56 protein-coding genes, 1 pseudogene, 1 riboswitch and 1 other annotated feature (1 of these 59 running past the window's edge) are annotated in these 57,671 nt (G+C 37.9%); of the genes and pseudogenes, 14 read left to right on the top strand and 43 right to left on the bottom strand.

The genetic code is table 11. The features are described from left to right. From BMZ99_RS00275 to BMZ99_RS00240, 8 genes are all read right to left on the bottom strand, one after another. Nucleotides 1-706, bottom strand: partial view of a nitrogenase component 1 gene (locus BMZ99_RS00275; RefSeq protein ID WP_090931806.1) — the 5' end (the start) only. The gene continues 803 nt to the left of window position 1, outside the view; 706 of the gene's 1,509 nt are visible here — the first part of the coding sequence; the start codon lies at nt 704-706; its stop codon lies off the left edge, out of view. A 15-nt stretch (nt 707-721) separates the two neighbouring features. After that, entirely contained in the window at nt 722-2,062 is a 1,341-nt protein-coding gene (locus BMZ99_RS00270; RefSeq protein ID WP_090931804.1) for a nitrogenase component 1, read from the bottom strand. Between the two features lie 360 nt (nt 2,063-2,422). Further along, the gene (nifB, locus tag BMZ99_RS00265) at nt 2,423-3,259 is read right to left on the bottom strand and encodes a nitrogenase cofactor biosynthesis protein NifB (RefSeq protein WP_090931802.1); all 837 of its coding nucleotides are present in this window, start codon (nt 3,257-3,259) and stop codon (nt 2,423-2,425) included. After that, nucleotides 3,256-3,402 (bottom strand): hypothetical protein, encoded by a 147-nt coding sequence (locus BMZ99_RS26140; RefSeq protein WP_175490439.1) that lies wholly within the window; start codon nt 3,400-3,402, stop codon nt 3,256-3,258. The genes nifB and BMZ99_RS26140 overlap by 4 nt, the downstream gene beginning before the upstream one ends. 60 nt (nt 3,403-3,462) lie before the next feature. Beyond that, entirely contained in the window at nt 3,463-3,834 is a 372-nt protein-coding gene (locus tag BMZ99_RS00255) for a DUF2292 domain-containing protein (protein ID WP_090931799.1), read from the bottom strand. A gap of 182 nt (nt 3,835-4,016) precedes the next feature. After that, nucleotides 4,017-5,363: a nitrogenase component 1 gene (locus BMZ99_RS00250; RefSeq protein WP_090931797.1), complete on the bottom strand. Its 1,347-nt coding sequence runs from the start codon at nt 5,361-5,363 to the stop codon at nt 4,017-4,019. Next, on the bottom strand, nt 5,363-6,853 hold the full coding sequence (locus BMZ99_RS26850; protein WP_245754743.1) for a nitrogenase component 1: 1,491 nt from the start codon (nt 6,851-6,853) through the stop codon (nt 5,363-5,365). The genes BMZ99_RS00250 and BMZ99_RS26850 overlap by 1 nt, the downstream gene beginning before the upstream one ends. Nucleotides 6,854-7,125: 272 nt before the next feature. Continuing rightward, a complete protein-coding gene (locus tag BMZ99_RS00240) occupies nt 7,126-7,638 on the bottom strand; it encodes a hypothetical protein (protein WP_090931793.1) in 513 nt (170 codons plus the stop codon). A 339-nt stretch (nt 7,639-7,977) separates the two neighbouring features. On the opposite strand from BMZ99_RS00240, the gene BMZ99_RS00235 reads away from it, so the two are divergent. Then, nucleotides 7,978-8,274: a hypothetical protein gene (locus BMZ99_RS00235; RefSeq protein ID WP_090931791.1), complete on the top strand. Its 297-nt coding sequence runs from the start codon at nt 7,978-7,980 to the stop codon at nt 8,272-8,274. 162 nt (nt 8,275-8,436) lie between these two features. Here BMZ99_RS00235 and mglC read toward each other — a convergent pair whose 3' ends face one another. The 9 genes from mglC to BMZ99_RS00190 all read right to left on the bottom strand — a co-directional run bounded on the left by mglC (nt 8,437) and on the right by BMZ99_RS00190 (nt 18,890). Beyond that, nucleotides 8,437-9,450 (bottom strand): galactose/methyl galactoside ABC transporter permease MglC, encoded by a 1,014-nt coding sequence (mglC, locus tag BMZ99_RS00230; RefSeq protein WP_090931789.1) that lies wholly within the window; start codon nt 9,448-9,450, stop codon nt 8,437-8,439. A 16-nt stretch (nt 9,451-9,466) separates the two neighbouring features. Beyond that, nucleotides 9,467-10,984 carry a sugar ABC transporter ATP-binding protein gene (locus tag BMZ99_RS00225; RefSeq protein WP_090931787.1) on the bottom strand — a complete coding sequence of 506 codons (1,518 nt, stop codon included), beginning with the start codon at nt 10,982-10,984 and terminating at the stop codon, nt 9,467-9,469. Between the two features lie 124 nt (nt 10,985-11,108). Further along, nucleotides 11,109-12,134 carry a galactose ABC transporter substrate-binding protein gene (locus BMZ99_RS00220; RefSeq protein ID WP_090931786.1) on the bottom strand — a complete coding sequence of 342 codons (1,026 nt, stop codon included), beginning with the start codon at nt 12,132-12,134 and terminating at the stop codon, nt 11,109-11,111. Nucleotides 12,135-12,225: 91 nt separating this feature from the next. Beyond that, entirely contained in the window at nt 12,226-13,437 is a 1,212-nt protein-coding gene (locus BMZ99_RS00215) for an ROK family transcriptional regulator (RefSeq protein WP_090931784.1), read from the bottom strand. Between the two features lie 205 nt (nt 13,438-13,642). Then, nucleotides 13,643-14,806, bottom strand: a complete 1,164-nt coding sequence (locus BMZ99_RS00210; RefSeq protein WP_090931782.1) for a galactokinase — start codon at nt 14,804-14,806, stop codon at nt 13,643-13,645. Nucleotides 14,807-15,158: 352 nt separating this feature from the next. Beyond that, nucleotides 15,159-16,154, bottom strand: coding sequence for an L-glyceraldehyde 3-phosphate reductase (gene mgrA / locus BMZ99_RS00205; RefSeq protein WP_090931780.1), 996 nt, complete (start codon nt 16,152-16,154; stop codon nt 15,159-15,161). Nucleotides 16,155-16,207: 53 nt separating this feature from the next. Further along, nucleotides 16,208-17,347: a PP2C family protein-serine/threonine phosphatase gene (locus tag BMZ99_RS00200; RefSeq protein ID WP_090931778.1), complete on the bottom strand. Its 1,140-nt coding sequence runs from the start codon at nt 17,345-17,347 to the stop codon at nt 16,208-16,210. Nucleotides 17,348-17,627: 280 nt separating this feature from the next. Continuing rightward, nucleotides 17,628-18,353 carry a cytochrome c biogenesis CcdA family protein gene (locus BMZ99_RS00195; RefSeq protein ID WP_090931776.1) on the bottom strand — a complete coding sequence of 242 codons (726 nt, stop codon included), beginning with the start codon at nt 18,351-18,353 and terminating at the stop codon, nt 17,628-17,630. A gap of 9 nt (nt 18,354-18,362) precedes the next feature. After that, nucleotides 18,363-18,890 (bottom strand): TlpA family protein disulfide reductase, encoded by a 528-nt coding sequence (locus BMZ99_RS00190; protein ID WP_245754742.1) that lies wholly within the window; start codon nt 18,888-18,890, stop codon nt 18,363-18,365. A 108-nt stretch (nt 18,891-18,998) separates the two neighbouring features. Here BMZ99_RS00190 and lgt point away from each other — a divergent pair, with 108 nt between their 5' ends. Then, complete coding sequence (lgt, locus tag BMZ99_RS00185) at nt 18,999-19,802, top strand: prolipoprotein diacylglyceryl transferase (protein ID WP_090931772.1); 804 nt, start codon at nt 18,999-19,001, stop codon at nt 19,800-19,802. Nucleotides 19,803-19,903: 101 nt separating this feature from the next. Here the strand turns inward: lgt and BMZ99_RS00180 are convergent, their stop codons facing one another. From BMZ99_RS00180 to sdaAB, 3 genes are all read right to left on the bottom strand, one after another. Then, the gene (locus tag BMZ99_RS00180; protein ID WP_090931770.1) at nt 19,904-20,287 is read right to left on the bottom strand and encodes a RidA family protein; all 384 of its coding nucleotides are present in this window, start codon (nt 20,285-20,287) and stop codon (nt 19,904-19,906) included. A gap of 129 nt (nt 20,288-20,416) precedes the next feature. Continuing rightward, the gene (gene sdaAA, locus BMZ99_RS00175) at nt 20,417-21,307 is read right to left on the bottom strand and encodes an L-serine ammonia-lyase, iron-sulfur-dependent, subunit alpha (RefSeq protein WP_090931768.1); all 891 of its coding nucleotides are present in this window, start codon (nt 21,305-21,307) and stop codon (nt 20,417-20,419) included. A 28-nt stretch (nt 21,308-21,335) separates the two neighbouring features. Then, on the bottom strand, nt 21,336-21,998 hold the full coding sequence (sdaAB, locus tag BMZ99_RS00170; protein ID WP_090931766.1) for an L-serine ammonia-lyase, iron-sulfur-dependent subunit beta: 663 nt from the start codon (nt 21,996-21,998) through the stop codon (nt 21,336-21,338). 220 nt (nt 21,999-22,218) lie between these two features. Here sdaAB and BMZ99_RS00165 point away from each other — a divergent pair, with 220 nt between their 5' ends. The 3 genes from BMZ99_RS00165 (at nt 22,219) to BMZ99_RS00155 (ending at nt 25,839) form a co-directional block, all read left to right on the top strand. After that, nucleotides 22,219-22,938 carry a response regulator gene (locus tag BMZ99_RS00165; protein ID WP_245754741.1) on the top strand — a complete coding sequence of 240 codons (720 nt, stop codon included), beginning with the start codon at nt 22,219-22,221 and terminating at the stop codon, nt 22,936-22,938. 197 nt (nt 22,939-23,135) lie between these two features. Beyond that, nucleotides 23,136-24,518, top strand: a complete 1,383-nt coding sequence (locus BMZ99_RS00160; RefSeq protein WP_090931764.1) for an FAD-binding oxidoreductase — start codon at nt 23,136-23,138, stop codon at nt 24,516-24,518. Between the two features lies 1 nt (nt 24,519). Beyond that, a complete protein-coding gene (locus BMZ99_RS00155) occupies nt 24,520-25,839 on the top strand; it encodes a (Fe-S)-binding protein (RefSeq protein WP_090931762.1) in 1,320 nt (439 codons plus the stop codon). Between the two features lie 70 nt (nt 25,840-25,909). Here BMZ99_RS00155 and BMZ99_RS00150 read toward each other — a convergent pair whose 3' ends face one another. The 4 genes from BMZ99_RS00150 to BMZ99_RS00135 all read right to left on the bottom strand — a co-directional run bounded on the left by BMZ99_RS00150 (nt 25,910) and on the right by BMZ99_RS00135 (nt 31,811). Continuing rightward, complete coding sequence (locus tag BMZ99_RS00150) at nt 25,910-27,625, bottom strand: methyl-accepting chemotaxis protein (protein ID WP_090931760.1); 1,716 nt, start codon at nt 27,623-27,625, stop codon at nt 25,910-25,912. Between the two features lie 42 nt (nt 27,626-27,667). Then, nucleotides 27,668-28,249, bottom strand: a complete 582-nt coding sequence (locus tag BMZ99_RS00145) for an HD-GYP domain-containing protein (RefSeq protein ID WP_090931758.1) — start codon at nt 28,247-28,249, stop codon at nt 27,668-27,670. 555 nt (nt 28,250-28,804) lie between these two features. After that, nucleotides 28,805-30,478, bottom strand: a complete 1,674-nt coding sequence (locus BMZ99_RS00140; RefSeq protein WP_090931756.1) for a ribonuclease J — start codon at nt 30,476-30,478, stop codon at nt 28,805-28,807. A gap of 241 nt (nt 30,479-30,719) precedes the next feature. Then, the gene (locus BMZ99_RS00135; RefSeq protein WP_090931754.1) at nt 30,720-31,811 is read right to left on the bottom strand and encodes a sugar diacid recognition domain-containing protein; all 1,092 of its coding nucleotides are present in this window, start codon (nt 31,809-31,811) and stop codon (nt 30,720-30,722) included. A 135-nt stretch (nt 31,812-31,946) separates the two neighbouring features. Further along, a riboswitch (Lysine riboswitch) is annotated at nt 31,947-32,124 on the top strand. 86 nt (nt 32,125-32,210) lie between these two features. Here BMZ99_RS00135 and BMZ99_RS00130 point away from each other — a divergent pair. Both BMZ99_RS00130 and BMZ99_RS00125 read left to right on the top strand, forming a co-directional pair. Further along, the gene (locus tag BMZ99_RS00130; RefSeq protein WP_090931752.1) at nt 32,211-33,638 is read left to right on the top strand and encodes an amino acid permease; all 1,428 of its coding nucleotides are present in this window, start codon (nt 32,211-32,213) and stop codon (nt 33,636-33,638) included. A 182-nt stretch (nt 33,639-33,820) separates the two neighbouring features. Next, on the top strand, nt 33,821-34,777 hold the full coding sequence (locus BMZ99_RS00125; RefSeq protein WP_090931750.1) for a metal-dependent hydrolase: 957 nt from the start codon (nt 33,821-33,823) through the stop codon (nt 34,775-34,777). Nucleotides 34,778-34,825: 48 nt separating this feature from the next. Here the strand turns inward: BMZ99_RS00125 and BMZ99_RS00120 are convergent, their stop codons facing one another. Continuing rightward, a complete protein-coding gene (locus tag BMZ99_RS00120; RefSeq protein WP_090931748.1) occupies nt 34,826-35,245 on the bottom strand; it encodes a bacteriohemerythrin in 420 nt (139 codons plus the stop codon). Nucleotides 35,246-35,626: 381 nt separating this feature from the next. Here BMZ99_RS00120 and BMZ99_RS00115 point away from each other — a divergent pair, with 381 nt between their 5' ends. Further along, complete coding sequence (locus BMZ99_RS00115; RefSeq protein WP_090931746.1) at nt 35,627-35,917, top strand: zinc-ribbon domain containing protein; 291 nt, start codon at nt 35,627-35,629, stop codon at nt 35,915-35,917. Between the two features lie 51 nt (nt 35,918-35,968). Here the strand turns inward: BMZ99_RS00115 and BMZ99_RS00110 are convergent, their stop codons facing one another. Beyond that, nucleotides 35,969-36,862, bottom strand: coding sequence for a DMT family transporter (locus BMZ99_RS00110; protein WP_090931744.1), 894 nt, complete (start codon nt 36,860-36,862; stop codon nt 35,969-35,971). Nucleotides 36,863-36,977: 115 nt separating this feature from the next. On the opposite strand from BMZ99_RS00110, the gene BMZ99_RS26135 reads away from it, so the two are divergent. After that, complete coding sequence (locus BMZ99_RS26135; protein ID WP_175490438.1) at nt 36,978-37,118, top strand: hypothetical protein; 141 nt, start codon at nt 36,978-36,980, stop codon at nt 37,116-37,118. A 151-nt stretch (nt 37,119-37,269) separates the two neighbouring features. On the opposite strand, the gene BMZ99_RS00105 is transcribed toward BMZ99_RS26135, so the two are convergent. Together BMZ99_RS00105 and BMZ99_RS00100 are read right to left on the bottom strand one after the other, a co-directional pair. Further along, nucleotides 37,270-37,908 (bottom strand): RNA polymerase sigma factor, encoded by a 639-nt coding sequence (locus BMZ99_RS00105; protein ID WP_090931742.1) that lies wholly within the window; start codon nt 37,906-37,908, stop codon nt 37,270-37,272. 142 nt (nt 37,909-38,050) lie between these two features. Continuing rightward, nucleotides 38,051-39,268 (bottom strand): MFS transporter, encoded by a 1,218-nt coding sequence (locus tag BMZ99_RS00100; RefSeq protein ID WP_175490444.1) that lies wholly within the window; start codon nt 39,266-39,268, stop codon nt 38,051-38,053. Nucleotides 39,269-39,450: 182 nt separating this feature from the next. Here BMZ99_RS00100 and BMZ99_RS00095 point away from each other — a divergent pair, with 182 nt between their 5' ends. After that, nucleotides 39,451-40,326, top strand: a complete 876-nt coding sequence (locus tag BMZ99_RS00095; RefSeq protein ID WP_090931738.1) for a LysR family transcriptional regulator — start codon at nt 39,451-39,453, stop codon at nt 40,324-40,326. Nucleotides 40,327-40,388: 62 nt separating this feature from the next. Here BMZ99_RS00095 and BMZ99_RS00090 read toward each other — a convergent pair whose 3' ends face one another. The 10 genes from BMZ99_RS00090 to trpD form a co-directional block, all read right to left on the bottom strand. After that, nucleotides 40,389-41,153, bottom strand: a complete 765-nt coding sequence (locus BMZ99_RS00090; protein ID WP_090931736.1) for a DUF4931 domain-containing protein — start codon at nt 41,151-41,153, stop codon at nt 40,389-40,391. A 90-nt stretch (nt 41,154-41,243) separates the two neighbouring features. After that, nucleotides 41,244-41,702 carry a GNAT family N-acetyltransferase gene (locus tag BMZ99_RS00085; protein WP_090931735.1) on the bottom strand — a complete coding sequence of 153 codons (459 nt, stop codon included), beginning with the start codon at nt 41,700-41,702 and terminating at the stop codon, nt 41,244-41,246. 22 nt (nt 41,703-41,724) lie between these two features. After that, nucleotides 41,725-42,585: a prephenate dehydratase gene (pheA, locus tag BMZ99_RS00080; protein ID WP_090931734.1), complete on the bottom strand. Its 861-nt coding sequence runs from the start codon at nt 42,583-42,585 to the stop codon at nt 41,725-41,727. Between the two features lie 25 nt (nt 42,586-42,610). Further along, a complete protein-coding gene (locus BMZ99_RS00075) occupies nt 42,611-43,174 on the bottom strand; it encodes an anthranilate synthase component II (RefSeq protein ID WP_090931732.1) in 564 nt (187 codons plus the stop codon). Then, the gene (gene trpE, locus BMZ99_RS00070) at nt 43,158-44,651 is read right to left on the bottom strand and encodes an anthranilate synthase component I (RefSeq protein ID WP_090931730.1); all 1,494 of its coding nucleotides are present in this window, start codon (nt 44,649-44,651) and stop codon (nt 43,158-43,160) included. Before trpE ends, BMZ99_RS00075 begins: the two co-directional genes overlap by 17 nt. Before the next feature lies 1 nt (nt 44,652). Next, nucleotides 44,653-45,444, bottom strand: a complete 792-nt coding sequence (trpA, locus tag BMZ99_RS00065; RefSeq protein ID WP_090931728.1) for a tryptophan synthase subunit alpha — start codon at nt 45,442-45,444, stop codon at nt 44,653-44,655. Then, nucleotides 45,444-46,625 carry a tryptophan synthase subunit beta gene (gene trpB, locus BMZ99_RS00060; protein WP_090931726.1) on the bottom strand — a complete coding sequence of 394 codons (1,182 nt, stop codon included), beginning with the start codon at nt 46,623-46,625 and terminating at the stop codon, nt 45,444-45,446. The genes trpA and trpB overlap by 1 nt, the downstream gene beginning before the upstream one ends. A 33-nt stretch (nt 46,626-46,658) precedes the next feature. After that, nucleotides 46,659-47,426 (bottom strand): indole-3-glycerol phosphate synthase TrpC, encoded by a 768-nt coding sequence (trpC, locus tag BMZ99_RS00055; protein WP_090931724.1) that lies wholly within the window; start codon nt 47,424-47,426, stop codon nt 46,659-46,661. Next, nucleotides 47,416-48,015 carry a phosphoribosylanthranilate isomerase gene (locus BMZ99_RS00050; protein WP_245754740.1) on the bottom strand — a complete coding sequence of 200 codons (600 nt, stop codon included), beginning with the start codon at nt 48,013-48,015 and terminating at the stop codon, nt 47,416-47,418. Before BMZ99_RS00050 ends, trpC begins: the two co-directional genes overlap by 11 nt. 20 nt (nt 48,016-48,035) lie before the next feature. Next, complete coding sequence (trpD, locus tag BMZ99_RS00045) at nt 48,036-49,073, bottom strand: anthranilate phosphoribosyltransferase (protein ID WP_090931719.1); 1,038 nt, start codon at nt 49,071-49,073, stop codon at nt 48,036-48,038. 56 nt (nt 49,074-49,129) lie between these two features. Continuing rightward, nucleotides 49,130-49,395, bottom strand: a binding site (T-box leader). A gap of 552 nt (nt 49,396-49,947) precedes the next feature. Between trpD and aroF the strand changes: the two genes are divergently transcribed. Together aroF and aroC are read left to right on the top strand one after the other, a co-directional pair. Beyond that, nucleotides 49,948-50,961 (top strand): 3-deoxy-7-phosphoheptulonate synthase, encoded by a 1,014-nt coding sequence (gene aroF / locus BMZ99_RS00040; RefSeq protein ID WP_090931717.1) that lies wholly within the window; start codon nt 49,948-49,950, stop codon nt 50,959-50,961. 24 nt (nt 50,962-50,985) lie between these two features. Next, entirely contained in the window at nt 50,986-52,053 is a 1,068-nt protein-coding gene (aroC, locus tag BMZ99_RS00035; RefSeq protein WP_090931715.1) for a chorismate synthase, read from the top strand. 82 nt (nt 52,054-52,135) lie between these two features. Here aroC and BMZ99_RS00030 read toward each other — a convergent pair whose 3' ends face one another. The 4 genes from BMZ99_RS00030 to BMZ99_RS00015 form a co-directional block, all read right to left on the bottom strand. Beyond that, on the bottom strand, nt 52,136-52,681 hold the full coding sequence (locus tag BMZ99_RS00030) for a shikimate kinase (protein ID WP_090931713.1): 546 nt from the start codon (nt 52,679-52,681) through the stop codon (nt 52,136-52,138). Between the two features lie 665 nt (nt 52,682-53,346). Beyond that, complete coding sequence (gene aroD, locus BMZ99_RS00025; RefSeq protein ID WP_090931711.1) at nt 53,347-54,099, bottom strand: type I 3-dehydroquinate dehydratase; 753 nt, start codon at nt 54,097-54,099, stop codon at nt 53,347-53,349. Between the two features lie 321 nt (nt 54,100-54,420). After that, the gene (locus BMZ99_RS00020; protein WP_090931709.1) at nt 54,421-55,674 is read right to left on the bottom strand and encodes a Zn-dependent hydrolase; all 1,254 of its coding nucleotides are present in this window, start codon (nt 55,672-55,674) and stop codon (nt 54,421-54,423) included. Nucleotides 55,675-55,834: 160 nt separating this feature from the next. Then, nucleotides 55,835-56,608, bottom strand: coding sequence for a formate/nitrite transporter family protein (locus BMZ99_RS00015; protein ID WP_090931707.1), 774 nt, complete (start codon nt 56,606-56,608; stop codon nt 55,835-55,837). Nucleotides 56,609-56,741: 133 nt separating this feature from the next. On the opposite strand from BMZ99_RS00015, the gene BMZ99_RS00010 reads away from it, so the two are divergent. Further along, on the top strand, nt 56,742-56,960 hold the full coding sequence (locus tag BMZ99_RS00010) for a hypothetical protein (RefSeq protein WP_090931704.1): 219 nt from the start codon (nt 56,742-56,744) through the stop codon (nt 56,958-56,960). On the opposite strand, the gene BMZ99_RS00005 is transcribed toward BMZ99_RS00010, so the two are convergent. Next, nucleotides 56,957-57,277 (bottom strand): hypothetical protein, encoded by a 321-nt coding sequence (locus BMZ99_RS00005; protein ID WP_245754739.1) that lies wholly within the window; start codon nt 57,275-57,277, stop codon nt 56,957-56,959. The genes BMZ99_RS00010 and BMZ99_RS00005 overlap by 4 nt on opposite strands. A gap of 168 nt (nt 57,278-57,445) precedes the next feature. Here BMZ99_RS00005 and BMZ99_RS26675 point away from each other — a divergent pair. Further along, nucleotides 57,446-57,671 (top strand): annotated as a pseudogene (locus tag BMZ99_RS26675) (hypothetical protein); the annotation flags it as partial.

Genomic DNA, 57,671 nt, shown 5'->3' with positions numbered 1-57,671 from the left:
ACTCATCAATACGGCTCATGGAAGAAACATTCAATACATTGACAGTACGACTCGCGCGGTACTTTTCTTGCAATGTTTCTAATTCAGTTTTTTCATCCTGAATGATCTTCTCATGAGGTATTAAGTTGCGAAGTATGCCATGATAGACAGCATCATAAGCACTGGCCATGATCTTCGTCTTAAATCCTTCGCAATGAACAGGGACGATTTTGGCTTTGACTTCTTTTTGTGCCTGCTCAACAACACCATCGATATCATCACCAATAATCGCTGGTACGCAGCTATTTACAATGATAATCGCACTGGGACGAAACTCCTTTTCTGCATGCAATATAGCGTCTCGTAGTCTAGACTCTCCCCCTTGAACAACCTCGTTTTCCCCCATATTTGTGTTCACCCATATGAGTCCTCGGGCATTGCTATCCCGCAATTTTTGAAACCCCTTATTCACACCGGCTTGGGCTAGACTAGCACCGCCGCAGCCAACCGGACCATGAACAATGACGACAGCATCCCGAATGGTATTGATAATTGCCAAACTTAGATTCAGTTGACACCCTTGAGTTTGAGAAAACTTTCTTTTAATCCCATTCAGGCATCCTTTTTTAGACTTCTCTACCAAATTTCCACAAGATCCACCATATGCATTACAAGCCCGCAATCGTTCTTCCCGCACAGGTGGTGCTTTTTCTTTAATATAATCCATATATAAAACCTCCTCTTATCTGCTACCTACTAATAATCCTATAACATCTTCAATTAAACGTAAGGACCCACTATAGCCTAAATAGGCACGATCCAAAACAACTCGGTTGGATATGGGATAGGATACACTTAAATGAGCAGCTCCTAGGCTATCGGAAAATTCTCTGTCCAAGCTGCTGCCAAAAACGAATGCGGGACTAAACGCATTAAAATAGCGATTATTATTATTACGCGGCCATGCTTTATTAAAATGTTTGCTCACATTGGAAGTATCCGTATCAAACACCACTTTGGGAATGACACCGGATGAAAACGTAGTAAATTTCTTTGCGACCAGCTTTTCCTCATCTTCGGAAAGAAGATCTGTAATTACAACTAATTCCGGCAGCCATCCTAAATCATCAGCAATAAATCTTGTTAGTGCTGGAGCATAATTTGCATCTGCAACCACTACGCTATAACGTTGAAAATCCAAATCATTATATACATCAGCCAATCGTTCTACATAGCTGTAATAACGGGCTTTTTCTTCTGCTATTACAGTTGAAATCAGCAGTTCATCAACCCCTAGCGCTTTGCCTACTGTCTCTAAGAATTCTTTTGTACCAGCAGGACCAATCGGCAAGTTTGCAACAATATAGGGAACGCCATGAACTTCTTCAAATATTTTCGCTGATTTAACACCATAGACATCGGACACCACAATATTTAAATGAGCTTCGCCAGCTTGTTTTAAATTTTCAATGGTTTCTCCTTCACCAAAAAAGGTATTTACTTTATAGCCTAATTTTTGAATTAAATCTTTTAATACATTTAAGTTTCCTTTCCAAAATACATCCTGGATGGGAACCAGACCGAATAAGTTTACGATCTTTTTATTTTTTACTGGTCTTTTTTCCACAAAATCTCTAAATAATGTACTCAGAACAATATCATATCCGGTGTAGGCATTTCCTTTAAATCCTCCTGTTTCAGCAGCAAAAACCGGCTTTCCCTGCTGATTAAATCTTCTAGCAACTGACACTGCATCATCGCCGATAATATCTACCATACACCCTGTAACAACAAAATATAGATCTCCATCAACAATTTCTAAGGTACTAGCGATTTGTTCCTCTAATCGCTCCTCACCACCAAATACAATGTCTCTTTCAAAAACATTGGAACTGGGTAATGCCTGCCCAGCACAATATCCGCTTCCCAAGTAGCCAGCAGCGCCATTTAATGCATTGCCAAAATTGCCGCCGCAGCCAGCAGCTGCATGAATAATTGAGATCGCTCTCGGTAGTGCTTTTAAAGTTGACACCGCCCCTCCCATAGTACATAAATAACGTGGTCTGTCGATAAAATTGCTCATATACTTGCCTCCATAATCATTACTCTCTGCAAATGGATTGCATCAATAAGTTAGAAAATATTATTTTCTAATTAATAAAAAAAGCAAAGAAAATTCCTTTCTATACAGAAAGAATTTTCTTTGCCTTCGGCATGGTCTGCCGATCAGTCAACTTCATTATAGATTAATATTCCTTATTATTCTTCTAGCTAATACCAATTTTAAAAAATAAAAAAGCTAAAGCATTCTGCTAGCAGCAAAATACTTTAGCCTTCAGCTTCTCTGATCAGCTAGAATATAATAACATTTACTTCATTATACAGCAATTTATTTTCTTGTCAAGAGCCTTCTTACTGGAAATCCGACAAAAGAAACATTAAATTACCCTACCTTATCAACTCTGCACTGTCCGCAATCGCGCACCTGCTGTCGTCCTAATTGACAACGCTTTCTCATTTCGTTAATTTCTTGTTCACTCACTTGAGGATTTTCTGCAAAGCTGCTTCCAGGAGCAGGAATAAGAGGAATAATATTAATAATGAAAGCCCCCAGCTCTTTCATTTTTTTTACAACATCTGGGATATGCTGATCGTTAATGCCTTTTAACATAACAACATTGATTTTTATTAATACACCATGATCAGCAAGATACTCAATACCTGCTAACTGCTGTTTATAAAGCAACTGTGCTGCTTCTAAGCCTTCATATTTCATCCCTTCGTAGAGTACAAATTTATAAATTTGCGCTCCGATCACGGGATTGACGGCATTTATGGTAACGGTTACATGATGAATTCCCAACTGAACAATCTCTGGTGCATATTTTGCTAATAATAAGCCATTTGTAGATAAACAAAATACAATGTCCGGATCTATCTTTTTAATTTGTTCTATCGTTTCTTTTGTCTGCTGCCAATCCGCTAAGGCATCTCCCGGACCTGCAATGCCTACCACGTCAAGTTCTGCGATTTTGCCTTTTACGCCACGATAATTTTCGATGGCAAGAGCAGGAGTTAAGTTTTCACTCGTTACACCAGGGCGGTTTTCATTGATGCAATCAAAGCTGCGATTACAATAATTGCACTGTATATTGCACGTCGGTGCCACTGGCAAATGCATAACAGCAAACTGTTGGTGCACTTCTACAGAATAGCAGGGATGTTTTTGTGTCTGTTCTAAAATAGAAAGAGGAATATTGCTAAAGCAAGAATTTCTCATTGTATCACCTCATTTACTTTTACTGTATATTTAACTAATATCAATTGTACCCGCATCATAAGCATAGTGATCCAAAATTGCCATTCCTGATAATACATGCTCATCTGTAATTTAACAATTAGATTCGGTGCTTTTTTTATCATTAGACACGTTACTCCCAACCTCCTAAAGCCGTCTCTCATGTCTATCCCAGAAAGCCTCCTTTATATGCCCGCTCCATCAATTCCTTCAAATTCATGGATGCGTCTTTTTTCTGTTTTCTCCAAATGATCCACTTGCCCACTATCTAAACGAATGATCAGCTGACCATAACGAATATCTTGCAGTTCTGTTAATATCCGTACGCAAAGAGGATGTTCCTCTTTAGGCTTCTCAATTTTCACATAACTTCCTTGGCGACTCTTGGCTGTAATTGTAAATCTTTCTGTTTTCTCCATTTTAACAACATATCCATCTTGTACCGATACGATCAAAAATCCAGTATAAGCCGTATGTAAAAAATAATTAATAATTTCTAATACTTGAATTGGTTGAGATTCGGTTGAATTAGGTTCCTTGCTAAGGCATTTCGACATGCAAATTCCTCCTAATTTAAGGGCAATTTTTATATTCATAAAATAAAAAAGGCAAAGAGCTTTCCCAAAAAGGAAACTTCTTTGCCTTTAGGTTTCACCTAATCAGCACTATGACCTACGATACAGCTGGAGAAAAAGATGTGTTATTTAAACACAAATTTAGCCGTATTAACATTTCTCTTCTATCGATTTACGATAATGGCACTAATTAGATCCTCAATCAGCCGCAAACCGCCCTGGTAGCCAGTATAACCTCTGTCAATTACGGCTCTATTGGATACTGGAAAACTAATACTCAAATGCGCAGCACCTAACTCCTGTGCCAATGGCCGATCTAATGAGCTGCCGACAACAAATGCAGGAGATAATGCATTTACATATTTTCCATATTGCGTTTTGCTACCTTCCCAATGATCTTTAATACATTTTGCAATATCTGTCGAATCACCTTTGAAGATAATTTTAGGTATACGTCCTGACTTCAGACTCGATAATCGATTTATGATGCGCTCCTGTTGTTCCTCGATTAATGTATCCGTAATAACAATCACCTGTGGCAACCATCCAAAATCATTTTCAAGAAAGGCAGTAATGGCCGTTGCATAATTAGAGTCTCCCACAACAGCTGCATATCGCTGCAGATCCATATCATTGTAGCAATCAGTAAGAGGTTCAAGCAGTTTATAATAGCGTTGATTTTCAGTAGTAATAACCTCTTCAATCAAAGCCTCCCTTAGACTTAACGCTTCACCAACCCTTCGCAGAAACAAATCACTCGCACTAGGTCCAATCGGCAAGGGACTCACTAGATAAGGTATTCCATGTAGTTCCTGGCTAATTTCGGCAGCTTGCCAGCCTAATACATCGGAAACAACGATATTGAGCTGGGCACTGCTTGCCTGACGAATTCCATCAAGATGATCATCCACTGTAAAGAATGTGTTTACTTCCAATCCCAATCTGCTTAAAAGCTGGCGTAATCCTTCTAAATTACCTCGCCAAAAGACATCAAAAGATGGAGCAATACCCCATAGATTGACCCTGCCTTTAACAGTTGCTTCACCACGAGTGACATAATTCTTTAAAATGCTTTCAAGAACAATTTCATATCCTAGGTATGAATTGCCCTTAAAGCCCCCTGTCTCAGCAGAGATAATTTGGGTTTCATCATTTTGAAAAGGAGCTATGACAGAATCCACATCATCACCAATAATCTCTGCCACACAGCTCGTTAAGACGACATACAAGTCAGCATCCATTACTTTCAGCGTATTTTGAATCTGTTCTTCAAGTCGATCTGAGCCACCAAAAACAACTTCTCGTTCTTGAACATTCGTCCCAGGTATACTAATACCGCCGCAATATCCGCCTACCTGAAGTCCACATCCTCCCATCTGCGTCCAAGCCGTGTTCCCAGCACAACCAGGAGGAGCATGTAATATATGTACTGCTCGCGGCAAAGCCGTAACTGTCGCGATGGCACCTCCTAAGGCACAAGTAAATCGTGGTCTTTCAATAAAATGTTTCATTAGACTTCCCCTTCCGATTGTTTGATATGTGCAAATGGATCTTGTTGATACCAATCTTCAGAATAGGGAAGCTGTACCCATTTACTAATATTTTGATTAAATCCCGGGTTGGTTAGTTGCCTGTATAAACGGCGGGCTAGCTGATAGGCTCCCTGATAACCAATGAACTGCAGTCCGACATTATAAATTACATTCGTTGCAATCCCCAATTTTGCGGCTGTAGAATTACCATTCATATGCCCAAGAAAAAGATCGGGTTTTACACGGCGTATGAGATTCGCCTCTTCAAAGGGCTGGCAGTTTGCAATATTTAAAGGGAAATCCTTTGCCGTAATCTTACTTAATTTCTCGTATTCGGAATCAGCAAATTCATCATGATGAAAAGACCGGACCGCCACTACTTCAAAGCCAAGTTCCGCTAATAAGATAGCAGTGGCCAATGCCCGGAATTCTCCAGCACTAACAAAAACTTTTTTACCTCTAAAAAATTCTTTAAATTCTTGCAGTGCTGTTTCTAACTCTGCTTCTTCTTCTGCAATAATTTTTTCTACCTGATTTTCTAGTTGAAAAAAGGCAGCTACATTTCTTAGCCATTCACTTGTATTGCCGATACCGATCGGCATATGTTTTAACACAAAAGGAATCCCATATTTTTCTTGCAAGTGTTTTAATAAGTAATCATCATGAGTGGGACATGTGCTAATCGAAAGATCTGCATGGGTCATGGCATACATTTTCTCAGGTTTAGAAAATACGGGAAAGATATTAACCTCTAATCCTAAAGCACGTAATAATCGTTCCAATTCAACTTCATCTACCCGACCCATAGAAGAAACATTCATAAGATTTACGGTAGGCTTTTCCGGCTTTTTTAAAGCTATATTTTTAGATGTATCCTGCAGCATGACCCTGCCAATAGCATGATACACCGCATCATAGGCTGTAGCCCAAATCTTTGTTTTAAATCCTTCACAATGTACTGGAAGAATATTAGCAGACACCTCAGATTGAATACGCTGAGCAACACCATCAACGTCATCACCGATAATCCCTGGAACACAGCCAGCTACAACAAAGATAATCATGGGCTTATAATGTTCATCAATTTCGCGAATAGCAGCTTCTAATTTCTCTTCACCCCCGCAGATTACATCGCTCTCATTTAAAGCTGTAGAAAGCCATGTGCCATCTTTAATCACACCCCAGCGGTGATTATTTCCAGCTCGAACCCCTACATTTCCACCATGAGAAGAAGATCCGCATCCCACTGCTCCATGCATTAGCACCACACTATTCGGTATGCTATTCATCATTCCTAAGGCTGGTAGCAATAAGCAGATATTATTTTGGGTAAATGTCCTCTCTCCATCTGGTACACAACATCTCATTTTCCGATTCTTCATATCCGATAAGGTCCCACCACTGGCAATGCATGCATTTAAGCGATGTTCCCGTCTTGGCGGTTCTTTCAGCAAAAAATAACTCATCATGTATCCTCCTCTTCTAAAATATTATTAAAAGTTCTATGGCCATCAGCAAATCTAATATGTAAATACAAGAAAAATACGGTTTGAATCAAATCTTTCTGATAAAAAAGACTGAAGACAAAGAAAATAATCCATTTTCTTTGCCTTCAGTCTCCTGATCAGCCACACGACACTAATTTTTGGTTTTACTCTAACATAAAACTTTCTAATAGTCAATTTTTTTATCTAAAGAACTAAACCGCTTTAAGACTTCCATCTACTGCTAAAAATAGTTGCTATATGCGATGAAGTAATTCATTTGCGAAATTACTGATACCAGGATTACCATGCTTTATAGCATCTGCCAGACAGTCCCTAAACTTAGGAAAAATCCATTCCTTTTGCATAGCCAATTTATGAAGAGAATCAATGGAATTCTTAACAATATCCTCATCTTCTTGTGTCTCAATCCATTGACTAAGCAATACAACCACTTGTTTCATCTCCCATGCGTCCCACATCATGCGCCCATAGAGCACAGCAACTTCCCGGCGTACTCCAGGCTGATTGATCTTCGAGAATTCATTAAGTAACACTCTTCTATAAGGCGTCAAAAATAAAGGACGAACACGTGTCACTTTTTCTACCATAGAAGCAGCTTGCATCTTAATACAAGGATCTTCGTACAATACCCCTCGCATAATTTCACTCAGAATAAGAGGATCGCTAGCCGCAACCTCCAATAAACTTTCTACAAAGTTACGTGCCTCTTCACTATCCTCCACTACAATTTCCCACGGTATCAACAAAACTAAATTCCTCCTTAAAAGTGGCTTTCTGCTTCTTTATAATCATACCTGCAAAATTTTAGCTAGCATGTTTACTATCTTCAAATAACAATGTAGAATAATGAAAGAAGAAGTTTAAATGAATACAATAATGATTCATATCATCATTTCTTTACTATTCGCAAATAAAAGAGAAGTATCCTGCATACCTTATGTCCGACCTTATATTTTTTTAGAATTGTTATTATACTAGACTCTACTCTTTATTCGATAGCTGCAAAAATATTGCAATATATAAAGATGGTAATATTCGTATCATTTATAATAAAAGAACCATTATAAAGAAGGAGAATTCATATTATGGAATTAAACCAGGGCAAAGAAAACGAGACTCTTTTATTGTGTGAAGCATCTTTAATTGAGGATATGAAATTAGCAGTTGATGCTGAAATGCTACCTACCCAATTTACTCTATCAGATATAAAAAAATGGATGGTAGATGATCAAATCAAAAGACCAGACGGTACACACTATCCTGAAATAACAACTGAATTGCTGTACAACTACTCTAAGCACACTCCAATAACCAAAAAGCGAAGACTGAAAGTTCTTTATACTAATTCAAATTCCAGCTTTTTTTCCTTTAATCCCTTTTGATAAATCTGAAATAAATAAGATACAATCAAAAAATAAAGTGGCTACCAATTGGCAGCCACTTTATTTTTTGATGGAAAAACATTGATTCGTTATTTGAAGGCAATACATAGAACCACAACGACACAAAAAGTCTCATCTTTAAAGAATGAACAGCGTTTTTCCTTAGGTTCTGGAAATATATTTTCGAATGTCCACTGCAACCGCTGAGACAATAATGAGACCTTTTATTATAAGCTGCCAATAAGGGTTCATTCCAACAAAGGTTAAACCATAGTTTATAACAGTAAAAATTACTACTCCTACCAATATGCCTGGCACTGTGCCAATACCGCCAGTTGTAGAAACACCACCTACTACACAAGCGGCAATTGCATCTAACTCATACATATTACCATAATTGTTAGTCGCACCACCTGTTCTTGCAGCTTCCAACACACCAGCAAAACCATAAAGGGCTCCGGCAATTGCATAGATCATAATCAGATTAAGACCAACATTAATTCCCGAAACTTTTGCAGCATTAATATTACCGCCAATGGCATACATATTTTTCCCCAGCTTTGTTTTGTTGAAGATTACCCAAACAACAAAAGCTACGATCAGGGCTATCAGCACGATATAGGGAATCGCATAGGGACCACTACCAATTGAACCCGAGCCGATGATTGTAAAATCAGGTCTTAAGCCACCAATTGGCTGTGATTCATTTGGCTTCATATCAAAATAAATCGAATTAACACCATAAACCATAACGTAGGTACCTAATGTTGCAATGAAGGGAGGTACACTAAATTTAGCTACAATCCACCCATTGAGTATACCTACAATAAGACCGCCGATAACAGCTACGAGAATGGGTATCCAAATTGGCAAATCAGGCAGATTTGGAAAAAACCTTCGCGAGTAGTCTGCAATTTGCAGCATGGAACCGGATAATACTGCAGCCAGACCTACTACACGTCCAGCGGAAAGATCAACCCCTGCAGTTATCAATACAAAGCCAGCACCAAGAGCAATGATTACCCGAGTGGAAGACTGCATTAGAATATCACGCAAGGTATTTATTGATAAAAAATTTGAATTATAGATGGCAATTGCTATGATAAGAACAATTAGAACACCATAGATTGCATATTGCAAAAAGAATTCATTCAATTTTTTCGTATCAAAGTTCATTTTTTAACCTCCTTTTTCACGCCAAATATAAGGTTGCATGACGCATAATTTCTCGTTCCGTAGCATTCTTTTGATCCAATATACCCGTAAGCCTTCCCTCACACATTACCATGATCCGATCAGACATACCTAAGATTTCAGGCATTTCAGAAGATATCATGATGATGCTCTTCCCTTGCTTGGCAAGCTCTGTAATAATCGTATAAATCTCAAATTTTGCACCAACATCGATACCGCGAGTTGGCTCATCAAGAAGCAATATATCCGGATCTGTAAGCAACCAGCGTCCAATTAAAACTTTTTGCTGATTCCCACCAGACAGATTCTTAATTAGTTCCTTTATCGAGGGAGTTTTTATTCTAAGCTTTTCAACACTCTTCACTGTATCTTCTTTCATCTTTTTCTCGTTAAGAAAGAAATAAGATGTTTGGTAAGCATTTAGATCAGCAATCGCTGTATTTTCAACCACAGGTAGGACCGGAAAAATCCCTGTAACACGACGTTCTTCCGTAAGTAAAGCAATTTTATATTTTTTTGCATCCGCAGGCGTCTTAATTGTAACCTCTTTTCCATTTAAAATAAATTTACCTTCTGCTATGGTACGCAGTCCAAAAATTGCTTCTACCAGCTCCGTACGCTGAGCACCTACAAGTCCGCTAATTCCAAGGACTTCGCCTTTTCGAAGATCAAATGTAATATTTTTAAAAGATCGAGGATTCGGTGATGTTAGATTTTCTACTCGCAAGACCACTTCACCCGGTACATTGCTGCGCTCTGGAAATCGTTGGGTGAGATCACGTCCCACCATCTTAGAGATAATCAAGTCTGTAGTCAGTTCTGAGGCATTCCAGGTACCAATATATTTGCCATCTCGCATAATCGTAACATCATCTGATATTTGGAGAATTTCTTCCATTTTATGAGATATATAAATGATCGAAACTCCTCTTTTTCGTAAGTCACGTATAATCTTAAATAACTGTTCCACCTCATTACCAGTCAAAGAAGATGTCGGTTCATCCATCACAATAATTTTCGAATTAAAGGATACAGCTTTAGCAATTTCGATAGACTGCACTTTCGATACCGATAAGGTTTTAACTAATGCATTAGGGTCAATATCAATTTCCAATTGTTGAAATAAGGCAGTAGTATCCGCATACATTTTTTTATGGTCTACAAATTGAAAGGGACCAAAACCAGTCATAGGAAAACGTCCTAACCATACATTTTCCATTACATCTCGATGAGGAACAGGATGCAATTCTTGATGAATCATGGATATACCATAATTCAATGCATCTTTAGAATTATGTATTTCTAGTTTTTGCTGATTTAAGATAATTTCACCAGCATCTTGCTGGTAAATTCCAAAAAGACATTTCATTAGCGTTGACTTGCCTGCACCATTTTCTCCCATAAGAGCGTGTACAGTACCAGGTCTAACTTTAAGTGTTACGTCATCAAGTGCTTTAACACCTGGAAACTCTTTAGAAATGTTATTCATCTCAAGTAAGAATTCAATTTCTGCCATTATTAAGCGCCTCTCTTTCTCTCAAAGGCAATTTTACTATCCATTAGTAAGTAAAATGGCAAGGGAAACTCAAAATACATTACCCCTTGCCATTTTTAAATTTTCCGATCCCAAAAGAAGATTTTTATTTGGCTTCGTTCATATTTTCTTTCGTAATTTTTTTATAATCAATCCAGACATACTTGCCATCTGTAATCGTATAACCAGTATTTTCTTTAGTCGGAGTCTGTCCTTGAGCTAATACATCAGTAAGATTGAAAGTAGCTTTTCCTTGATTATTTGCATCATTTAAAACCGTACCATAAAGTGTGCCCTCTTCCAAAGCTTTTAATGCAGGAGCAGTAGCATCAACACCAACTACAGGCATGAATTTTCCGTCTTTAAAATATCCCTTAGCTTTTAATGCCTCAATAGCACCTAAAGCCATATCATCATTATTTGCAAGTACAACATCAATTTTATCCCCATGAGCTGCTAGGAAAGCTGCCATTTTTTCTTGGCCTTTTACACGATCCCACATGGCGGTATCTTCAGCAACTTTTTCAACTTTTAAGCCAGCATCTTCAATTGCTTTAATAGCAAATTTAGTACGCATTTCAGCATCTTGGTGACCTGGCTCACCCTTTAACATAACATATCGGATGACTCCATCTTTGGTAGGGTGGGCTTTAAAATAGTCAACTACTAACTGACCTTCCATAATTCCAGACTGTTCAGCTTTAGCACCAACATAATATACCTTATCCCACTTTTTCATATCTTCTGGCAAAGGTTCACGATTCAAGAACACTACGGGGATATTTGCAGTTTTTGCTTTATCAATAATTACACCTGCCGCATTACGATCAACCGGATTAATGGCAAGAGCTTTTGCTTTTTTGTTAATAAATAAATCAACTTTATCGTTTTGGGTTGGTTGGGAGTTTTGGCTATCAACAATTTCCAATTGAGCTTTTCCTTCAGCAGCCTTGGAGATGGCACTTCGTACACCACTCATAAAAGTGTCATCAAATTTATAGATTGCGACACCAATTAAATTTTTACCACCTTTGTTTGCATCTGCAGCAGGTGGTGTCGAGCTAGAACATCCAGCTACCAATGCCCCTGCTAAGAGCGTTGCCATCATAAGTCCTTTCCAGTTTCTTTTCATAGATTAACCCTCCTCCAATAATTTAGTGTGGAATATTACAGATTATAACATCTAAGTACTTTTGATCTTATAATCGTACCACCATTAGCAATTACCGCTGCCCCAGCCATATTGATTCTGTAACTTCTGCAAATACAATATCGGCTACACCTTTTAGTGTATTTTCCGTTGTTGTAGTTAAAAAGTTAATTTCCAACACATCGCTAGAGCTTTCAAAAGAGCGATCTGTAACCGTTTGCCTAACTATATCTTCAATATATTGACGACCTCTTACTATGCCTCCGCCAATTATAAAAATTTCAGGATTAAACGTATTAACAAGATTTGCAATGCCAATACCCAAATATCTTGCTACCTGCCCTAACATACGAATCCCTAACTCGTCACCAGCATCTGCCGCTTCGTAAATAACCTCGGGAGTCAAATCTTCCAAATCACCATTCACCAAATCGCAAATAATAGAGCTTTGTCCTTCTTTAATCGCTTTTGCTACGGCATCCACTAACGCCTTCTCAGAAGCTAATGCTTCTAAACAACCATAATTTCCACAACTACATATAGGACCCGCAATATCAATTGTCGTGTGACCCACTTCACCTGCGCTGTCATTTACACCTCGATAAAGAGAACCATTAAAGATAATACCACCTCCAATACCATGACTTACTTTTAATAAAATCATACTATTGGCATCTTTTACTGAGCCATAATAATATTCACCATTACTTAATGCTTTTACATCATTTTCTATAAAGGCAGGCAAACCAATATGCTCCTCAATAATTTCTTTTAAGGGTGTATTCCGCCAGCCAATATTCGGGACAAATACCGCAATTCCATCTTTCCTTCTCACCGGACCGCGTACTACAACTCCAACGGCAAGCACAGGAACAGCAGCTTTTTTACGACAATCACTAATGATATCCAGCAGCATCTTTAAAATTTCATCTTCTTTTTTACCTTTAATATTTCTGCTGTCCTCTAATTGTATTTGAAATTCAGGATCTATCACATATCCGATCATTTTTTCAGATCGAATATATACAACAATCACGGTGGCCAATAGGCTATTAATTTTTAGTAACAATGGACGACGCCCACCGCTAGACTCTCCAATTCGGTCCTCCACTATCAAACTTAAATCTAGCAACTTTGTTGTAATATTGGTAACCGTCGGCGGAGTTAAACCTGTCAATTTAGAAATTTCCACCCTGGATAAGGGTCCCTGGCGTCGAATCACATTCAGCGTTAATGCATCATTACTGCTTCCAATTTTAAAACTATTTGCTATAATATTTTCCACTCTATCCCCTACCCTTTAGTGGCCTACACCATTAAAATCCTTCTGAACCAAGACTCCAAACGCAGTATCTAACGTTTATTTTATCTGCGAATACACACCTGATTTAACGTTTATTCAGATGCACGTATTCTGATCAGTATTATTTTTTATCAATTAGGAATATTAAGAATTTTTTTATGTAATCTACTATATACCAATTCTTACATTAATCAACAGCTTTTACACCGTCTGAAATGTTTGCTACATAAAAGTCTGGTTTTAACCCTGTTTTTTGTTCATAATTCTTACTTACTGACACTGTAAACAATTCTAATTGATCAGTTGCAACCAATGCAATAGCACAACCACCAAACCCAGCTCCTGTCATGCGGGCACCGATGCACCCAGCTCCCTTAAGAGCACACTCAACCATCGCATCTAATTCTAAACCTGTTACTTCATAATCATCTTTTAACGATAAATGAGACTGAATCATAAGATTAGCAAAGCCGGCAATATCCCCTTGACCAAGAAGCTCAACGGCTAATAAAACTCGCTGATTTTCCGATATAACATGACGCGCCCTGCGCTGCAATACATCATCCTTCACATACTTTTCTACATCCTCAAAAGACACTTGGCAAAGACTCGCCACTTGCCGATGCTCTCGTATCATCCGTAAGACTGCTTCGCATTCGCATCTGCGCTGATTATATTTGGATTCTGCCAACTCTCGTTTTTTATTGGTATTCATAATAACTAGACTATATACTCCTAATACAAAAGGAATATATTTATACTGCAATGTATCGCAATCCAATAATATAGCATGATCTTGTCTTCCCATCGCTACTGAAAATTGATCCATGATTCCACAATTAACACCCATGAATTGATTTTCTACCTGCTGACAGAACTTCGCCAATTCAACTTTATCTATAGTAGTTTCTCCGCATGCATATCGTAACATAAAGGTTATTAACACTAAGAGAGCTGCCGATGAAGAAAGACCTGCTCCATCAGGAAGGTTACCTGAAACTAAAATGTCACACCCTTTTAGCAAATATCCCTTATCCAGTAATTGCTTAATTACCCCCTTAGGATAATTAGCCCAACGTTCTTCTTGTTTAAACACAATTAGCTCTTTTAGATCTATAGAGACACTCGTCGATGCATTAGTAGATTTCAATTGAATTAGATTATCTGAACGAAAGCGTAATGCACCATAAATTCCTAAAGATAAAGCAGCTGGAAATACATAGCCACCATTATAGTCAATGTGCTCACCGATTAAATTCACCCTGCCAGGTGAAAAAAAGCAATGTATTGACTGTTTATTATTACTTCCATATTCTTTATTAAATCGATCCTTGAATTGAAGAATATTCATGATCAACCCCCCTAATGAATAGAGTTTATTTGTGCAAAACAGCTGATTTAACTGTAGACACGCAAAGAATGGGCATACTCTCTAAATCTCTTAAGGAAAAATACATCCTTTTTTATCGATGACTAGAATCAAAATACTTTTTTAAACATTTTATTAAGTCAAATATTGTATTCGCTATTATTTGGTAAATTCCTTTTTCATGGCCTTATTTTTCAGTTTTTTCCGATAACTTTTTTATAAATAAAAATAACTTAACAAAATGTTAAGTTATTCTACAATTTATTACAAGTACTTAATGAAATCTTTATGCACATACAATCATTTATCTACACGTATGAAATTAAATCTTCCCCTAGTTATTCTCTAAAATACGATCAATCGTCTCTAACTCTTCTACGGTGAAATCAAGATGCCGTAATGCTCCCACACAATCATCGATTTGGCTAGCCTTACTGGCACCAATTAATACAGAAGTCATTTGCTTCTTACGCAGAACCCAGGCCAAAGCCAACTGTGCCATACTTTGTTGTCTTTTTTCAGCAATCTTATTCAGCATGGTCACTTTCAAAATTAGATTTCCTGTAAGATCTTCTGATTTGAGAAAAGTACTGTGACCAGCAGCTCTGGAATCTTCTGGTACGCCATATAAATACCGGTTAGTCAGCACTCCCTTGCCTAAAGGAGAAAAAGCGATACAACCAACCCCTGCATCCTCTAATAAAGCAAGTAAACTTTCCTCAATCCACCGATCTAGCATGGAGTATCTAGGCTGATGAATCAGACAAGGTGTTCCCAACGCTTTAAGAATAGAAAAAGCCTTTTTCGCCTGAGCAGGTTTATAATTAGAAAGTCCAATATATAGTGCCTTGCCTTGGCGAACAATGTGGTCAAGTGCCCCCATTGTCTCCTCTAACGGAGTCATATCATCCGGACGATGATGGTAAAAAATATCCACATAATCTAACCCCATGCGTGTTAAACTTTGATCAATACTAGCAACCAGATATTTCTTAGAAGCAAAATCGCCATAAGGACCTGGCCACATTCTATACCCAGCTTTAGTAGATATCACCATCTCATCTCTATAGCTTTTAAAATCATCATGAAGAATTCTTCCAAAATTCTCTTCAGCAGATCCTGGAGGTGGACCATAGTTATTAGCAAGATCAAAGTGAGTAATCCCCAAATCAAAAGCTCGACGAACCATGGCACGGCTGTTCTCATAACGATCTACATCCCCAAAATTATGCCAAAGGCCTAGAGAAATCGCTGAAAGTTTCAATCCACTATTCCCACAATAATTGTATTTCATAGTATCATATCGTTCCGCGTGTGCCACATATGTCATTATGCTTCCCCTCACATCGTATCGTTGCTTTAACTACTCAACTCTTCTACAAGCTAGTGAACTTTAATCAACATCATGGAAACATCATCCATTACTTTTTCATCCGAAATGCCTGCAAATAATCGTAAAACTATATTAAAAAACTCTTCCGGATTCTCTTGAATAATATGCTTATAGTTCATAAAACAACCACTTAAATCCTGATAATTCATTTCCATATCATATTGCTCTCGAGTATTAAATAAGCCGTCTGTATAAAGAAAAATAATATCTTCATTACTCACTACAAACTTATGAGCATTATAATCTGCTGCCCCTTCCAAACCGACAGGTCTATCCTTGGAATAGAGAATATGCACTTGCTCTGTATCATGTGTATAAACCATAGGATAACTATGTCCAGCATTAGCGAATGTAAGAACATTTCCTTGCATTTTACCCACAATAGCAGTGAAAGAATAATCCCCTTGCATCATAGAATAAAAGGTGTTATTCATCTGATGCAAAACTTCTGCCGGACAAGCTAAGTACTTAATTGAGTTAGTAAAATCAACTTTAATCATCGAAGCAATCATTGCAGCTGCTACGCCATGACTTGACACATCTGCCATAATGAACCAGATACTATCTTCAAATTGTACACACTCATAGAAGTTTCCACCAATTTCGTCGCAAGCAAGATACTTACCGTACATGTCAGCCAGTGATCCTGTATTTGAGGTTGTCATTAATGTTTGCTGGAAAACACTTGCCAGCATCAGTTCCAACTTCATCTTTTCATGCATCCGCAGTAACATTTTGCGCTGAACATAGCTATCCAATGCATTTTTAACTTTTACAGGAACAACAAATTTTTTTTGCTCAATTGTCAGGGTTTTTGAAAAAAAATCATAAGCACCCAGTTCTAATGCTTGATTTACGCTATCAATATTATCCATTCCAGAATATACAATAACTGGAATATGCTTATATTTTTCATTAGCCTTTAGCTCTCTAAGTACATCAAATCCGTCTTTGCCCGGCATCATTAAGTCTAATATAATTAAATCTATATCATTGTCTTCAACTTCCTTAATAGCTTGAAAACCATCTTCCGCATCATAGAATTCAATTTGCTGCATGTCTTTTAACACTGCTTTAATTTGCTTTCGATTGAAGGCCATATCATCAACTATTAAAATACTATTTTTCATCAAACCACCTCCTAAAGTAATAAATAATCTCTTAAAATACAATTATTTAACTGTAGCAAACAAACTAAAATAAGTAAAATATACTAAATTTTACTTTACTGTCTTTTAGAAGAAAGTTTTTTTAGCTATAATAACTTCATTTTCTTGCTAATTAATCTCGTTATCTATGTGTTCTCTTCTACCTTAATGTAAATATTCCTTCCAGTACGATAATTACTCCAGTACTTTTTCCTTTATTCTCTAACTAAACTTTTAAGGTTGAAAATTAAACGTACTACAACTACGACTGAAATCCATCAAATCCTAAAAAAATTCCCAATACCCTTTGAATCAGATTGAAATATAACAATATACCGATGATAATGAGCATTATTCCTGATATTCCTTGTAAATACGGCAACCACTTCATAACAAATTTGATCCGAAAAAAATAGTTTTTAAAAAGAAAAGCCATTAATAAAAAAGGAACTGAAAATCCTAATGAATAGATAAACAACAAGAAAGCCCCCTGACCAAGAGTCGTAGCAGCACTTGCATACACTAAAATAGAAGCTAGAATTGGACCCGTGCAAGGCGTCCAGCCAGCTGTGAAAGCTACTCCCAATATAAATGCTCCAATTGGCCCTTGGAAGGTATTTTGTAATAACGGGCGATATTCTCGTTCTAGCCACTCTAATTTTATAATCCCTACTAAATGAATTCCCATAATCACCATAAAGATTGCACCTATCTGGCGAATGACGTTTTGATTGTCTAGAAAAATCTGTCCAAAATAAGAAGCTGTAGTTCCCATCATAACAAATACCAAGGTAAGCCCACTTAAAAAGCAACTTATCCGCAACACAAACGGCCATGTTATAACAAGATTATCAGCTTGTATTTTTTCAGATTCGACTCCTGTCAAAAAAGCCATATAAGTAGGCAATAAAGGTAATACGCAAGGAGATAAAAAAGAAAGAGTACCAGCAATAAATGCTGTTACTAAAGTAACTTCATTATAATCCATATTCATCCTCTATAAACTGTTTATTATGCCATCTAGCTGATTCATGGTCATTGCCCCCGATTGCCGATGCTTTATAAGACCATTTTTGTCCACTATAATCGTAGTAGGAATTGCAGTAATCTGAAATTGTTTAGCGACAATGCCATCTTTATCTAATAGAACAGGCATGGTATAATTATACCTATTCATAAAATCACTTACTTTTTCTTGAGACTCCTGCAAGTTAACAGCATAAAACTGTACCTTTTGTTGATTTTTCTTAGCAAACTTCTCTAATTCGGGCATTTCTTCCAAACAAGGCGGGCACCATGTAGCCCAGAAATTAATGACAGTAATCCTGCCCGTATTTCCAACTGTAACTTGATTGCCTGCCAAGCTATCAAGAGTAAAAGATGGTAAGTTTTTTCCCACCTTTACATCAATTTTTTCATCTGGTGGATGCGGAGTTGACTCTTTCTTTGATGACCCAATATACCAAACTCCTAGAAAGGCTAAAAGCACCACCAGCAGTGTAATAAATACTTTTCTTCTCATCATATCTGCCTCATCTCATTAATATTGTCTTATGATTTATTTAATATCCAAATTTTGTTATACTATTGATATAAGCTGAATGTACAAAAAGCATCTTACTAGGAGGACTTTATGCACCAATATCTTTTTTTTATAGGTGATTTCCCAATTCGGGCCTATGGTTTAATACTTAGTTTAAGCATTATTCTAGCAACAGGCACAGCATATTTTCTAGCAAAGCAAGATGGTCGCTGGCATGAACACGTTGTGGATATAGGGATTTATGGCGGCTTATCTGGCATTGTCGGCGCCCGCTTGTGGGATGTCTTTTTCTTTGATTGGGATTATTACCAGCATCATTTATTAGAAATTCCTTTCGTTTGGCAAGGTGGAATGGCAATACAAGGCGGCATCCTTTTCGGATTCCTTGCTGGATATATTTATACCAAACGTCATCACATTGATACTTGGGCCTTTGCTGATATTGTAGCCCCTGCAATCATCATGGGGCAGTCGATTGGACGCATGGCAAATTTATTAAATGGTGATGCTTTTGGACATCCTACAGGTGGTCCTTTTGGTATAATCTATCCTGCAACAACTTTAGCGTATCAAGTATATGGTGATAAACCTCTTTGGCCTGCAGAAATATGGGAAGGACAACTTGATATCATTATTTTTGTCCTATTACTTCTTTTTCGCACTACCAATCATGCTAAAGGTCAAGTATTCATTCTCTATGCAGTTCTATACTCTATCGCTCGTTTTTTCTTGGAATTTTTACGTGGTGACTATGGCACACTGCTTCTAGGCTTAAAATCTGCTCAGTTAACCAGCCTTGCCATAATCATTATCGGCAGTATCTTTTTTGTGTGGTGTGGTGTAAAGCAAAAATCACAACCTCCAGAACCTAAAAAAACAAAAGGGAAAAAATAATTTTCATTTATAGTATAACATTTAGGTCATTTCTCAATCTATTAAATATTAAAATTTTAAAAAATACAGCCTCAAAACCGAAAGGTTTGAGACTGTATTTTTTACTTTTCGCAGACGGCAATTACTTCAATTTCCACACTTACATCACGGGGCAACCTTGCAACTTGCACGCATGCTCTAGCTGGTGGCTCCGTTTTAAAATATTCTGCATACACTTTATTCATTGCAGCAAAATCTTCCATATCTTTTAAAAATACGCTTGTTTTTACTACATGCTCAAAAAGCAGTCCTTCTTTTTCTAAAATAGCCTTAAGATTGTTTAGCACCTGATAGGTTTGTGATTCAATTCCACCATAAACAATCTGTCCGGTCAACGGATCTAAAGGTATCTGTCCTGAAACAAATAAAAATCCATTGGCCTTAATTGCCTGTGAATATGGTCCAATCGCTTGAGGAGCAAAATCAGTATTAACTACAGTCTTCATATTCATTCTCCTTAAATTTTGACTTTAATATTTTATTATTTTCGTTATGAAGAAAAAAACTCCTGTAATTTTAGGCTGAAATTTACTTTTAATTGTAAATTTAATATCACACCTTATAGATCATATATACTATGATTCCACTTTGGCAAATAGCTTATTAGCTAGAAGAATTCCTGTGGGCGACACGGCCAGCCCACCTTGAGCAGTTTCTTTCAAGGTACAAGACATTGCATTTCCAACTGCCGCCATCGCATCAATGACTTCATCAACAGGTATAACACTACAAATTCCAGCTAATGCCATTTCAGCAGCTACCATCGCTTGAGCAGCAGCCCCTGCATTACGCTTTACGCAAGGCACCTCCACTAATCCAGCTACCGGGTCGCAAACTAATCCCAACATATTTTTCAAGGTAATCGCAACTGCTTGCCCCACTTGCTCAGGACTGCCCCCATATAGTTCTACAGCTGCACCCGCTGCCATGGCGGCGGCCGATCCGCACTCAGCTTGGCAGCCACCAGCTGCTCCTGACAAAGAAGCTCTGGAGGAAATCACCATGCCAATAGCACCAGCTACTATTAAAGCTTTCCCAAGTTCTCCCATGGAAAAGCCACGAGCTTCGGCCAAAGAAAATAAAACAGCCGGCAACGTACCGCTGGCTCCTGCTGTAGGAGCAGCCACGATACGCCCCATAGAAGCATTCGCTTCACCTACAGCCAGAGCAATCATTATGGCTTTAGACATCACACTTCCTACAACACTCTTATCAGTAGATTCGCTTCTGTATACCTCCACTTTTTTGCCATTACCACCAACCAGTCCTCCCATAGAAGCAATACCTGTAAGACCAATCGCAACAGATTGCTCCATTACATGTAACATGTCCTCCATGCGCTCGAGTAAAACTTTTTTATCTATCTCTAATTCTTTCGCTTGAAAGTCTATACAAAAATCACCAAAACTTATTTTTTTTGTTTCTGCCAGATCAATCCATTCTTGCAAAGATAACTTTTCTTCCATACTTTTTCCACCTCATCACTTTACCCTCTTATACTAATTGAATACGGCGCACCGATTGTATATGAGGCAACTTTCCAATAACCTCAAACGCTGCATCATCAATTGGCTGATCCGTCTCAACAATCATAGCAGCTAAACCACCTTTTTGTTTGCGAAATACTTTCATTTGTGCAACATTTACACCTTGTGTAGATAAAATACTTGTAACTAAGGCAATGGCACCAGGACGGTCACGATGCATTGTTAAAATGGCTGGGAAGTCACCATTAAATTCTACAGGAAAATCATCTATATTCGTTACCACAACACGGCCACCACCAATCGAAGCTCCGGTTACTATACACTTATTTCCATTCACACCAGTCAGCCAAAACCGAACCGAATTAGGATGAGACAAATCACCTAAGTTAATCGTGCTAAAAGAAATATCAAATTTCGCTTCTTTTGCTGAATCAAAAGATTTTGGAATTCGGGTATCATCTGTTGCCCACCCCTGCAGACCCGCTGACAAAGCTAAATCGGTACCATGTCCTCGATACGTTTGGGCAAAAGAGCCATGCAAACCAATCACAGCCTCTTTCACACCTTCTCCCAAAATAGCTAATGCTAAATTTCCTAAACGCACTGCACCAGCTGTATGAGAACTGGAAGGACCAATCATGACTGGACCAATTACATCAAAAATATTCATTCAAAAATTCATCTCCTTCAAGATGCGTATAACTCAAAATTCCCAAATGTACCCATCTGTTCATCTATAATCATATTAACATGTTTACTCTTCATGGACAATAACACTTATAACTAGATTTATGCAATATGCTATTCACTTTCTCAAAGCAGCATACTTTTATCTTACAATCTCCTTAATTCATTACCAAGTGAGCATTTAATCACGTATTTAGGTTTACGTGTTTTTTTTTATATGTTACAGTATAAGTAAATTTTCGATACTACAAAAAGGGGGTGTCATTATAAATAAGATACGTATTATTTTAGCTGATGATCACGCTGTTTTACGTTCAGGATTAAAAGCGCTGCTCAATAATGATCCTCAATTTGAAGTAGTAGGTGAGGCGGAAAATGGAATCGAAGCGATTGCTTTGGTTAAAGCTCTTGCTCCCGATGTTCTAATTCTTGACTTATCTATGCCAGATATGAATGGTATGGACTGTATTAAAGAAATTCGCTCCCGAGGACTAACATGTCCTATACTGGTTTTAAGTATGTACGATGATGAAGAATATATTAAGGAAGTGATGCGCTCCGGCGCCAATAGCTATGTGTTAAAAAAGTCAGCCGATACAGAGTTAATGGAAAGTATTATTAAGATCCATAAGGGTAAGCGATATTTAAATGAAAAGCTCTCCCAATCGTTATTGAACAATTTGCTTTATACCGACTCTGATACGTATGATCTGCAACATCCATATAAAGTGCTTAGTGTACGTGAGCGTGAGGTGCTTCGCTTTCTGGCGCTAGGCCATACCAACAGCGAAATTGCCACTACTCTTTCTCTCAGCCCAAAAACCATTGACACCTATCGCTCACGGATCATGAATAAATTAAATATCCATAAAAAGTCTGATCTAGTGAATTATGCAATTCAATATAAATTAATAACGATTTAATTTGCCATCGTGAATGTAGGACTACACCTTACATTCACGTAGGATATAGTCCTACGTTTTTTTACTGTATATACCTTATTTACTTTTTATCATATTTAAGTGAAAATACAAATAGTTTGTATTTTTCAAACATGTTACAATTAAGGTATTATTTTTATCATTAAGGTTCTAATTAAACGATAAAGGGGTTATTTAAAATGGAAAAACACCACATCAATGCGTTGAAAGAGATTGTTGGAGAAGAAAATGTGTTGACAAGTGCCGAGGACTTATACTGTTACTCCTACGATGCAACACCTGGTCATGCTCACATGCCAGATGCAGTTGTATCACCAGCTAATACTGCAGAAACTTCTAAAGTTTTAAAACTGGCTAATGAAAATCGTATCCCAGTATATACCCGAGGGTCAGGTACTAATCTTAGTGCAGGCTGTGTCCCTACAAAGGGCGGTATTGTATTATTAATGACTCGCCTAAATAAAATTTTAGAAATTGATTTAGAAAACCTAGTAGCTGTAGCAGAACCCGGCGTTATTGTGGCTGATTTAAATAAAGAAATAGCTTCATTGGGTCTTATTTATCCTCCTGACCCAGGTACTGTGGCAACTGCAACCTTAGGCGGCACTGTAGCTGAAAATGCAGGTGGTTTGCGCGGTCTAAAATACGGCGTTTCTAAACATTATGTCATGGGTTTGGAAGTTGTCTTAGCAAACGGGGATATTATGAATACAGGCGGAAAAAATGTTAAAGATGTTTCTGGTTATGATATGACCAAACTCTTTACTGGATCAGAAGGCACCTTATGTGTTATCACTAAAATTATTTCCAAACTGGTTCCTGCACCAGAAGCTAAAAAAGCAATGATGGCGATCTTTAAAGATCTTGATAATGCTGGCAAAGCAGTTTCTGCTATTATTGCAGCAAAAATCATTCCTGCTACTCTCGAAATTATGGATAATGCTACAATTCGTACCGTAGAAGATTATGCTAAAGTAGGACTGCCACTAGATGCAGAAGCGGTACTTTTAATTGAAGTCGATGGTAACCCCATTGTTGTAGAAAAAGAAGCTGAAAAAGTTATGGAAGCTCTTAAAGCAAATCATGCTGATTTTGTACAAATCGCTAAAGATGATGCTGAACGCGATAAGTTATGGGCTGCTCGTCGTGCTGCTTTGCCAGCCTTGGCTAAACTTCGTCCTACCACCTATGTAGAAGATGCAACTGTTCCGCGTAATAAAGTACCTGATTTCCTTCGTGAAGTAAGCAGCATTGCCAAAAAACATAACGTAACAATCGGTACTTTTGGTCACGCTGGCGATGGCAATATGCATCCTACAATTGTGTGTGACATTCGTATTCCAGAAGAAATGGAACGAGTTTACCAAGCGATGGATGAAATGTTTAAAGCAGCGATTGCTCTAGGCGGTACATTAAGTGGCGAACACGGCATTGGTCTTGGCAAACTGCCATGGATGGAACAGCAACACGGCCAGATAACCATGAATACAATGAGATCAATCAAGCGTGCACTTGATCCTAACTTGATTTTAAACCCAGGAAAATTAGTGGGAGAGTGTTAATATGACTGAAACAATAACAGCTAAGGATATAAACGAACAAGATAAAGCTTTATTATCAGACCTTCAAGATGCTCTTGCCAATTGTATGAAATGCGGCAACTGTATGGAAGTCTGCCCTGTATATAAAGAAGTTGGTAAGGAAGCTGCGGTAGCACGTGGTAAATTATCGCTAATGGAAGGTGTTCTTAAAGGTTCAATTCCTCTTTCTGCTGCCTTTGACACCGCCATGTCCAAATGCGTATCGTGCAAAGCTTGTACAGCAAAATGCCCTTGTGGCGTACCTGCTGATGAATTAATCTTACGTGGACGCCAAGCTGCTGTAAAAGCACGTGGTCTGCATCCTATTAAGAAAAAAGTATTTGCCCTCCTAAAAAATAGACATCTATTTGACTTTTCTCTACGAATGGCAGGTGTCTTTGGTCCACTATCTTTCAAAAAAATACCTGGCAAAATGGCAGCCTTAGCTCGTTTTCCAATGCCAGGAATGGATTATAAAAGAGTAACAGCTCCTTTTGCCTCCACTCCCCTTAGAAGCCAATATCCTGAAGTAATAAAAGTTGACAGACCGACGATGCGAGTTGGATTCTTTACTGGCTGTACAATCAACTATATTTATACTGATGTTGGACAGTCCGTCATCAATGTCTTAAAAGAAAATAATATTGAAGTAACACTGCCTAGTATGCAGCATTGCTGTGGTACACCAGTATATATGTCTGGTGACGTAGATTCTGCTAAAATACTAGCAAAGCACAATATCGAAACTTTTGACAGCTACAACTTTGACTACATTGTTTCTGCTTGCGGCTCCTGTACAGAAGCTTTTCGTATTGAATTTCCTCATCTTTTTCATGATGATCCAAAGATGAGTGCTATGACTGAAAAACTGGCTAAAAAAACCTATGAAATTAGTGAGTTTCTCATTGATATTGTGAAAATTGATAAAACCAAACTGGGGCCGGTAAATACAACTGTAACAATGCATGACCCATGCCATATGGCTCGAGGCATTAAAGTTACAAAACAGCCTCGAGAGGTTCTAAAATCAATCCCCGGCTTGACCTTTGTCGAAATGAAAGCACCTGACCGCTGCTGCGGTTCAGGAGGGTCCTTTAGTTTGGGTAATTATGAACTTTCACGTAAGATTAATGATAAAAAAATTGCTGATATTGCATCTACTAATGCTGATACTGTAGTAACTAGTTGCGGTACTTGCCGAATGCATTTAACGGATGGTTTATTCCAAAACAATATGAATCAAGATGCTCTTCATGTCGTTCAAGTTTTAGACAGATCCTATAAAGCAGGTCACAAAAAATAATAAGTGGACTCAAAGAAGAAGTAGAGTAAAAGCCTTAATTAAGCTTTTACTCTACTTCTTCTTTGTTTTATTATATTTGGAACTTATTAACTTCGCCCTGCAAATCCATTGCTAATTTAGCTAAAGCCTGACTAGACGATGCGATCTCTTCCATAGATGCTGATTGTTCCTCTGTTGCAGCCGATACTGCCTGTGCTTCACCAGACGCTCTTTTGCTCAAATCATCCATACGTTTAACAGAACTTACAATTTGCTGACTGCCAATTGCCATCTGCTCAATAGCGGAAGAAATCTCTTTTATCTGGGAGGATACATGTGTGACTAATTTTGCAATCTCTTGGAAAGCCAGACCAGAAGTATTCACAATCTCTGTTCCCAATTTTACTTCTCTAGTACCTTCCCCCATAGCAACGACTGCTTTATTTGTATCTCCTTGAATCTCACTAATAAGAGTAGCTATTTGCTTTGCTGCATCTTGTGATTGCTCAGCTAGTTTTCGAACCTCTTCTGCCACAACAGCAAAACCTCGCCCTTGCTCTCCAGCACGAGCAGCTTCAATAGCAGCATTTAGAGCCAGCAAATTGGTTTGACCGGCAATACCAGAAATCGTATCTACGATTTGTCCTATTTCAATTGACCGCTCACCAAGTTTCGCTACGACTTCTGCAGAAGTGCTTACCGTTTTTTCTATGTATACCATTTGTTTTACTGCTTTATCCACCGATATATTACCTTCATTTGCCTTGTCAGCTGCCAACGCTGATTGTTCTGATACTTCACTCGCATTAGCAGCAATTTGCTGAACGCTGGCGGACATCTGCTGCATTACAGCAGATGTATCATCAGCCGCAGCCATTTGTTCTTCCATTCCTTGTGCTACATCGGTAATAGAACCAGCAATCTGATTTGACGCTTGAGCAGATTGGTCTGCACTAGCTGTTAATTCTTCTGAAGAAGCTGCCACTTGCTCAACAGATACATTAACCTGCTTCATAAGAGAACGAAGACTACTCTGAATTTTAAACAAAGCATCCGATAATTGTCCAATTTCATCTTCTCTTACAATGGAACGAGGTTTATCACGAAAATCACCATCAGCTAATTCTCCGCAAACTAATACCATCTCATTTAAAGGCTTTGTTATAATTTTGGTGATATATAATCCACTCATCCCTAACATGATCAATGACAATACCAATATAGCAATCGTAATCTGCGTTGCTTTTTTAAACGATAGCTGATTTTCTTCATTCATTTCTTCTGATAATTTACTATAATAGTCAGATAAAGTATATAATTGGTCCATAAGTTGATTTGCTAGTGGATCTACACTCGTAATATATAATGCATATGCTTCTGCATTTTTATTTTGCATGGATAGTTCAGAAGTTTGTTTCCTCGCTTCACGGTATTTTTGCATGTTCGTTTTTATCTTATTTAATAAATCGCTACTTTTTGCATCCAAAGTTATTTTTTCGATTTCTGCAAGATTGGTAGTTGTTTTTTCTGCTGTATCAACCAACATCTTTCTTAATTCTTGGTTCTTACTTTCATTTGTTGTCAGCATTAATTCCAAGGTTGCAGCGTCGCCTTTTCGAACCTCTGCACGAGTCTCATTTAAGATTTTTACTGGAATTAATCGCTCCTTATACATGCTATTCATATCTGTGTTCGACTGTTGAAGAAAATGATACCCTGTGTAACCTGAAACACCTAAAGATAAAAGAGATATAATAATTAGAACGCTTAATTTTAATACTACTTTCATATTGTCAAAAATTTTCAAGTTATTAGCTCCTTTTCGCGTTTATTTGGTTTCCAGTTATTTTCAATTCCTTATCCGCAAAAAAACATCTACTAAATAAGGATCAAAATGACTTTCCTTTCCTTCATCAATAATCTTATTTGCTTCTTTTTGAGTCATTGCTGTATGATATACTCGATTAGACGTTATGGCCTCATATACATCTGTAATAGATAATATTCTTGCTACCAAAGGTATTTCATCACCTACCTTTCCGCAGGGATATCCGGTACCATCATATCTTTCATGATGAGAAAGGATAGCATCTGCTACATTTTCTAATTGATGTAATGGATCTATCTTTTGTAATAGATGATATCCATTTTCGGGATGCTGTTTTATAATCTCAAATTCATGGTTCGTTAGTTTATCTGGTTTATTTAGAATTTCTTTAGGAATTATTATTTTTCCAATGTCATGAAGTAAAGCTGCCATTGCAATTTGTTGAATAATTTGAAATGATAGACCAAGCTTTACTGCAAATCCAACTGCAATTTTTTGAACTCTACATGAATGTTTCGCTGTAGGGAGGTTATAATTGACTATTAATTGAAAGAGATAGGCTATTACCTCAGACTTTGGAAAAATAGTAGCATTAAAGGACATGCAGACCTCCTAAAAACACAAGGCTAATGTAACATAATTTACTTATGTTACATTAGCCTTGTGTTTTTAAGAGATAGATTTAGTATAATTCTCACTTATTTAGAAACAAATTCAAATATTTTCATAGAATCAGAAAAAAAATTTCATATTTTTAAATAAATAAAGTCATAAAAGAAGGAAAAAAGATGAAAAATGACGTAATATATCAAAATTAGGAATATCAAGGTAACATAAGTAAATTATGTTACCTAATTTGTTTAACTTTACTTCTTCAAAGAAGTCTTTTTTTATGCGTATTTGTTGACTTATGTAATTGGAGGCAACTATTTAGTCAGATATCTTTCTCCACGCTCTTAATGATTTGTTCACTTGACGCATTGAATCTTAAACAGAAAGACCTCATCTTTAAGAAGATGACTTGCTTACGCTACAATTTACTTGCTATTAAATTATCAATACTAGCTAAAAGATATAGATTGAGTTAGCGGCATGGTAATAAAAAGACACCTCTTATGTTGTATAGTATACAACATAAGAGGTGTCTCATTTTTATTATTACACTTCCATAATAATAGGTAAAATCATGGGACTGCGACGAGTCTTCTCATACACAAATTTGCTTAAAGCATCCCGCACGCTACCTTTTATAGAAGCCCATTCTATCACTTTATTGGCTTCACAATTAGCCAAAACCTGCTTGACTCTTTGTTTGGCTTCAACCATTAATTGACCCGACTCTCGCACATAAACAAATCCTCTAGAAACAAGATCCGGTCCTGCCACAACACATCCACTTGCTTTGTCCATGGTTATTACAACAATGAGTACACCGTCCTGAGATAATTTACTTCGATCTCTCATAACAATATTCCCCACGTCACCCACACCTAAACCATCAACAAATACTTTGCCTGAGGTTACCTTACCAGCCAATTTTCCTGTTATAGTGCCGGCATCTTTAGCAAACTCAAAAACCTGTCCATTACTGCCAATAAAAATATTCTCTTTAGCAACGCCTAAGTCTTGAGCGAGCTTCCCATGGCTCATCAGCATTCGATACTCTCCATGCACTGGAATGAAATATTGAGGTCTTACCAAAGTCAGCATCAACTTCAATTCTTCCTGACTGGCATGTCCAGAAACATGAATACCAGCAGAACGTTCGTGAATGACTTCTGCTCCCAAGCGCAATAAAGCATCAATCGTCTTTGATACTGATTTCTCATTTCCCGGAATCGGCGAAGCAGATATAATTACAGTATCACTTGGATATATTTCAACTTTCCGATGATCATTCATTGCCATGCGAGTCAAGGCAGACATAGGCTCTCCTTGGCTTCCTGTCGACAAAATTAAAATTTGATTGCCTGGATAATTTTTGATTTCATCAATATCAATCAGTACACCTTCAGGCACTGTCAAGTATCCAAGTTCTGTGGCAATATTTACAACATTGATCATACTTCGTCCAATAATCGCCACTTTTCGACCATATTTACAAGCAGATGTAATTGCTTGCTGCACCCTGAGAACATTAGATGCAAAAGTTGCCAAAAGAATTCGTCCTTTTGCTGTACTGAATGCTTCATCAAGAGCAAGCCCCACCTGACGCTCTGACTTTGTAAAACCAGGTCTTTCCGCATTCGTGCTGTCGGACATTAAAACCATTACACCTTCATCGCCCAGTTCAGCAAACTTATGAAGATCCATTACCTTACCATCAACTGGCGTATAATCAATTTTAAAATCACCAGTATGAACAACTGTGCCAACTGGGGTTTTAAAATACATTCCTACAGAATCAGGAATAGAATGACTTACCCGCATAAATCCCACTTGAATTTTGCCAAATGTTATTTGATCTCCAGGCTTTATGGAAATCAATTTATAATTTGCCACATTATTTTCCTTCAAGCGGCACTCGGCCAGTCCCATTGCAAGGCGCGTACCATAAACAGGTACATCGATCTGCTTGAGTAAATAAGATAATGATCCAATGTGATCTTCATGACCATGAGTAATGACAACTGCCCTTATCTTATCCTGGTTTTCAAGAAGATAGGATATATCGGGTATCACTAAATCAATCCCCAGCATATCATCTTCTGGGAATGCTAGCCCAGAATCTAAAATGACAATATCATCCTCATATTGAATAACCGTCATGTTCTTCCCTATTTCGCCCAATCCACCCAGTGGAATAATAGCGAGCTTATTTTGTTTTTCCAAAAAAAAATACCTCCATTATTTGAGTTTGTATATTTAACTTTGTTTTCACCAATAGACGTTCCGTAAGTCACCCTACCAAATAAACTGGCTGACTTCATCCAAATGTTCATAAATGAAAATATCCGCTCACAACCCATTACTTACATTGTACTTGATCTTTCTACAATATACAAGCATTCCCTCATTGATCACACAATATTTACTCATAATTAAACAAATTTAGAACTTCGCGGATTTGGTCCTAATCTACTATGTCCAAATTATTTATTTCCTCCAGGGGAATTTCTACAAAAAGTTTAGTTCCTTGGCCAATAACAGACGTAATCGTAAGATTACCTTCTACTAAGGCTACCCGTTCACCCATCCCGTAAATGCCTAAACAAGTACGACTATGAGTACTTTCAGCCATTTTAGTATCAAATCCTACACCATTATCTTGGACCATTAACATAAGTTTGTCCTGTCTTTTGTTTAATGATACCGAAACCTCTGTTGCCTGCGCATGTTTTACAATGTTCGTTAACGCCTCTTGTAAAATCCGATATAACGTAATCTCAACTTCTGGAGAAAACCGTTCCCTAGACAAATTACTAAAATCTACATGTAAAGAAATTTCATATTGCTTAGCATAATTTTCTATATATTTTTTAGCTGCTGCAACCAGTCCTAAATCATCCAATAATACAGGGCGCAGTTCAACTGCAATATGATGAACCGCTTCTAGAGTTGTTACAGCAAGGTCACGTATTTTTAATATTTTTTCTTTATCTTTGCTATCTTCTACCTGCTCAGCAAGCATACGTAAGCCGACAATAATCGAAGTAAGAGATTGACTTGTTTCATCATGCAGCTCACGAGAAATTCTTTTACGCTCTTCTTCTTGTACCATAATAATTTTATTTAAGAACACAGAACGTAATTCTTCTTTTTCATGTAATGCTCCGACTAGTTTTTCCTGCTGAGCATTCGATTGAACATTAGCCTCTACAAAACGTGCTGCCAATCGGGCATAAGGCCCTGCAGTTTTTTGATCCCCAGTGATACCAATTACACCTATACATCGATTTTCAAACATGATAGGTACATTGTATCCTTGCCGCATACCCTTTAAAGAACATTCCTCTTCTTTTGTAACATAAAATTCTTTTACAACTCCAGCACCAAGCATTTTAGCACCTGATTCATGCACTTGCCCAATCCGCTCCCTGCTAAAAGACGCAATAATTACACCTTTATCATCAAGAATATTCACATTTTTATTTAATTCAGCAGCAACGATATCAACTAAAGATTGAGCAAACGCTGCATCCATCCGCCCATATGTATTATTCATAATTCGATCTCTCCCATGACTTTAATATGTATTTACTTTGTAGACTCATTTCTTTCTTATCGTATAATTTTAATACAATCTAATGATTGACAACTAATCTGATATTTATTAAAATAAGCAAGAAATTAAATATGTTGTGATTATAGAGGCGCAATTATTATCAGTATATATAGTGAGCTGGCGGGCAATGAGCTATATAGAAAGGAATAGTTGCCGAAACAGCAGAAATGCCATTTTTTGTTGTTGGGCTTGTATTTAATAAATACAAGACTGTCATCTAAAAGGTTCTTTTAGATGAAGTGCTATCTCACGCAAGCGTTAGTTTATTCTTTGGAGTAAATTTGGGGTTGTGAGATAGATCACAACCCTTTTTATTTTAAATCAAATAGGAGGTCAACTATGTCAAATTCTACAGTAAATCTTAAAGATTTATGTCCCGAAAAAGAAGGACTCAAACGCGGAATGAACTCACGCCATCTCATGATGATATCCATTGGTGGCACAATTGGCACCGGACTTTTTCTAGGTTCAGGTGTAACCCTCAATCAAGCAGGTCCTTTAGGTGCTGTCCTTGCGTACTTAACTGGCGGCTTTATCATGTATCTGGTATTATTGTGCCTAGGAGAACTCACCTCAGCAATGCCCGTTTCTGGTTCCTTCCAAAGCTATGCTTCACGTTTCATTTCTCCCGGTGCCGGCTTCACTACCGGCTGGCTGTATTGGCTGAACTGGGCTATTTGCATTGCTGCCGACTTTACTGCGGCAGGCATTATCATGCATAATTGGTTTCCACAAATTGAAATTTGGATATGGTGCGGTTTTTTTGCTATTATGCTTGCTCTACTAAACATTATTTCTGTAAGAGCTTACGGTGAAGCTGAATTTTGGTTTGCTAGTATTAAAGTAACTGCTATCCTAGCTTTTATTGTTGCAGGTGCCGGTTTGCTCTTTGGCTTTTCCAGTCATTCCGTCCCTATTGTTGGCTTATCCAACTTTAATACGGAAGCAGGTTTATTTCCTAATGGATTTCAAGCTGTATTTTTAACTATGATTGCAGTTGTTTATTCCTTTCAAGGTGCTGAACTTGTCGGTATAGCAGCTGGCGAATGCCAAGATGCCAGTAAAAATGTTCCTCGTGTTATTAAAGGCATTACCTTTCGGATTATTTTTTTCTATGTGTTAGCCATGATCGTACTGGCAGGTATTATTCCTTGGCAAGAAGCAAGTGTTTTAGAAAGTCCTTTTGCTCATGTATTCGGCATCTTAGGTTTTCCTTTGGCTAAAGATATTATGAGTTTCGTTGTTATGACTTCAGCTTTATCGGCAGGCAATTCAGCCTTATATGCCTGTTCTCGTCTCCTTTGGTCTATGTCTAAAGAAGGTTTAGCACCAAAATGTTTAAGTACATTAAATTCTCGCGGTGTTCCTGTCAATGGAGTCTATATTACTGTTATCTTGGCGTGTATGTCGTTACTCACTAGTGAATATGCTGCTGATACAGTGTACCTTTGGCTTATGTCCAGTACAGGACTGACTGGCTGCTTAATATGGGTCATTATTGCCTGGTGTCAACTCAACTTCCGCAGAGAATTCTTCCGTCTAGGGGGGAAAATAGAGCAGCTAAAATTTCGGACTCCTTTTTACCCTTTGGTTCCAATATTAGCTTTAACCTTAAATCTTGGAGTTATATGCAGTTTATATTTTGACGAATCCCAACGAATTGTTTTATATACAGGCATTCCTGCATTATTGGGCGTTTATTTATACTACATTTTGTTCTTGGACAAGAAAATTAGCGCAGCCAAAATTGAACAAAAAATGAACTAATAAATTAGTGCATAAAGCTTATATATTAAAAAAATGGTGGTCTCTGCTATGAGGTCACCACTTTTTTTATGCATCTCTTGAGATAAGTGTATATTGAAAGGCAAAACTTACTATAGAAGTGTACCTGTACTTTTGTGTTATAATATTATGTAAACAAAATAGAAAGTTGAGGCACATTCATTATGGATTCTTTCTCTCATGCACTTGTTGGCATCGCGATTGCAGGGTTGTCTGGTCATCCGTTATCCATTTCTGATCCGATCTATCTAGCTACTATTCTTGGCGCGCAAGCACCGGATTTTGATATCATTGCCCAAATAAAAGGAAAATTCTCTTATCTTAGGCAACATCGCGCTTTTTCTCATTCTATCCCGGGCTTAGTTCTATGGTCGTTGCTGATCAGTGCTGTTTTAGTTATTATTATGCCACAAGCTAATTTTCTATCCTTATTGGGATGGGCTTTCTCTGGCAGTTTATCTCATATCGTCATGGATTACTTTAATACCCATGGCGCTGCTATCTTATGGCCAATTCAGAAAGAACGTAAAAGTGTGCAGCTTTTAAATGTATTTGATCCAATGCTGTTCGCACTATTACTTAGTCTCTATGCTTTTGAAATTACAATGTTCACATTATCGTGCTTTACGTTTGCAATTCTTGCAGCATATATCTTATTTAGAATTGCTTTGCGCAAAAAAGCAGCAAAGCAGCTTTATCAATTATTTTCCCATCAAGATATCTTGCAAATCACTGTCATGCCATCATTAAGACGCATATTGTTCTGGGATTTTGTTTTAGAAACGAAAACCGCTTACTTGGTCGGAGAATTAGGAAGCATTTCGCCAGCATTAAAACTTCATGCTGACTTAGTAAAGGAAAAGGACATATCGAAATTTACACTACAAGCAAAAAAAACAAAAATAGGAGACTTCTTTGCTACCTTTACCCCCTTTATTTATTTTACAGTACAGGAGCATCCTCATTCTATCTCGGTTACAATTTACGATCTTCGCTATGTTTTAAATAAACAATTTCTTCATCGAGCTACTATTATTTTTGATCATGCCGCTAACCATCCTACTACTTCATATCTTCATACTTATGGCAGCACTACTCAAATTCCTTGTGACTTACACTAATAATTACTATTTGCGCCGTAGGAGTTCACGATTTTAGAGAATGTTTTTCTATCGAATTCCTTTATCATTAAAAAATTGTCCATATTCCTTATCACGCACTAAGATATGTTTAGCAATCCATTCTTTAAGAAACATAAAGGTTGGAAAAGATAATGCCGCCGCACCTTTTTTATGCTGATCTAAGAATTTATTCACTTCGGCTATATAAGAACCATGTTCTTTCTTGTGCTCTAAGAATTGTGGATAACCAAACTGCATCATTAATTCCTCTTCTGCAGAAAAATGATACGTAACATAATTTAATAACTCAACTAAAGTCTCTTGTGTTAACTCTCTTTCCTCTTCCAAATTCTCACATTCAAATACACGATGATACACATTATTGAATAAAATTAGTAATTTCTTATGATCATCATCAAATCTTTGAATTTTTGTTGAAAAGCTTTCATCCCATTCAAAAAACTCCATATTTAGTTCCTCCATTTTCTTGCATTCTTTTTATCATTTTCTTAAAAGAGACAAGTTCCTACCTGCTCATTATATAATTTATCTATTAAAATATAAACATTTTTTCTAGAAAAGAGATCTAAACGATATCTTATTCTCTTACATTTATAAGCAAAATGATCAATTAATTGATAAGTGAAAACTATTTTTATAATTTTTATAATTTTTTTTAAAATTTAATAAAAATCCTCTTTACTTTTGTACCAATTCAGCGTATGATTTAGAAGCACTTAAATAGATCGATTGAATTTCTCATTTATCTTGTTAAACATAACTTAACGAGATACAATGAACATTCTTATTACCTATTTTAGTAACAGATTTTAGGAGGCTATACAACACATGAACCAAGACAAAACTTTAACTTGCCGCGATTGCGCAGACCAATTCGTATTCTCAGCTTCAGAACAAGATTTCTTTGCTGAAAAAGGCTTTACTAACGAGCCAGGACGTTGCCCTTCATGCAGAGCAGCTCACAAACAAAGAAACGGTGGCGGTCGCAACAGCAGCTTCCAACAACGTGAAATGCATGATGCAACTTGTGCAGCATGTGGCGTTGAAACACAAGTTCCTTTCCGTCCAAGTGGCGATCGTCCTGTTTATTGCAGAGATTGCTTTAGCCAGAACCGCTAGGATGTCAGAGTCCCTGTCTATGACAGGGACTTTTTTATTTTCTTAAAAAACTTAACTTTCATTTGATCTTGTCGCTAAGTAAACGCCTGTAACTATCCCTAAAGCCCCTATAGATTTAAAGAATGTAAAAGATTCGCCTAAGATGAAAACAGATTGAACAATTGTGAAAATAGGTACCAAATTAACAAATACTGCGGCCCGCGATGCACCAATTTTTTCGATGGCAAACAATTGGATTAAGTATCCTAATACAGACGCAAATATGCTCATATATGCAATTGATAACCAGCCACCAACACTAGTTTTAGATAAATAAGAGCCAGGATTTTCTGCTATTACAAAGGGTATGGATAGGACTACACAAACTAAAAATGTGTAGGCTGTTACCATTAATGGTGATAAACAATACTTCTGCATATAGGAACGGCTTAAAAGCGCATATAATGCCCAATTAAAAACAGCGCTAAACATGAGTATGTCCCCAAGATTAAAATTAAACGTAGAAATCAGCAGCCAATCTGCATTCGTTACAATAAGAAAAACACCTGAAAAAGAAAAGATAATACCAACTAAACGTTTGAGTGTCATATGTTCCTTAAAAAATAAAACCGCCATAAGAGTAGTCAATACTGGATTGGTCGCACCAATCAAGGAAGAATTAATTGCCGTGGTATAGCGTAACGCACTAAAAAATAAAACATGATAAAAAAAGGTACCTATAATGCCTAATACAATCAGAGGCAGCCACTGCTCTCTTTTAGGCAGCCATTTTTCCTTCTCCCTACTATATAGCAAGAAGAATATAAACGGCAATGCCAGCAGGAAACGGAAAAAAGTCAGTGCAAAGGGCGGAAATTGCAGTACTGCGATTTTCCCTGTTATAAATGCACCTGACCAGAAAAGAGCTGTAAAGACCATTAGTAGGCAAACTTTATTTTCAGACATATATAGCCTCCTTATCGTATTTTTAATAAAATTATTTCATTCCCCTTAACAAAGGGTTTTACTCTCTCCTGACTTTATACTAAAATAGTAATAAAAGAATATAGGGGGCTTTTTTATGGCTGGCTGTAATGAACAAAATTGTACCTGTCCAAAGACAGATTGTGAACGTCACGGTAAATGCTGTGAGTGTATCAATTTCCATCGTAAAAAAGAAAATCTTGTATATTGTTTACGAGATTTAGGATCCAAGAACTAATTATATTGTATGTAAAGAATAAGAAGACTTTTACTCAAGACTGTAAAAGCCTTCTTATTCTTTATATGTATGAACTGCCGGCTAATAATCCAGCCCCTTTTCTTCTTAGCAATTCCCATATCTTAATCTTATTTGCAAAATATTATAACCATTATTTTAAATGACCAGAAGAATTAATGGAAAATGTACCTACCCCTTCCATTCCTTTAACCGTAAAACCTTTACTAATGATATTACGCAAGGCCACTCTACCGCGATAAAGTCGAGATTTCACCGCATTGATATTAATATTTAAAATTTGTGCAATTTCTGAACTTGAAATTCCTTCAATATCATGTAAAACAAGGAGTATGCGCTGGTTTTCGGGCAATTTTAAAATTGCCTGCTGAACCAAGTACTGCTTATATTTAACCTCACACATTCTATCGGGATCTTCATTTGGCTGTTCAATAGGCAACATCATTGAATAATATAAGCTCTCATCCCATTCCAACTGATTAACGGTTTGATTTCTTTTTTTACGAAAATTAAAGCAGACATTTGAACCCAAACGATATACCCAAGTGTATAGACTAGACTTTTCCTTAAAACTCTGCAAAGAACGATTTACCTGATATAAAATTTCCTGCAAAGCATCCATCGCATCATCGTGATTTCCCAGCATTTTATATGCTAAAGCATATAATCTAGCTTGATATTGATTTATAAACAGCTTTAACGCCTGTTCCTGATCGCCTTGCCGATAGAATGAAAGGATTTCTTGGTCAATAGACTGTACAATCTCACTCATAATTCAATTCCTTTCTTGAGATTTTTACTAATTATATCACTATGTGAGAAAGAAGTCAGCACTAAACCGCTCTATGACTCCCCTCCTTTACAAGAGAGAGACTTAGAGCGGTTAAATCCCAAAAAACTAAGATTAAATGAATTTAAATTTCCATTCGAATCAAATTTTCCTTATAGCGCATTTCCCGCAGCAATAAGATCCCTGAAAAGACTAAAGCCAGTACTAATGCAAGAGCAATAACACTAACGACTCCCTCCCACTCATACCAAAGCAAGAATTTTCCTCCGATTGTTCCAATTGTGCTAGCACCCAAATAGAAAAAAAGCAGATATAAAGAAGCAGCCTGCGCTTTGTCAGAACGAGCACATTTCCCTACCCAACTGCTTGCAACAGAATGACTGCCAAAAAAACCAAAGGTAAATAATGCTACGCCTAAAATTTTAATGGACAAACTGCCATTTACGGTAATCAAGCAACCTAGTAACATAATCGTAATGGATAAACACAGCACTTTTGAACTGCCATTACTATCCGCCAGCTTTCCCATAAACGTAGAACTAAAGGTTCCAATCAAATAAACAATAAAGATACATCCAACTAAGGTTTGACTTAAATTGTAGGGCGGAGCCATTAAAGAGTAACCAATATAATTATATAAAGTTACAAATCCCCCCATAATTAAAAAACTAATACTATATAGCATAAGTAATTCTATATTTTGCAATTTTTTAGTAAATGCAGTTAGCATCTCTCTCAAATCCCTTTTCTTGGGGGAGAAATTTTTAGATTTGGGTAAAGCAATCCAAAACCAAATACTCAATAACAGCCCAATTGTGCTAATACCAGCCACTGCAATATGCCATGTTGAAAAATCCGCCAGTGTACTAACCATAATACGCCCAGCTAAACCACCAACAGAATTGCCACTAATATAAATCCCCATTACCATACCTACTATTTTAGGATCAAATTCCTCATTTACATATGCCATAGCAATCGCAGGAAATCCTGCCAGCATAATTCCTTGCAATATCCGTAATATGAGTAATACTGAAAAGTTATTGCAAAAAGCAATTATAAGTCCTAATATCGCAGAAACAGATAACGATATTGCCATCACGATTTTCCTTCCCCTTGCATCAGAAAACCAAGATACTAACAGCATAAAAAATGCCATAATCCCTGTAGTAAGAGATATTGACAAACTGGCATAAGCTGGTGCTATATGAAACTCTTCTGAAAAAACAGGAATTAAGGGCTGCATGCAATAAAGCAAAGCAAACGTAACAAAACTTCCTAAAAACATAGCTGATATTCCTCGCCAATATGCTGTACTATTCTTTTGTATATAGGTCTTCATAATATCCACCACAGTCCTTCCTAATCAACGATCATTCTCTTTTTATCATAGTAACCTCCAAAGTATCATCTGTCCAATGCATCATTTTTATATAATTAATGTGTTATAATTATATAAAGACATTTCCCACCATATCTAAACTTAGATATTAAAATACGACATAACAAAAGGTGGTCAACATAATGGAGTGGAATCAACTGGAATATTTTAAATTAGTTGCCCAATTGCAGCACATTACTCATGCCGCAGAACAATTATCGATTTCTCAGCCCGCCCTAAGCCGTTCTATTGCTAAGCTTGAAGAGGAACTAGGATTTCCACTATTTGAACGTCGCGGTAAACACATTGTGCTCAATCGATATGGAGTCATCTTTCTACAGTATGTAGAACGGTCGATACAAGAAATCGATGCAGGAAAGCAAGTTATACACGATTTAATACATCCTGACTATGGCAGCGTGTCCTTATCTTTTCTTCACTCTCTTGGTTCGAATCTTGTGCCAAGTCTCTTAAGTAAATTCCGCTCTAAATTCCCAAATATACAATTTAAGCTTTATCAAAATGCTACCACTCTCCTCTTAGATCAACTAGAAGCAGGAGAAGTAGATTTATGTCTTTGTTCACCTGTAACAACAAAAGATTATATGGAGTGGGAGCCACTCTTTACTGAAGAGTTATTTGTTGTAGTTCCTTTTGGACATCGACTTGCTGAACGAAAATCCATTGAGCTTAAAGAAATTGCTCATGATCCAATTGTTACTTTCAAAAAAGATTATGGTTTACGTATTTTAACTGACCATTTCTTTAAAGAAGTAAATTTAAAGCCATTTATCACTTTTGAAGGTGAGGAAATTCTGACCGTCGCCGGCCTCGTCGAAGCTAAATTAGGAGTGGCACTCATTCCTCATGTCTTTGGTCTAGATAAAACCAATGTGTCCTTTCTACCTGTTTCTAAGCCGCAATGCCAGCGAGTCATTGGAATCGCCTGGACTAAAGAACGTTATTTATCTCCCGCCGCTCAACGATTCAAAAACTTTGTAATACAATCTTTTTCTTAATCTCTACCTCAATCAAATAAACAAACGGCTTCTTCATCCATTGGTGAAGAAGCCGTTCCGCTTTAAAAATATAACTTTTGTATCTCCTTGATAACTTCTTCCCCACGGCTTGACACCTGAGGAATTGAGTAACCAATAAATATAGGCGAAGTAACAAGTCTAGGCATAATTTTAGCAGAAATTTTACCTTCCAGCTGATAAAAAAATATATTATAACTATTACAGCGTTTATGAAAATGATTCAATAAGTAATGCGCTACTACTTGTATATAATCCGCCATCTTATCTACTGATGATGGATCCTTTAGCTTCACATTAAACTCGCAAAATCCAATTTTCGGTTCTTTCGCAAGATTTAACTCCGCCCCTCTGCTTTGATGAATCACAGTTCCATCCATCGTTTCCACTGGGATCCGCGGAACATAATCAATCGTTCTTAAACCTACAATCTGCATATGAGGATGCCGGATCGTGCCTCCAGAAAAAGGACCATGATTCTTAAAAAAGAGTACCGATGCAAATTCTCTGCTTGCTATCATAGCCTGCCACTTTTCCATACTGAAGTGAAATAACCGATGCAAATGTTCTTTTGGATAAAGCGACAATTCTGAGTGGCATTGATCCGTTTCAATAATGACCGTTTGCAAGGTATCCCGCAAAACAGGGTATTTATTTTTTAAAAGTATAATAGTACCATCTTCTGCTAATACATGTTCTAACTTCTCCCTACAGCAAAATGGACATTTCACTTCTGTATTCACAATATTCTCTGGTTTAGAACTTCCAATCGCAGAATCAAAAATTAAATGCTTTGCCATGTCTACCATATCTATCTCCTATCGATAATCTTAAATAGTTATTATATATATGATTATTATTTCAAGATTATCGATAAATTCCCTCTAAAATTAAATAGATTATCTTATATGATGCTCCATTAAATCCTTTTTCATTCTAACATGCCAGATACCAGCATCTAAAAACGGTACTGCCGATACGGTCACATAACCCAAGTTAGCATAAAATGCTTCTGCACTACATTGGGCGTCAAGCAGCACATTGGAAAATTGACTAGCAATCGCCTGTTGTTCTAACAATTTCATAATTTCTCGCCCTACTCCACTGCCACGCAGCTCCTTACGTACAGCGATACGCTGCAGTTTGCCGCTATTTTCTCCGTAGGCTATTAACCGTCCTGTAGCAGCTGCCTCGCCATCCTCAGCAATAATCAGCCCATGTACACATTCATGAGGAGCCGCATCATAATGATCCATTTCAAGATCAACTGAAATGCCTTGCTCAATCACAAATACTTTCCGACGTAAGTCTAAACATAATTGCAATTCATAATCTGTATTTACAATACTATATTGCATATCTATTTCCTCTAATCCCTTCCTACAACGCGCATATAGGATATGAGCCAAAACTCTTAAACCATAGGCTCTTTTCTTTTACAGCCTCTACTGCACTGCGAACATTATTCTTTTCCATACTACCATCCATATCAAAGAAAAATATATAATTTCCCATACCTGTCCGTGCAGGTCTGGATTCGATTCTTGTAAGATTAACGTTCCTCGTAGAAAACTCCTGCAGAATCTCACATAAACTACCTGGACGTTCTCCATTCATTTTGCAAACAACAGAAGTTTTACAGGGATCTGACAACAAATAAGCATCTATCGGGCTATCGCCCAAGACAATAAACCGTGTACAATTGGTAGAACTATCCTGAATATCACCAGCTATGGTTTGCAGCTTATAAAGAGCGCCAGCACTTTGACTCCCTACAGCTGCATAGTTTTCTATACCACTAGCAACAAGAGTCGCAGCATCAGCAGTACTATTCATAGCTCTTAACTCAGCGTCAGGATAAAGCCGTCTCAAATTATGACGACACTGGGCCAGGGCCTGAGGATGAGAAACGATGACCTTAACATCCTCCCAATGCTTTTTGACTAAAAGATTATGCCGTACTGGCCAAATCACCTCTTTCCTAATATATAAATTCACTTCGTGAGCTAAGATATCCAACGTAACATTTACTGAACCTTCAAGGGAGTTTTCCACAGGAACAATCCCTTGAGATACTTCACCAGACTCGACCGCTTTGATGGCCACATCAATGCTGGAATAAGATTTAAAACTGACTTGATCCTTATTATATAGACGAAACGCCACTTCTTCACTGTACGTACCATGGGGACCAAGATAACCTATGATCGCCTCTTTCTCACACCAACTGCTAAGCTCCATGCTGCTCCTCCTGTGCCTTTCTCGTCTATTTATTTAAAAAGTGTTCAAGCAAGCTCATTCCTTCTGGCGTTAACACCGATTCGGGATGAAATTGCACGCCTTCAACCTGGTATTCTTTGTGCCTAATTCCCATTATTAAGCCGTCTGCTGTTCTGGCTGTTATTTCTAAGCAATCAGGTATGCTCTCCTCTTCCACCAGCAGGGAATGATAGCGCCCTGCAACAAAAGGCTGAGACAAGCCTTGGTAAATCCCATCCTCTTTATGATAGACATCAGCTACCTTACCATGTATAGGCTTAGGAGCACGCACTACCTTCCCACCAAAGACTTCACCAATTGCCTGATGACCAAGACAGATGCCTAAAATCGGCAATTCACCAGCAAAGGCTGCGATGACCTCTTTACTAATTCCAGCATCACTCGGTGTACCCGGACCTGGTGAAATAATAATGGCATTATATCTTCTTGCCCTAATTTCATCTACGGTGACAGCATCGTTACGGACAACTTCTACTTCATACCCTAAGCTAGCAACGTATTGATAAACATTATACGTAAAGGAATCATAATTATCAATAATTAAAATCATAATTTTCATCCTCCATAATCACTTTAAACAAAACTTTAGCTTTATTTAAGATCTCCTGATATTCTGTTTCTGGCACTGAATCTGCTACGATGCCAGCACCTGTTTGAATTCCCACTTGATCACCATCAATGACCATCGTACGTATTGTAATACAAGTATCCATATTATTTCTAAAGTCAAAGTAACCGACTGCCCCTCCATAAGGTCCGCGGGGTAACTGTTCCAATTCATTAATAATTTCCATAGCCCGAACTTTTGGTGCACCACTTAACGTACCCGCTGGAAAACAAGCCGCCAATACATCCATCGGAGTATATTTGGGATTCAGAACACCAGATATTTCAGAAACTAAATGCATCACATGAGAAAATTTTTCTACTTCAAGTATGCGGTTTACCTTTACAGTCCCTGGCAGACTTACACGACCAACATCATTACGCCCTAAATCAACCAGCATATAGTGCTCTGCTCTTTCCTTCTCGTCAGCAATTAATTCTGCCGCTAATTTCTCGTCCTCTTCCGGGCTTTTCCCCCGCGGCCTAGTGCCAGCAATAGGACAAGTAAATACATTCCCGCCTTCTAATTTCACAAGCATCTCTGGCGATGCGCCAACAATTTGTCTTTTACCAACATTAATATAAAACATATAGGGTGAAGGATTGACTTGACGTAAGCGGCGATATAAATTAAATGGGGTTTTAGTCGTTGTTAAGTGAAAAGGTTTGGAAAGCACAACTTGAAAAACATCTCCTGCAGCAATATATTCCTTGGCCTTTTCTACCATGGTTAAATAATTTTGTTTAATCTCTTCATCATCTAGCCCTGCAGAAGTTCCTTGTACTTCTATTTTACGCTCTGCATTTTGGACTATAGCAACTGACTGCTGTATTTTATTTATTAAGCCACGCAAATGTCCAATGGCTTTTTCGTATTCTACACGAGTGTCGATACCTTCCTCAATACTAGCCAGGTATAATAATTTTGCTGAATGGGTGAGATGGTCCATTACAATAATGATGCGGCAAAACATAAATTCGCCTAAAATCTCATCTTCAGGAATATTCATTCCTCTAATTTTTTCCCATGTGCCAACGGTTTCATAATTAAAATACCCGACAGCCCCGCCGCTAAAAGGGGGTAATTCAGGGATATTAGGGAAAGAGAACTGTCCTAATATCCTTTGCAATGCAGCAAGTGGTGGAGCTTCTACCGTAGTAACATCCTGCCCTTTTCTGACCTCAGTCTTTTTACTTCTCCCCAATACCGTAATAAAAGGATCCGCTCCAATAAATGAATATCGTCCAAAAGCTTTACTCGTATCTGCACTTTCTAAAATAAACCCAGGGTTATCGCCTGTAATCTTAGAATAAATGGACACAGGAGTATCCAGATCAACAGATAAATCAGTAAAAATAGGAATCAGATTATATTCTTTTGCTAATTTAGAAAAATCAGCTAAGCTGGGAATGATTTTCATCCTATTCACTCTCCTCATCTAAAGTCTCACGAATGGACCTGACCAAGCTGCGAGCACCAGCGACTCCCTCATTCGTAAGTTTTTCAAGAATCGCACTGCCAACAATAACAGCATCAGCATAGCGAGCTGCGGCAGAGGCCCCTTGAGAATTGCCAATTCCAAAGCCAATTGCCATAGGTATCTGACTGACCTGGCGAGCATTCTCTATCACTGCGCCAATTTGATCATAATTATTTTGCCGACCACCTGTCACACCAGTATTGGAAACACAATATAAGAAGCCCTCTGCTTTTTGCGCAATGCATTTGATCCGATCGGCTGTCGATGTTGGTGCAATAAGCCCAATAAGAGGAATATTTTGCTTCTTGCAAATATCTTCTAATAAATCTGCTTCTTCAAGAGGTAAATCAGGTACAATAAGCCCATCGATTCCTGCCTTAACAAAATCAGAAATAAACTTTTCTTTTCCATACCCTAATATACTATTGACATAGGTCATAACCACTAGGGGAACACTAGAAGTTTTACGTATTTGAGTAACTAATTCGATGGACTTAGCAGTAGTTGCGCCCGCCTTTAGTGCTAAGGTAGCGGCATGCTGAATCACAGGTCCATCGGCAATGGGATCAGAAAAAGGAATACCAATTTCAATCACATCAGCTCCTTCTGCTTCCATCGCCAAAACAGTTTCTAATGTTGTGGCATAATCAGGATAACCAGCTGTTAGATAGACAATAAGCCCCTTACGTCCTGACGCTTTTAATTTTTGCAACGTTTCCGACAAATTTGACATTATAATTCCCCCATTACTTTTATTGCCATATCTACATCTTTGTCACCTCGACCAGAAAGGCAAATAATTACCGTTTCATCCATTTGCGTCTTCGGCATAATTTCCTCTAAATATGCCAGCGCATGGGAGCTTTCTAAAGCTGGAATAATTCCTTCTACACGTGCAAGGCGTTTAAATGCTTGTAATGCTTCTTCATCGGAAACTGCTTTATATTCAACAATTCCACTATCTTTAAAAAAGGAATGCTCGGGACCAACGCCAGGATAATCAAGTCCAGCAGAGATAGAGTACGGTTCAATAATCTGCCCATCATCATCTTGCAATAAATAACTAAATGCCCCATGCAGTACACCTGGCCGCCCTTTCGTTAAAGATGCCGCATGCTCATTGGTAGTGATGCCCTTACCCGCCGCCTCGACACCAATTTTGATAATCTCTTTATCATTACGAAAGGAGTAAAACATCCCCATGGCATTACTGCCTCCACCAATACAAGCAACAATATACTTTAATTTTTCTATATTATAATTTAGAATTTGTTCTTTTACTTCTTCACCAATGATCTTTTGAAAATCCCGCACAATCATAGGATAAGGATGAGGTCCTACAACAGAGCCAATAATATAATGGGTATCTTCTACATTTGTTACCCAGTAGCGAATGGCCTCGCTTGTAGCATCCTTTAACGTACCCGTGCCACTAGTCACGGGTATAACTTCCGTTCCCAAGAGCCGCATACGAAAGACATTTAAAGCCTGCCGTTCAATATCTTCTTTTCCCATATATACACAGCATTCTAGCCCAAAGAGAGCTGCAACAGTAGCGCAAGCCACACCGTGCTGCCCAGCGCCCGTCTCAGCCACAATTTTCTTTTTTCCCATACGACGTGCCAGCAGGGCCTGCCCGATAGCATTATTGATTTTATGAGCTCCTGTATGCAGTAAATCTTCCCGTTTTAGATAGATTTTCCCCCGCCCATAATGTGCTGTCAAATTCTTCGCAAAATATAAGGTCGTGGGGCGGCCTGCATACTCCTGCAAATAAAAGTGCAGTTCCTCCTGAAACGATGCATCACTCTTTAATGCGTCATAATGCTCTTCCAGTTCAATCAAAGCTGGCATCACTGTCTCTGGTACAAATCGACCACCAAAATCCCCAAATTTCCCATTTTTATCTGGCATACTCTATTCCTCCTATTCTTTCAACTGCTTCACTCACCCTTGGCACAATGCCATTTCCTGCGTCATCCTACCAATATCATGAGCACAAACTAATCCTTCTCCTACCAAAATCCCTTTTATTCCTGCTTCTTGCAATCTTTTCGCATCTTCTTGATTTTTGATGCCGCTTTCACTAATTAGTACAATCTTCGAAGAACAATAAGGCAATAAAGCAAACGTATTACTAATGTCAGTAGTAAAGGTTTTCAAATCGCGATTATTAATCCCTACTAACACCGCCGAAGTCCTTTGCACCCGCAGGAGTTCTTCCAATGTATGAACCTCGACCAAGCAATCCAGACCAAGCGTAGCGGCAACTTCTAGGTACTCGTTCAGCTCTTCATCACTTAATACTGCTGCAATCAGCAATATGGCATCTGCCCCTGCCCATCTGGATTCATAAATCTGGTATGCATCAATAATAAAATCTTTACGCAAGATGGGCAAATGAGTAACAGCCTTTACCATTTTTATATTCTCCAGCTTCCCTTTAAAGTGTTGATCTGTGTGTACTGAAAGAGCTGTTGCTCCATTTGCCGTATAGATCTGCGCTAATTCACATTCTGTATATGCATTACACAGCTCTCCTTTAGCCGGGGACGCCAGCTTACACTCTGCAATAAGTGCCCATGGGTTTTTCTTAATCCCTTTACTAAAACGAAAATCTCCTCTTGTAATCTCTTTGTCAAATTGGTCAAGAGGTCTTTTACTTTTTTGCATTGCTATCTCTCGGCGTTTTTTCGTTATAATTTCATTTAGCATTGGTTTTGCCTCCTTCTGCCCTGCGAGCAGCAATCATAAATTCTTGGATTTTTTTTATGTCTTTCTTTCCATTGGTTTCGACACCTCCTGAAACATCGATCCCACTAGGAGATAATAGAGAAATAGCTGCTCCAACATTTTCAGGAGTAAGACCACCAGCTACCATTACGGGAATGTGGCTCTGAGAAGTAAAATCCTGCAGAGACTGCCAATCAAAAGTAATCCCCGTCCCGCCGTATTGCCCAGGAGTAAAACTGTCTAATAGAATCCAATCAGCAGGATATTCCTGGCTTCTTTCAAAATTAAAACCAGGAGCTACCCGAAATGCTTTAATAACGGGTCTGCCAACAGACCGGCAATACTCAGGAGTCTCTTCGCCATGCAACTGAACATAGTCTAACTGACAATACTCTGCAATCTCTTGTACCTCTTGTAGAGGTGAATTCACAAAAACACCAACCTTGCTGATTCCTTTCACTTCCTGCCCAATTCGATGAGCCTTTTTTATATCAATCTGACGCTTACTTTCTGCAAATACAAAGCCGATCAAATCAGCCCCCTGCTCTTTAGCTCCTTGGGCTATTTCCACTGATGTGATGCCACAGATTTTTATGATAATATCAATTCCTCCTTATATTCTTGACTAAAGCGCCGTACCTCTTCTAATTTGGAATAGGCCGCTCCATCGTCAATGCTCTTTGCCGCAATGTTCAATCCCTCTTTTATACTTTCTGCCTTACCGGCGACTACTAATGCAGCAGCGGCATTTAGCAAAACGATATCACGCTTTGGACCGAGCAGCTTCCCTTGAAAAATATCCAAAATAAGTTTTCCATTTTCCTCTGGTGTACCACCGCGGTACGCCTCTAGACCACTGCCACTAAACCCGTATACAGCAGGATCAATCATATAGGTTCGAGTTTCTGAACCATTGACTTCTGTTACCTGTGTCAGCGAAGTAGTGGATATTTCATCCAGACCATCCAAACCATGTACTACCATGGCTCGCTTCACGCCTAACATGGCAAGCGCCTCTGCTAATTTTGTAGTTAAAGAAGGATCATATACACCGATTAACTGATAATTAGCCTCTGCAGGATTGGTTAATGGTCCCAGCATATTAAAAACAGTTCGAAATCCCAATTCTTTACGCGGTTTCGCAGCATATCTCATCGCTTTATGAAAAGCAGGAGCATACAAAAAACCAACTTTCGTCATTTCAATGGATTTACTTACTCCTTGAGGCGGTAAATTCATTGAAATTCCTAAAGCATTAAGAACGTCTGCGCTGCCGCAAGAACTGGATAAGCCATGATTGCCATGTTTAGCTACAACAAGCCCAGCACCTGCTACCACAAAAGCTACCGCTGTCGATACATTGAAGGTACCTGTTTTATCCCCGCCCGTACCACAGGTATCAATCATTTCCCTACTGCTAAATTGTGCCTTTAATGAATGATTACGCATGGTTTGGGCAAAACCAGCAATTTCATTAATGGTTTCACCCTTTATTCGTAAAGCTGTAATAAAAGCACCAATTTGTGCTTCGGTCCCGCCCCCAGACATAATGATATCCATGGACAATTGTGCATCTTCTCGCGATAAATTTTCTCCCGCTACTACGTGAGATAAAAATTCCTTGAACATAGCCATTCCTCCTTATAAATTAAGCTTATAAAAATAAAAAAATCACTCCACCCCTTGAAAGGGGCGAAATGATTCGCGATACCACCCTAATTTAGAAAGCTAATGCTTTCCCTCTACTCAGGTACGAGATGTTACATCTGATACCCTAGCCCAATAACGGTGGCAACCGGCTCATCCTACTAACATATGATATGCGTTCGGTGAGCTGCTCACAGGCCCATTCCATAGACTCTTTGGGCCGGTCATCACACCTCCAGTTGCCTGGTCACCGACTCGCTGATCCAAAGTTCGTATATGTACTTCTCCTGCTCATAGCGGATTACACATTCTATTAAGGCACATTTTATTCAAATTTTGCTACACTGTCAAGAGTTTTTTTGTTTTTGTTTATCTCTATTATACAAATGTTTTTATTCTTTCATTAACATGTAACATTTATTTATTTTAATTTTATTTTAAAACTATTACTTGACACTTTTTAATACTTTGATATAATGGAAAACAGTTACTGGAAAATCAATTATTATCGGAGGATGTTTTTTATGACACATCTCACCTATAAAGCCATTGAACAAAAACAATATTTTTACTTTTTTGGTTGGAGCTACTTTTTTAGCTTCGACTTTTTCGGATGGAAAAAAGTGAATATATGTTTTTTAAATGAGCATTATAGATGGAAATGTCAACTAACAGCAATCTGATAAGAACAATTTATTTCCACCATCTCTACAAGACTCATTGGAGTCTTATTTTTTTTACCCGATGGATAAATCGCTCTTAAATTCCCATCTTTACAAGCAGGATTTCATCGCGCTTCTCCATCACCAAAGACTCACTTTTAAGTTATAAAGTAAAATAATAGGGGGCATTTATTATGGTTATCGTATTACATCCATCTGTAACAGCAGAACAAATTGAAGAGTTAAAAGCAGAACTAGAAAAAGGCGGCTGCAGTGCTTGGCCCACGTATGGAGAGTTTCAGACGATTATCGGCGTAGTTGGCAGCACTCATAAACTTGATAAAGATAAGCTGGCAAGTAAAAACTATGTAGAAAAAGTACTATCTGTACAGGAACCTTATAAGAAGGCCAATCGAGTCTTTCATCCAGAAGATACAGTCATTCCAATTGGAAATCAAACGATCGGCGGTAATAAATTAACAATCATTGCCGGTCCCTGCTCGGTTGAAAACGAGAATCAAATTTTGTCTGTAGCAAATCAAGTCAAAGCTGCAGGGGCTGGCTTCTTGCGTGGCGGAGCTTACAAACCAAGAACATCACCTTATAGTTTCCAGGGGTTAAAGGAAGAAGGACTGGAATTATTGAAAATTGCCAGAGCAGCAACAGGACTGCCCATTGTCTCTGAAATTATGTCCGTGAGCAAACTGGATAAATTCGTTGAAGATGTTGACATCATTCAAATTGGTGCAAGAAACATGCAAAACTTTGATCTGTTGAAGGCAGTAGGACAAACTAATAAACCAATTTTATTAAAACGAGGATTAAGTGCTACCATTGAAGAATTACTTATGTCAGCAGAATATATTATGGCTGAAGGTAATGACAATGTTATTTTATGCGAAAGGGGCATTCGCACTTTTGAAACCTATACTCGTAATACTCTAGATTTGAGTGCCGTACTCGCCATAAAAAAATTAAGTCATCTTCCTGTTATTATTGATCCTAGCCATGCTGCGGGCAAATGGTGGATGGTAGAGGCTCTATCAAAGGCATCGATTGCCGTTGGTGCTGATGGATTGATTATTGAAGTACACAACGATCCTGCCAATGCAAGCTGCGATGGACCACAATCCATCACACCTGAACGCTTCGCCTCATTAATGGGGTCCTTAGCGCAGATTGCTAAAATTGAAAATCGCACGATCTAATTTTACACTTCAGGAGGTTAACAAATGAGTGGCTCATGGGGTAAAAAGGTTCAGTATTCTATTTTTGGCGAAAGTCACGGAAAAGGAATCGGTATTACCATTGACGGATTACCGCCCGGCTTTGAAATTGACTTAGCAGAAGTAACTCGGGAGCTGGAGCGTCGCGCTCCTGGGAAAAGTCCTTTATCAACAGCACGTAATGAAAAAGACGCATTTACGATTTGGAGTGGCTTTTTAAATGGCAAAACAACAGGAAGTCCACTGTGTTCCAGCATTGAAAATAAAGATCAAAGGTCTGCAGATTATGAATCCTTAGCTTGGAAATTTCGCCCTGGGCATGCGGATTATACTGGTTCAATAAAATATAAGCACTTTAATGACTTGCGAGGCGGTGGGCACTTCTCCGGCCGCCTCACAGCTCCTCTCGTGTTTGCCGGTGCGATTGCTAAGCAGCTTTTGAGACAGCAAAACATTCATATTGGTTCTCATATCCAACGTATCTCTTCTATTTCAGAATCTCAATTTGATGCAGTAACAATTGACCAAGCAACACTAGAACAATTAAAAGCAAAATCATTTCCTGTACTCGACCCTGCTGTGGGAGAATCAATGCAGGAGTGCATTCTCTCCGCCAAGACTGCAGGCGACTCCGTAGGCGGTATCATTGAAGCAGCTGTAATCCACCTGCCTGCCGGCCTAGGTGATCCTTTCTTTGATTCCCTAGAAAGTACACTGGCACATCTGTTATTTTCTATTCCTGCCGTTAAAGGTGTGGAATTTGGTGCCGGATTTACGTTTGCCCAAATGCGCGGCAGTCAGGCCAATGATGCGATGTATAGTAAAGATAATGTGGTTGTGACCTCCACCAATCATAATGGAGGAATCCTAGGAGGAATCTCCAATGGCATGCCTCTCATTTTTCGTGTAGCCATAAAACCAACCCCCTCGATTTCTGTAGAGCAGGATACAGTGAATGCAAAAGGTGAAAATGTCTCTATTAGGGTAGAAGGCCGTCATGATCCTTGTATTGTCCATCGTGCGATACCTGTTGTCGAAGCTGCAGCAGCAATGGCTATTTGGGATGTATTATAGGCAACTTTAAATTTAAGATCCTTTGGATTTTTTGAACACAAAAAATCAGCGTCTAGGTATTTGCCTTAGACGCTGATTTTTATTAAAAAGAAGCTTGGTCAGAAACAACTGATTGCTCATCATCCTGACTTTTTACAATTACTTTTAGAATCTGATCGACTGCAGAGTGTAATGATAATCCATTGGTAATTCGATAATGACAACACGCCTCATATAAATGCTTTCTCTGTTGATATAAGCTGTAAATCCTCTTCACATTATCTTCCAGCAACGGGCGAGCTGCAGCATCAATCGTTTCTATTATCATTTCGATTGGTCGGTCAATATAAAAGATGGTACCTCTTTGCTGTAATACAGCAATATTCTCGGGACGTGTTACTACACCGCCTCCAGTAGCAATAACAATTGACTTCTTACTGCTGACTTCGAGAACTGCATTGCTTTCAATCTGACGAAAATGTGACTCTCCTAATAAAAAAAGCTCAGAAATAGTCTTATTCTCTTTTTCCTGTATATATTGATCAATATCACAGAACTCAAGCTCTAATCGTTCTGCAATAATCGAACCTAGAGACGTCTTACCACTCCCCGGCATACCAATCAACACAATATTATTATGAAATTTCATTACAATACACCGCCTACTATTTTTTATCAGAAAAACGACTCGCGTCCTTTTATCATTGCGAGCAGAGTAAAGCAATCTCTTAAAAGAATTCGATTTATGTTCACTATTTTCCTCCGTTACCGAGAAAACGGCATTTTAATACGATAAAACAAAAAATAAGACTCTACTGAGTCTCCTTTTTATCACAAAAACAGTTGCCTGCTCGTGTTTAAGCTCTCATTTAGCAGCCTATTATTTGCTATATCAATATCCTCTGCTCAACCCAACATAATACTTTTTTCATTATACCAAACAAACAATACTTGTCAAGCATCTGTCAAAATACAATAACATTATCAATCAATTGTTATGTTTTTATATTTAAAAAACACAATTGTACTTTCGGAAAGTAAAAATGTACTATTATTGTTGTCTGTAAGATAGCTATTTTTTATTTTAAATTGCAACAAATAAAAAAACTTCTTAATCAGCACATTGTACATTGATATTATACATTGTGTTTATAAGAAGTCATCATACTTAAGATTCCTGTCTAAGCTAGAAGTATCACCAGTAAAGCGCACAATGCCTTTTCTCAGATCAGTATATCTGCTATACCAAATTCATGATCGAGAGAACTTTTCCCCTTAGCAAGCCCAGTACCATGTAAGCCAAAATCTTTATATCTACATTCCCATAGATTTTTTTACAATCTGGAACACTGTTTTTAAATCATCAATAGGTACTTGCCCAGGTGCAGAACTATTTTCTCCTACTGCAAAGCTAACAGTCGATCCAAAGACTCCTCCAAACATACGGGTTAGGGCACCTAGCCCTCCCATTGACATACTAATTACAGGAATCTTCAACTTCTTTTTTGCTTCTAATGTTGCACTCAACAACGTAAGGACATCTTCCACTGATGTTGGCATAACTGCCACTTTTGCAACATCGGCACCATATTCTTCTGCTTGTCTGAACTTTTGTTCTAATATTTCTTTACGCGGCGTACAAGTAAAGTTATGAAAGGATGCAATTACTTTGGTACTATTTTGCTTCGCTATTTTACATAACTTTTGAAAATGTTCTGGCAGGTTGCTTAATTCACAATCCACATATTCGACACTTGTATTCTTACAAATGGCTGCACTTAATTCAATCGCTTCGCGATCTGACAATGAAATGATTTGGCCTCCTTCCCGAATCGAACGAATTGTGAAAATAATCGGCACATCACCCGCAATCTTTTTCATTGCATTCGTTAAGGCAATCACTTCATCTGTATTGGCAATTCGTTCAAAAAAATCAGCACGCCATTCAATAATATCCGGCATCTTCTCTAAAATAATTGCTAATTCAGCTAATACAATTTCTTGATTTCTTCCCACTAGAGGAGTACAGATCAATGGCTGTGTTCCTTCTCCAATTACCTTACCCAATTTAAATTTACCTCCCGATTCTATGGAATTTATTCTCCGTCATTTTTCACTCAAGATTTATTTATGATTTACTAACAGCAATACATTCTATATTGCTATTTTACTACGAAAAATACTTCATTTTATATAATACAGTACATGCCTTTAAAAAATAATCATAACGTTTATGGGTTGCATTTGCAATAGATTCTTTTCACATACCTGCTTAAATTTTACATTGCAATTTTTCAGGATTAAAGAGGGTTTACTATATGAACAAAGTGAAACTGACTAGAACTTTGCACCTATAAAGATTCCAGTCAGTTTCACTTTATTTCTCTATTATTGTTTTTTCCACGAGAAATCCACTTTAGCAATTTTACGAATTGCTGTTAAAAGAATCTCAGTACCCGCTACGATATCATCCATACTTGCCGACTCTGCTGGATTATGGCTAATGCCTCCCTGGCAGGGAATAAATATAATACCTGTAGGTGCCAGAGAAGCTAAATGCATTGCATCATGTCCTGCGCCACTAGGCATCAACATATTGGGATAAGGATGCTGCTTGCAGACATCTTGCAACACTTCAACCATTTCTTCTAAAAGCTCAACCGGAGTTTCATCAGTAAGCGTAGTCATTTCAATCTCTACACTGCGCTGCGCTTTAATTTTATCGATTCCTGCAATTAGCTCATCAACTACCCACTGTTTACTTGCTAATTGAATTGCACGAATATCAATTCCAAGTTCCACACGCCCAGGAATTACATTCATGGCACCTGGCTCTGCTTTAATGACTCCTGTTGTTCCTACCACTCCCAGATGGGCAACTTTTCTTGCCAATTGCTCTACCAATAAAATCACTTCTGCTGCAGCTGTTAAGGCATCCTGACGCATATTCATCGGAGTAGCTCCTGAGTGATCCGCCTGACCTGTTACGATTGCTTTGAAACGAGTAGGCGCTGCAATGCCGGTTACAATTCCAATTTGGTGTTTTGTAGTTTCTAAAACTTTTCCCTGCTCAATATGTAACTCTAAAAATGCTTTAATATCCCCCTGATATTGGGCTTGGCGGATGTTCGCCGGATTAAGTTCTCTTTGCTGCATTGCGTCACCTAGAGATATACCATCTTTATCCTTATACTGAACTAACTTCTCAGGAGAAAGCTTCCCGCAAAACGCCTTGCTGCCCAATGTCGCAACTCCAAACCGACTCGATTCCTCAGCCATAAATACCACAACTTCAATAGGATGTTCATTTTGCTCTTGCTGCTCCTCTAAACATTGCAATGCTTCTATCGCCCCTAGAACACCAAGAACTCCATCAAAATTTCCTCCATTCGGAACCGTATCAATATGGGACCCAAGCATTACTACTGGCTTCTCGGAATATAACCCCTCCCGACGTCCAATGACATTGCCAAAAGCATCAACGCGAATCGTTAGTCCTGCCGTCTTCATAAGTTCTATAATAACGTTTCTTGCTTCCCAGTCAGCATCACCGAAAGCAAGACGCGTAAATCCACCCCCATCTTGCTTTCCAATTGTCGATAATCGTTGAAAATTTTCTTCCAATCGTTTAAAACAAACCATCTAACCATCTCACTTTTAGAAATTTTTAAGAAAAAAGAAAACACCTAAGCTGTCTATGCAACCTAGGCGCCATTGCCAGTTTCTTAAATCCTATATTTATCTTAAACCATTACTATATGCATGTCAATATAACGCCATTTTAGACCGAGTCCTATCATTCCTATGACTTTTCTTGTTTTGATATATACCAATACGGCAAGGCCACAAATATGATACCGCCTATCATATTACCTAAGGTAACCCAACTAATATTATAGATAAAACCGGAAAGAGAAACCGCATCTGCTCCAGGCATCATCAACACTGCTGACAGCAATGTCATATTTGCAACACTGTGTTCAAAACCAGTTGTAATAAAAGCAAAAAGACACCAAAAGATCATGATGAGCTTTCCAGCTTCTTCTTTCATTTTAAAAGAGCACCAAATCGCAAGGCAAACCAAGATGTTACACAGCATTCCCCTTGCTAAAAGCTCTATCCATGGCAAAGATACTTTGCTCTGTGCAATTTTTGCCATTAACAGCGCCGTACTGCCTTGCCCAAGCCCAGATACAAGGAATAAAGAAGCTAATAAAAAAGAGCCTAGTAAATTCCCAATAAAACTAAGAATGTGAATAGCAACTACTTCACCTATTGTTACTTTCTTTTCCATCTTGCCAATGGTCATAATCAGATTATTACCTGTAAAAAGCTCTGATCCGGCCATAATCACTAAACTCAACGCAATACCAAAAGAGGTTCCCATAATAATTCTCATTGCCGGAGATTCAGACTGAAATAAAATTCCGCCAATCGTAAATATAAGTACTATACCAAGACCAACATACATACCTGCCAGAGCAGATGATACTAAATATTTGACGGGACTTCCATTTAGAAGTGCGCTCTTTGCCTGCGCTGCACTTGAAACTTTTTTTATTTCTTCGTAATACATCTAATGCCTCCAAAACGAATCGATCTAGCTTACTATTCAATAGAAATCATAAATAATTATTGTTTTTTTTATTTCCAAGCAGGAAATGAAGGTAATCAATCGAAGATAGTATGCAATACTAAGGAGGTGTGTCATGACAATTGAATTTACCTGCTTGTCCTGTACTCGAACCTTTGCCATCCCAATTTCTGACTTATTCAAAACAGATTATTTATCTTGCATTTGCTGCGGAAAACCAGTACCCATTGACCTGATCAACTCACTGCAACATGTATGCAGAAGTTTTTCTTTAGATGCAGAGAACTTAAAAAATGAATCCCTTTGGCATATTCGCTTTATAGAAAAGAGTTAGTTTTTCTTTTTATATTTGGTATAATACGATAGGAACCACTGGCGCAATAACATAAAACTCTCAATTGCCACAAACATGGTGTAAAGGAGTAAAACTAAAATACATACACTTTTTGCAACTTCATTCCCAAGAACTGACTGAAGCATAAATTTCCCAGCATCTATGATTGAACTGTCTATAGGTTTGTCTGTGGGGAGCGGTACACGCTGTATCAAATAAACAAGTCTCCCTAAAATTAATAAATATAAATATAGCTTTCCAAGTTTTATGATTGGCAGATATTTTTCCTTTGCTGATTCTTTGGAATTTTCCATCATTTACCTCTCTTAATTTAATTAAGTTAATTTATGATATAGTATAACATAATCGAATGATAAAATAAAAGGGGCTGTCTCAATAAGAAATTGAGATAGTCCCTTATATGTATTAAAAATACAAGAGGCAGGTTCCGAAGAACCTGCCTCTTGGTGTAGAATTAAACTGCTATGAAAAACTTTACACATATAAATCCTACAACAAAAACAAATTCATATCAACTAGTTTTACCGCTTCCTATCGAAATCCTCATACCAGAAAACGATTCGGTCAGGCTGTTAAGTAAGATAATGGATCAACTTGATTATTCGCTGTTATACAAAGCGTATTCTCGTAAAGGCAGAAAATCAGTAGTCTCACCTAAAATGCTTTTCAAAATTATCGTTTATGGTTATA

Origin of the sequence: Pelosinus propionicus DSM 13327, assembly GCF_900114615.1 — a bacterium.
Lineage (GTDB): Bacteria > Bacillota > Negativicutes > DSM-13327 > DSM-13327 > Pelosinus > Pelosinus propionicus.
This window is presented reverse-complemented; position numbering and strand designations above follow the sequence as displayed.

Coding starts and splice junctions, on each gene's coding strand:
- BMZ99_RS00270 (WP_090931804.1), bottom strand. CDS start 2,062: ATGAGCAATTTTATCGACAGACCACGTTATTTATGTACTATGGGAGGG.
- nifB (WP_090931802.1), bottom strand. CDS start 3,259: ATGAGAAATTCTTGCTTTAGCAATATTCCTCTTTCTATTTTAGAACAG.
- BMZ99_RS26140 (WP_175490439.1), bottom strand. CDS start 3,402: ATGATAAAAAAAGCACCGAATCTAATTGTTAAATTACAGATGAGCATG.
- BMZ99_RS00255 (WP_090931799.1), bottom strand. CDS start 3,834: ATGTCGAAATGCCTTAGCAAGGAACCTAATTCAACCGAATCTCAACCA.
- BMZ99_RS00250 (WP_090931797.1), bottom strand. CDS start 5,363: ATGAAACATTTTATTGAAAGACCACGATTTACTTGTGCCTTAGGAGGT.
- BMZ99_RS26850 (WP_245754743.1), bottom strand. CDS start 6,853: ATGATGAGTTATTTTTTGCTGAAAGAACCGCCAAGACGGGAACATCGC.
- BMZ99_RS00235 (WP_090931791.1), top strand. CDS start 7,978: ATGGAATTAAACCAGGGCAAAGAAAACGAGACTCTTTTATTGTGTGAA.
- mglC (WP_090931789.1), bottom strand. CDS start 9,450: ATGAACTTTGATACGAAAAAATTGAATGAATTCTTTTTGCAATATGCA.
- BMZ99_RS00225 (WP_090931787.1), bottom strand. CDS start 10,984: ATGGCAGAAATTGAATTCTTACTTGAGATGAATAACATTTCTAAAGAG.
- BMZ99_RS00220 (WP_090931786.1), bottom strand. CDS start 12,134: ATGAAAAGAAACTGGAAAGGACTTATGATGGCAACGCTCTTAGCAGGG.
- BMZ99_RS00210 (WP_090931782.1), bottom strand. CDS start 14,806: ATGAATATTCTTCAATTCAAGGATCGATTTAATAAAGAATATGGAAGT.
- mgrA (WP_090931780.1), bottom strand. CDS start 16,154: ATGACATATGTGGCACACGCGGAACGATATGATACTATGAAATACAAT.
- BMZ99_RS00200 (WP_090931778.1), bottom strand. CDS start 17,347: ATGAAAAATAGTATTTTAATAGTTGATGATATGGCCTTCAATCGAAAG.
- BMZ99_RS00195 (WP_090931776.1), bottom strand. CDS start 18,353: ATGGATTATAATGAAGTTACTTTAGTAACAGCATTTATTGCTGGTACT.
- BMZ99_RS00190 (WP_245754742.1), bottom strand. CDS start 18,890: ATGATGAGAAGAAAAGTATTTATTACACTGCTGGTGGTGCTTTTAGCC.
- lgt (WP_090931772.1), top strand. CDS start 18,999: ATGCACCAATATCTTTTTTTTATAGGTGATTTCCCAATTCGGGCCTAT.
- BMZ99_RS00180 (WP_090931770.1), bottom strand. CDS start 20,287: ATGAAGACTGTAGTTAATACTGATTTTGCTCCTCAAGCGATTGGACCA.
- sdaAA (WP_090931768.1), bottom strand. CDS start 21,307: ATGGAAGAAAAGTTATCTTTGCAAGAATGGATTGATCTGGCAGAAACA.
- sdaAB (WP_090931766.1), bottom strand. CDS start 21,998: ATGAATATTTTTGATGTAATTGGTCCAGTCATGATTGGTCCTTCCAGT.
- BMZ99_RS00160 (WP_090931764.1), top strand. CDS start 23,136: ATGGAAAAACACCACATCAATGCGTTGAAAGAGATTGTTGGAGAAGAA.
- BMZ99_RS00155 (WP_090931762.1), top strand. CDS start 24,520: ATGACTGAAACAATAACAGCTAAGGATATAAACGAACAAGATAAAGCT.
- BMZ99_RS00145 (WP_090931758.1), bottom strand. CDS start 28,249: ATGTCCTTTAATGCTACTATTTTTCCAAAGTCTGAGGTAATAGCCTAT.
- BMZ99_RS00135 (WP_090931754.1), bottom strand. CDS start 31,811: ATGAATAATACATATGGGCGGATGGATGCAGCGTTTGCTCAATCTTTA.
- BMZ99_RS00130 (WP_090931752.1), top strand. CDS start 32,211: ATGTCAAATTCTACAGTAAATCTTAAAGATTTATGTCCCGAAAAAGAA.
- BMZ99_RS00125 (WP_090931750.1), top strand. CDS start 33,821: ATGGATTCTTTCTCTCATGCACTTGTTGGCATCGCGATTGCAGGGTTG.
- BMZ99_RS00120 (WP_090931748.1), bottom strand. CDS start 35,245: ATGGAGTTTTTTGAATGGGATGAAAGCTTTTCAACAAAAATTCAAAGA.
- BMZ99_RS00115 (WP_090931746.1), top strand. CDS start 35,627: ATGAACCAAGACAAAACTTTAACTTGCCGCGATTGCGCAGACCAATTC.
- BMZ99_RS00110 (WP_090931744.1), bottom strand. CDS start 36,862: ATGTCTGAAAATAAAGTTTGCCTACTAATGGTCTTTACAGCTCTTTTC.
- BMZ99_RS26135 (WP_175490438.1), top strand. CDS start 36,978: ATGGCTGGCTGTAATGAACAAAATTGTACCTGTCCAAAGACAGATTGT.
- BMZ99_RS00105 (WP_090931742.1), bottom strand. CDS start 37,908: ATGAGTGAGATTGTACAGTCTATTGACCAAGAAATCCTTTCATTCTAT.
- BMZ99_RS00100 (WP_175490444.1), bottom strand. CDS start 39,268: ATGAAGACCTATATACAAAAGAATAGTACAGCATATTGGCGAGGAATA.
- BMZ99_RS00095 (WP_090931738.1), top strand. CDS start 39,451: ATGGAGTGGAATCAACTGGAATATTTTAAATTAGTTGCCCAATTGCAG.
- BMZ99_RS00090 (WP_090931736.1), bottom strand. CDS start 41,153: ATGGTAGACATGGCAAAGCATTTAATTTTTGATTCTGCGATTGGAAGT.
- BMZ99_RS00085 (WP_090931735.1), bottom strand. CDS start 41,702: ATGCAATATAGTATTGTAAATACAGATTATGAATTGCAATTATGTTTA.
- pheA (WP_090931734.1), bottom strand. CDS start 42,585: ATGGAGCTTAGCAGTTGGTGTGAGAAAGAGGCGATCATAGGTTATCTT.
- BMZ99_RS00075 (WP_090931732.1), bottom strand. CDS start 43,174: ATGATTTTAATTATTGATAATTATGATTCCTTTACGTATAATGTTTAT.
- trpE (WP_090931730.1), bottom strand. CDS start 44,651: ATGAAAATCATTCCCAGCTTAGCTGATTTTTCTAAATTAGCAAAAGAA.
- trpA (WP_090931728.1), bottom strand. CDS start 45,444: ATGTCAAATTTGTCGGAAACGTTGCAAAAATTAAAAGCGTCAGGACGT.
- trpB (WP_090931726.1), bottom strand. CDS start 46,625: ATGCCAGATAAAAATGGGAAATTTGGGGATTTTGGTGGTCGATTTGTA.
- trpC (WP_090931724.1), bottom strand. CDS start 47,426: ATGCTAAATGAAATTATAACGAAAAAACGCCGAGAGATAGCAATGCAA.
- trpD (WP_090931719.1), bottom strand. CDS start 49,073: ATGTTCAAGGAATTTTTATCTCACGTAGTAGCGGGAGAAAATTTATCG.
- aroF (WP_090931717.1), top strand. CDS start 49,948: ATGGTTATCGTATTACATCCATCTGTAACAGCAGAACAAATTGAAGAG.
- aroC (WP_090931715.1), top strand. CDS start 50,986: ATGAGTGGCTCATGGGGTAAAAAGGTTCAGTATTCTATTTTTGGCGAA.
- BMZ99_RS00030 (WP_090931713.1), bottom strand. CDS start 52,681: ATGAAATTTCATAATAATATTGTGTTGATTGGTATGCCGGGGAGTGGT.
- BMZ99_RS00020 (WP_090931709.1), bottom strand. CDS start 55,674: ATGGTTTGTTTTAAACGATTGGAAGAAAATTTTCAACGATTATCGACA.
- BMZ99_RS00015 (WP_090931707.1), bottom strand. CDS start 56,608: ATGTATTACGAAGAAATAAAAAAAGTTTCAAGTGCAGCGCAGGCAAAG.
- BMZ99_RS00010 (WP_090931704.1), top strand. CDS start 56,742: ATGACAATTGAATTTACCTGCTTGTCCTGTACTCGAACCTTTGCCATC.
- BMZ99_RS00005 (WP_245754739.1), bottom strand. CDS start 57,277: ATGATGGAAAATTCCAAAGAATCAGCAAAGGAAAAATATCTGCCAATC.